The 57,671-nt window shown below is 39.4% G+C and carries 50 protein-coding genes, 2 tRNA genes and 1 pseudogene (2 of these 53 cut by a window edge); 16 read left to right on the plus strand and 37 right to left on the minus strand.

The annotated features are described in order from the left end of the window. Nucleotides 1–267, plus strand: partial view of a M3 family metallopeptidase gene (locus WA338_RS06240; protein WP_336092695.1) — the final stretch only. 1,764 nt of this gene lie to the left of the window's left edge; 267 of the gene's 2,031 nt are visible here — the last part of the coding sequence; its start codon lies beyond the left edge, outside the window; the stop codon is at nt 265–267. Nucleotides 268–301: 34 nt separating this feature from the next. On the opposite strand, the gene WA338_RS06245 is transcribed toward WA338_RS06240, so the two are convergent. After that, nucleotides 302–1,528 carry a glycosyltransferase family 4 protein gene (locus tag WA338_RS06245; protein ID WP_336092698.1) on the minus strand — a complete coding sequence of 409 codons (1,227 nt, stop codon included), beginning with the start codon at nt 1,526–1,528 and terminating at the stop codon, nt 302–304. Nucleotides 1,529–1,704: 176 nt separating this feature from the next. On the opposite strand from WA338_RS06245, the gene WA338_RS06250 reads away from it, so the two are divergent. The 4 genes from WA338_RS06250 to WA338_RS06265 all read left to right on the plus strand — a co-directional run bounded on the left by WA338_RS06250 (nt 1,705) and on the right by WA338_RS06265 (nt 3,494). Then, nucleotides 1,705–2,211, plus strand: coding sequence for a GbsR/MarR family transcriptional regulator (locus WA338_RS06250; protein WP_009779150.1), 507 nt, complete (start codon nt 1,705–1,707; stop codon nt 2,209–2,211). A 105-nt stretch (nt 2,212–2,316) separates the two neighbouring features. Beyond that, on the plus strand, nt 2,317–2,664 hold the full coding sequence (locus tag WA338_RS06255) for a hypothetical protein (protein ID WP_009779149.1): 348 nt from the start codon (nt 2,317–2,319) through the stop codon (nt 2,662–2,664). 12 nt (nt 2,665–2,676) lie between these two features. Beyond that, the gene (locus tag WA338_RS06260) at nt 2,677–3,054 is read left to right on the plus strand and encodes a hypothetical protein (RefSeq protein WP_009779148.1); all 378 of its coding nucleotides are present in this window, start codon (nt 2,677–2,679) and stop codon (nt 3,052–3,054) included. Then, nucleotides 3,054–3,494 carry a hypothetical protein gene (locus WA338_RS06265; protein ID WP_009779147.1) on the plus strand — a complete coding sequence of 147 codons (441 nt, stop codon included), beginning with the start codon at nt 3,054–3,056 and terminating at the stop codon, nt 3,492–3,494. Before WA338_RS06260 ends, WA338_RS06265 begins: the two co-directional genes overlap by 1 nt. Nucleotides 3,495–3,548: 54 nt before the next feature. On the opposite strand, the gene gcvP is transcribed toward WA338_RS06265, so the two are convergent. Beyond that, nucleotides 3,549–6,401 carry an aminomethyl-transferring glycine dehydrogenase gene (gene gcvP / locus WA338_RS06270; RefSeq protein WP_336092703.1) on the minus strand — a complete coding sequence of 951 codons (2,853 nt, stop codon included), beginning with the start codon at nt 6,399–6,401 and terminating at the stop codon, nt 3,549–3,551. Nucleotides 6,402–6,524: 123 nt separating this feature from the next. Here gcvP and WA338_RS06275 point away from each other — a divergent pair, with 123 nt between their 5' ends. Then, entirely contained in the window at nt 6,525–7,337 is an 813-nt protein-coding gene (locus tag WA338_RS06275) for a hypothetical protein (protein ID WP_009779145.1), read from the plus strand. Here the strand turns inward: WA338_RS06275 and WA338_RS06280 are convergent. Both WA338_RS06280 and WA338_RS06285 read right to left on the minus strand, forming a co-directional pair. Continuing rightward, nucleotides 7,321–7,572, minus strand: a complete 252-nt coding sequence (locus WA338_RS06280) for a hypothetical protein (RefSeq protein WP_009779144.1) — start codon at nt 7,570–7,572, stop codon at nt 7,321–7,323. The two genes, WA338_RS06275 and WA338_RS06280, sit on opposite strands and share 17 nt — an antisense overlap. Before the next feature lie 3 nt (nt 7,573–7,575). Beyond that, nucleotides 7,576–8,127 (minus strand): sigma-70 family RNA polymerase sigma factor, encoded by a 552-nt coding sequence (locus WA338_RS06285; RefSeq protein ID WP_336092705.1) that lies wholly within the window; start codon nt 8,125–8,127, stop codon nt 7,576–7,578. A gap of 218 nt (nt 8,128–8,345) precedes the next feature. Here WA338_RS06285 and WA338_RS06290 point away from each other — a divergent pair, with 218 nt between their 5' ends. Continuing rightward, nucleotides 8,346–8,867 carry a methyltransferase gene (locus WA338_RS06290; RefSeq protein WP_336092707.1) on the plus strand — a complete coding sequence of 174 codons (522 nt, stop codon included), beginning with the start codon at nt 8,346–8,348 and terminating at the stop codon, nt 8,865–8,867. After that, a complete protein-coding gene (locus WA338_RS06295) occupies nt 8,864–9,712 on the plus strand; it encodes a glycosyltransferase family 2 protein (protein ID WP_336092709.1) in 849 nt (282 codons plus the stop codon). The genes WA338_RS06290 and WA338_RS06295 overlap by 4 nt, the downstream gene beginning before the upstream one ends. Here the strand turns inward: WA338_RS06295 and WA338_RS06300 are convergent. The 6 genes from WA338_RS06300 to pafA all read right to left on the minus strand — a co-directional run bounded on the left by WA338_RS06300 (nt 9,709) and on the right by pafA (nt 17,089). Next, nucleotides 9,709–12,330 (minus strand): hypothetical protein, encoded by a 2,622-nt coding sequence (locus WA338_RS06300; protein ID WP_336092711.1) that lies wholly within the window; start codon nt 12,328–12,330, stop codon nt 9,709–9,711. The two genes, WA338_RS06295 and WA338_RS06300, sit on opposite strands and share 4 nt — an antisense overlap. Nucleotides 12,331–12,421: 91 nt before the next feature. Next, nucleotides 12,422–13,306 carry a GLPGLI family protein gene (locus WA338_RS06305; protein WP_273016589.1) on the minus strand — a complete coding sequence of 295 codons (885 nt, stop codon included), beginning with the start codon at nt 13,304–13,306 and terminating at the stop codon, nt 12,422–12,424. Then, nucleotides 13,293–13,817, minus strand: a complete 525-nt coding sequence (locus WA338_RS06310; protein WP_273016587.1) for a hypothetical protein — start codon at nt 13,815–13,817, stop codon at nt 13,293–13,295. The genes WA338_RS06305 and WA338_RS06310 overlap by 14 nt, the downstream gene beginning before the upstream one ends. Next, on the minus strand, nt 13,810–14,865 hold the full coding sequence (locus WA338_RS06315) for a BF3164 family lipoprotein (RefSeq protein ID WP_336092714.1): 1,056 nt from the start codon (nt 14,863–14,865) through the stop codon (nt 13,810–13,812). The genes WA338_RS06310 and WA338_RS06315 overlap by 8 nt, the downstream gene beginning before the upstream one ends. Nucleotides 14,866–14,953: 88 nt before the next feature. Beyond that, nucleotides 14,954–15,190, minus strand: a complete 237-nt coding sequence (locus WA338_RS06320; RefSeq protein ID WP_273016584.1) for a hypothetical protein — start codon at nt 15,188–15,190, stop codon at nt 14,954–14,956. Between the two features lie 258 nt (nt 15,191–15,448). After that, a complete protein-coding gene (gene pafA / locus WA338_RS06325; RefSeq protein ID WP_336092717.1) occupies nt 15,449–17,089 on the minus strand; it encodes an alkaline phosphatase PafA in 1,641 nt (546 codons plus the stop codon). A gap of 112 nt (nt 17,090–17,201) precedes the next feature. Here pafA and WA338_RS06330 point away from each other — a divergent pair, with 112 nt between their 5' ends. Together WA338_RS06330 and WA338_RS06335 are read left to right on the plus strand one after the other, a co-directional pair. Then, a complete protein-coding gene (locus WA338_RS06330) occupies nt 17,202–17,939 on the plus strand; it encodes an MlaE family ABC transporter permease (protein WP_336092719.1) in 738 nt (245 codons plus the stop codon). Continuing rightward, entirely contained in the window at nt 17,939–18,709 is a 771-nt protein-coding gene (locus WA338_RS06335) for an ABC transporter ATP-binding protein (RefSeq protein WP_009779133.1), read from the plus strand. The genes WA338_RS06330 and WA338_RS06335 overlap by 1 nt, the downstream gene beginning before the upstream one ends. Here the strand turns inward: WA338_RS06335 and WA338_RS06340 are convergent. From WA338_RS06340 to porU, 10 genes are all read right to left on the minus strand, one after another. Then, entirely contained in the window at nt 18,703–20,133 is a 1,431-nt protein-coding gene (locus WA338_RS06340; protein WP_336092723.1) for a DUF389 domain-containing protein, read from the minus strand. The genes WA338_RS06335 and WA338_RS06340 overlap by 7 nt on opposite strands. Before the next feature lie 6 nt (nt 20,134–20,139). Then, nucleotides 20,140–21,231, minus strand: a complete 1,092-nt coding sequence (locus WA338_RS06345; protein WP_336092725.1) for a mannose-1-phosphate guanylyltransferase — start codon at nt 21,229–21,231, stop codon at nt 20,140–20,142. Between the two features lie 9 nt (nt 21,232–21,240). After that, nucleotides 21,241–21,837 (minus strand): SprT-like domain-containing protein, encoded by a 597-nt coding sequence (locus tag WA338_RS06350; RefSeq protein WP_009779130.1) that lies wholly within the window; start codon nt 21,835–21,837, stop codon nt 21,241–21,243. 3 nt (nt 21,838–21,840) lie between these two features. Beyond that, nucleotides 21,841–22,527, minus strand: coding sequence for an SDR family NAD(P)-dependent oxidoreductase (locus WA338_RS06355; RefSeq protein ID WP_336092727.1), 687 nt, complete (start codon nt 22,525–22,527; stop codon nt 21,841–21,843). Beyond that, nucleotides 22,520–23,572, minus strand: a complete 1,053-nt coding sequence (locus WA338_RS06360; RefSeq protein WP_272984590.1) for a M28 family metallopeptidase — start codon at nt 23,570–23,572, stop codon at nt 22,520–22,522. Before WA338_RS06360 ends, WA338_RS06355 begins: the two co-directional genes overlap by 8 nt. Nucleotides 23,573–23,644: 72 nt before the next feature. Beyond that, nucleotides 23,645–25,324: a pyruvate dehydrogenase complex dihydrolipoamide acetyltransferase gene (locus tag WA338_RS06365; protein ID WP_009779127.1), complete on the minus strand. Its 1,680-nt coding sequence runs from the start codon at nt 25,322–25,324 to the stop codon at nt 23,645–23,647. Nucleotides 25,325–25,328: 4 nt separating this feature from the next. Then, nucleotides 25,329–26,330 carry a pyruvate dehydrogenase (acetyl-transferring) E1 component subunit alpha gene (gene pdhA, locus WA338_RS06370; RefSeq protein ID WP_009779126.1) on the minus strand — a complete coding sequence of 334 codons (1,002 nt, stop codon included), beginning with the start codon at nt 26,328–26,330 and terminating at the stop codon, nt 25,329–25,331. A 233-nt stretch (nt 26,331–26,563) separates the two neighbouring features. After that, on the minus strand, nt 26,564–27,046 hold the full coding sequence (locus WA338_RS06375; protein ID WP_009779125.1) for a cytidine deaminase: 483 nt from the start codon (nt 27,044–27,046) through the stop codon (nt 26,564–26,566). 8 nt (nt 27,047–27,054) lie between these two features. Next, on the minus strand, nt 27,055–28,227 hold the full coding sequence (gene porV, locus WA338_RS06380) for a type IX secretion system outer membrane channel protein PorV (RefSeq protein WP_009779124.1): 1,173 nt from the start codon (nt 28,225–28,227) through the stop codon (nt 27,055–27,057). A 36-nt stretch (nt 28,228–28,263) separates the two neighbouring features. Next, nucleotides 28,264–32,163: a type IX secretion system sortase PorU gene (gene porU, locus WA338_RS06385; protein ID WP_336092732.1), complete on the minus strand. Its 3,900-nt coding sequence runs from the start codon at nt 32,161–32,163 to the stop codon at nt 28,264–28,266. Nucleotides 32,164–32,356: 193 nt separating this feature from the next. Here porU and gldJ point away from each other — a divergent pair, with 193 nt between their 5' ends. Beyond that, nucleotides 32,357–34,054, plus strand: a complete 1,698-nt coding sequence (gene gldJ / locus WA338_RS06390) for a gliding motility lipoprotein GldJ (RefSeq protein WP_009779122.1) — start codon at nt 32,357–32,359, stop codon at nt 34,052–34,054. A 129-nt stretch (nt 34,055–34,183) separates the two neighbouring features. After that, entirely contained in the window at nt 34,184–35,527 is a 1,344-nt protein-coding gene (locus WA338_RS06395; protein WP_009779121.1) for a UDP-N-acetylmuramoyl-tripeptide--D-alanyl-D-alanine ligase, read from the plus strand. Between the two features lie 274 nt (nt 35,528–35,801). Here the strand turns inward: WA338_RS06395 and WA338_RS06400 are convergent. Next, a tRNA-Val gene (locus WA338_RS06400) sits at nt 35,802–35,876 on the minus strand. A gap of 149 nt (nt 35,877–36,025) precedes the next feature. Between WA338_RS06400 and WA338_RS06405 the strand changes: the two genes are divergently transcribed. Then, the gene (locus WA338_RS06405; protein WP_009779120.1) at nt 36,026–36,958 is read left to right on the plus strand and encodes a sugar phosphate isomerase/epimerase family protein; all 933 of its coding nucleotides are present in this window, start codon (nt 36,026–36,028) and stop codon (nt 36,956–36,958) included. Between the two features lie 436 nt (nt 36,959–37,394). Here the strand turns inward: WA338_RS06405 and WA338_RS06410 are convergent, their stop codons facing one another. Continuing rightward, nucleotides 37,395–37,742, minus strand: coding sequence for a rhodanese-like domain-containing protein (locus tag WA338_RS06410; protein WP_009779119.1), 348 nt, complete (start codon nt 37,740–37,742; stop codon nt 37,395–37,397). A gap of 142 nt (nt 37,743–37,884) precedes the next feature. On the opposite strand from WA338_RS06410, the gene WA338_RS06415 reads away from it, so the two are divergent. Continuing rightward, on the plus strand, nt 37,885–38,478 hold the full coding sequence (locus WA338_RS06415) for a class I SAM-dependent methyltransferase (protein ID WP_009779118.1): 594 nt from the start codon (nt 37,885–37,887) through the stop codon (nt 38,476–38,478). A gap of 41 nt (nt 38,479–38,519) precedes the next feature. On the opposite strand, the gene WA338_RS06420 is transcribed toward WA338_RS06415, so the two are convergent. The 3 genes from WA338_RS06420 to WA338_RS06430 all read right to left on the minus strand — a co-directional run bounded on the left by WA338_RS06420 (nt 38,520) and on the right by WA338_RS06430 (nt 40,406). Then, nucleotides 38,520–39,020, minus strand: a complete 501-nt coding sequence (locus WA338_RS06420; protein ID WP_009779117.1) for a DUF4411 family protein — start codon at nt 39,018–39,020, stop codon at nt 38,520–38,522. Next, entirely contained in the window at nt 39,020–40,147 is a 1,128-nt protein-coding gene (locus WA338_RS06425) for an ImmA/IrrE family metallo-endopeptidase (RefSeq protein WP_009779116.1), read from the minus strand. Before WA338_RS06425 ends, WA338_RS06420 begins: the two co-directional genes overlap by 1 nt. Nucleotides 40,148–40,333: 186 nt before the next feature. Then, nucleotides 40,334–40,406, minus strand: a tRNA-Met gene (locus WA338_RS06430). Between the two features lie 128 nt (nt 40,407–40,534). On the opposite strand from WA338_RS06430, the gene WA338_RS06435 reads away from it, so the two are divergent. Next, the gene (locus tag WA338_RS06435) at nt 40,535–42,097 is read left to right on the plus strand and encodes a DUF748 domain-containing protein (RefSeq protein WP_336092738.1); all 1,563 of its coding nucleotides are present in this window, start codon (nt 40,535–40,537) and stop codon (nt 42,095–42,097) included. Here WA338_RS06435 and WA338_RS06440 read toward each other — a convergent pair. The 6 genes and pseudogenes from WA338_RS06440 to WA338_RS06465 all read right to left on the minus strand — a co-directional run bounded on the left by WA338_RS06440 (nt 42,094) and on the right by WA338_RS06465 (nt 50,357). Further along, complete coding sequence (locus WA338_RS06440; protein ID WP_009779114.1) at nt 42,094–42,450, minus strand: STAS/SEC14 domain-containing protein; 357 nt, start codon at nt 42,448–42,450, stop codon at nt 42,094–42,096. The genes WA338_RS06435 and WA338_RS06440 overlap by 4 nt on opposite strands. Nucleotides 42,451–42,519: 69 nt before the next feature. Further along, on the minus strand, nt 42,520–42,702 hold the full coding sequence (locus WA338_RS06445; RefSeq protein WP_009779113.1) for a CPXCG motif-containing cysteine-rich protein: 183 nt from the start codon (nt 42,700–42,702) through the stop codon (nt 42,520–42,522). A 1-nt stretch (nt 42,703) separates the two neighbouring features. After that, on the minus strand, nt 42,704–44,041 hold the full coding sequence (locus tag WA338_RS06450; RefSeq protein ID WP_009779112.1) for a TolC family protein: 1,338 nt from the start codon (nt 44,039–44,041) through the stop codon (nt 42,704–42,706). Then, nucleotides 44,028–47,224: pseudogene (locus WA338_RS06455) on the minus strand (efflux RND transporter permease subunit). Before WA338_RS06455 ends, WA338_RS06450 begins: the two are co-directional and overlap by 14 nt. A gap of 4 nt (nt 47,225–47,228) precedes the next feature. Beyond that, entirely contained in the window at nt 47,229–48,359 is a 1,131-nt protein-coding gene (locus tag WA338_RS06460) for an efflux RND transporter periplasmic adaptor subunit (protein WP_336092743.1), read from the minus strand. A gap of 87 nt (nt 48,360–48,446) precedes the next feature. Continuing rightward, on the minus strand, nt 48,447–50,357 hold the full coding sequence (locus WA338_RS06465; protein ID WP_336092745.1) for an ABC-F family ATP-binding cassette domain-containing protein: 1,911 nt from the start codon (nt 50,355–50,357) through the stop codon (nt 48,447–48,449). A gap of 118 nt (nt 50,358–50,475) precedes the next feature. Here WA338_RS06465 and WA338_RS06470 point away from each other — a divergent pair, with 118 nt between their 5' ends. Continuing rightward, complete coding sequence (locus WA338_RS06470; protein WP_336092747.1) at nt 50,476–50,871, plus strand: DUF983 domain-containing protein; 396 nt, start codon at nt 50,476–50,478, stop codon at nt 50,869–50,871. On the opposite strand, the gene WA338_RS06475 is transcribed toward WA338_RS06470, so the two are convergent. The 6 genes from WA338_RS06475 to WA338_RS06500 all read right to left on the minus strand — a co-directional run. Next, the gene (locus tag WA338_RS06475) at nt 50,868–51,923 is read right to left on the minus strand and encodes an NAD(P)/FAD-dependent oxidoreductase (RefSeq protein ID WP_336092749.1); all 1,056 of its coding nucleotides are present in this window, start codon (nt 51,921–51,923) and stop codon (nt 50,868–50,870) included. The two genes, WA338_RS06470 and WA338_RS06475, sit on opposite strands and share 4 nt — an antisense overlap. A 161-nt stretch (nt 51,924–52,084) precedes the next feature. Continuing rightward, on the minus strand, nt 52,085–52,975 hold the full coding sequence (porN, locus tag WA338_RS06480; protein WP_009779105.1) for a type IX secretion system ring protein PorN/GldN: 891 nt from the start codon (nt 52,973–52,975) through the stop codon (nt 52,085–52,087). Between the two features lie 13 nt (nt 52,976–52,988). Next, nucleotides 52,989–54,521 carry a type IX secretion system motor protein PorM/GldM gene (gene porM, locus WA338_RS06485; RefSeq protein ID WP_009779104.1) on the minus strand — a complete coding sequence of 511 codons (1,533 nt, stop codon included), beginning with the start codon at nt 54,519–54,521 and terminating at the stop codon, nt 52,989–52,991. Between the two features lie 50 nt (nt 54,522–54,571). Then, nucleotides 54,572–55,210, minus strand: coding sequence for a type IX secretion system motor protein PorL/GldL (gene porL / locus WA338_RS06490; protein WP_009779103.1), 639 nt, complete (start codon nt 55,208–55,210; stop codon nt 54,572–54,574). A gap of 63 nt (nt 55,211–55,273) precedes the next feature. Then, nucleotides 55,274–56,647 carry a type IX secretion system lipoprotein PorK/GldK gene (porK, locus tag WA338_RS06495; protein WP_009779102.1) on the minus strand — a complete coding sequence of 458 codons (1,374 nt, stop codon included), beginning with the start codon at nt 56,645–56,647 and terminating at the stop codon, nt 55,274–55,276. 107 nt (nt 56,648–56,754) lie between these two features. Continuing rightward, nucleotides 56,755–57,671, minus strand: the 3' portion of a protein-coding gene (locus WA338_RS06500; RefSeq protein ID WP_009779101.1) for a formimidoylglutamase. It continues 250 nt past the right edge of the window; the window shows 917 of its 1,167 coding nt (coding positions 251–1,167); its start codon lies off the right edge, out of view — the gene reads right to left on this strand; it ends in the stop codon at nt 56,755–56,757.

A 57,671-nucleotide genomic window follows, 5' to 3' on the forward strand; every position in this document is an offset into this window, starting at 1 on the left:
AACTGTATGAGTGTTTCATTCTCTCACATTTTTCAAGGTGGATATTCTAGCGGATACTACTCGTACAAATGGGCAGAAGTCTTGGATGCTGATGCTTTTGCTTACTTTAAAGAAAACGGTATTTTTAATGCTGAAGTCGCACAAAAATTTAAAGATCACGTACTTTCTCAAGGAGGCACCGAAGATCCAATGGTTTTATACAAGCGCTTCCGCGGAAAAGAACCTAATCCTGAAGCACTTTTAAAAAGAGCCGGATTGATACAATAGAAAAGCTAAAGCCTCATCACTTGATGAGGCTTTTTTATTTATTCTTTTCCTCGATCCATTTACTCATAAACTTAGAGGCTTGTAGCGATTGATGCCAAAGCATCGCGCCTGTAAAATTTGAAAAGCGATGGGTTTCCAGATTGTCTTGTAAATCACTCAGCCGCTTTTTGAAAACAGAATTCCATTCTTCTTTAGAAAAGCGTTGATTTACAATGATTGCCCCATTGGCTTGCGCTTCTGCAAATTTATTCTTGTCCTTATATAATGCGATTGCAGCTTCTGCAAAGGCTTTAGGATCATCGACCACGCTTCCGTTGAAGTCTAGTTCGCCGTGCATTCCTTCTGCACCGACGCTTGTCGTTACTGCCGGCGTTCCGCATTGCATGGCGTCCAGTAATTTTCCTTTTAAACCTGCTCCTGTGAGTAAAGGTGCGAGTAATACCCGAGCTTCTTCTATAACTTCGTGCGCGCTTTCGGCTCTGCCCAAAACATAAAAATGCTCTTTAGGATTATGCAACTGCGTATGCTTTTCTGCGGGATACGAACCGTAAACACGCATTTCGGCATCCGGTAACTGCTTACGAATGAGCGGCCAGATTTCCGTTTTTAAATACCGCACCGAAAGCCAATTGGGTTCGTGTCTAAAATTCCCGATCGTCACAAAATGCTTCCGCGTCTCAAAAGATTTCCAAGCCTGCTGCTCTTCCGAGGTAATTGGTGCAACCATAAACGGCAAGTACAACAATTGCGAATCGGGCACTTTAAAAAACTCCTGCAGCAACTGCATTTCAGCTTCCGAAATAATTAAGGAGAGATCGCAACGATAGATACTGGCGAGCTCGCGCTTTGCGTAATCGGTATGCAAATGCCTTTCAGAAAAGGCTTCATTCGCTTTTAGAGCAGCCTCTCTCCCCTTTCTCAAGCCGTGCAAGTCAATCGTTTCTAAAACACGTAGCGCACCCGGACACTGCTCTTTTACCCGCCAACCGAATTGCTCTTCGATCACGAACTTGTCAAACAACACCAGATCGGGATTGAGTTCTTTGATAAAGACATCAAATGAAGCGTTGTTCAATTGAATATTGTGCGTTTGTACACCTAGCGCCTTCAAGTCTTCAGCGTAGGGCGTTTTACCTGCGGCACAAGCAAAACTCACAGCATACCCCTGGGCTTGCAAGCTTCCCAGCAGTTGCATAATGCGCGTTCCCGCCGCAGACGAAACCGGCTCCGGCCAAACATTACCTATAATTAATGCGTTCATAGCGCAAAGATAGTTTTACTAAAGCAGTAAACAACCTCACTGCAAGTCCTTGAAGAAATAGTTAGAAACTGGTTTTCAATTTCGAATCAAGTCTTTAAAAATTATACCTATTGGCGGTACCAGTAAATAAGTTTCAATAATTACTGAAACTTTAAAATATTTAATTATATTTGAGTATGGAATTCAACGAAGCAAAAGCACAATTTTTACAAACCTGGGGCGCATTAGGTTCGCAATGGGGCATTAATAAAACCATGGCGCAAATTCATGCATTATTAATGATCTCTCCAGATTCGCTTTCTATGGAAGATGTGATGGAAGAGTTGCAGATCTCTCGTGGTAATGCCAGTATGAACCTGCGCGGACTTATTGACTGGGGCATTGTATATAAAGAATACAAACCCGGTGAGCGTCGGGAGTATTTTAAAGCTGATCAGGACGTTGATTCCCTGGCCCGCAAGATTGCTGTGGAACGGAGCAAACGGGAGATCAAACCGGCACTTCGCGTTCTAGAAGGCGTAAAAAACTTTGACGAAACCGATGAAAGTCCGGAAGCTTTAAAGTTTAAAATGAAAACGCAAGAGCTTCACGATTTTGTAAACAAAGCAGATACGATGCTGGAGAAAATCGTTAACCAAAAAGAAAATTGGATCACTAAAACCATCATGAAACTGATGACCTAGATCTAAGCTTTGGTTTCTATGGAATAAATTCAGGCTGAGAAGAATTTTCCAGAAACATTCACAATTATATATTTCAATATTTTCTGAAAGTTTAAAAATAATGATATGAACTATAATTTATTCACATATGCTGTTTACCTCATTTTAATGATTGGCGTCATCTATTATATAGGAAAAGTATGCTACACCAATGGAAGAGCATTTATTTTCAATGTAGTTCAAGACCATAACCTTACAGATCGCACTAACAAACTTCTACTTGCAGGCTATTACCTCATTAACATTGGGTTTGTAATTGTGACTATCAGTGGTTGGCCTAAGATCACGAGTCCGATTGATATCATACACGAACTAAGCAAGTATATAGGCTTCTTACTTTTTCTGCTGGCCACACTTCACTATTTCAACATCTACTTTATTACACATTTATTTAATAAACTATTTAATTCTTAAAATCACTTACTTATGGAAACTTCAAAAATTCTAATCGGTTACCTCATCTATTTACCCATTACAATCACCCTAACGCTTTTTGTATCTAATATCCTGTTCACCAATGGAAGGTTATTTATGATAGATATTTTTAAAGGGAAAGAGGAAATCGCCCTTGCTACTAACCGACTTTTTAAGGTAGGATTCTATCTTTTGAATATTGGGTTTGCTTTGCTCATTATGGAAATCCAAGACTATGGTTTTGATAACACCTATCAAAATCTAGCCGAAGTTCTAAGCTCAAAGATTGGTGGTTTTACAATCTATTTAGGCTTGATACTCTTCTTTAATATCTTTTTATTCTTTAGAGGAAGAAAAAAATCCAGACAACATTTAAATACTGTTGAATAATGAGACTTGAATCCAAAGCCATCAAAGGAGGTATTTTACTAGGCACGTTTGCTCTTATTTCATTTTTGGCTATGATGCACTTTTTATTTGATTCAATAAAAACTGTATTTGATAGCAAAATAATTTACTTCTTTTTAATAGCCTGCATGTTGAATTATTTGGTTAGTATCGGTACGAGTGCTTTTTGCTTAAAATCAATTCGCCGAGGCCGAAATCCTAAACTGATGGGATTGGCCTATACATTCCTGTCATTACTCGTCTTCTCGTTGATTTTCGACATCCCTTATTTCATTTATGATTGCTCTATAAATCCTGAACACTTTTCAGAAAACTTGACAATGCTGTGGGCCTCTCCTCTTTATTGTTTTGTAATGGGCTCTTTACCAGCACTCGTTATCTGTATTCCTTTTGGACTGTATTTAGATGATGATCTGCTGTAAACAAAAAAGCGCCACTCGTTATGAATGGCGCTTTTTAATTTATGTTTTAGAAGACTACGCTTCTTCCATATATTCTTCAATTGGAGCACAGGTACAGATTAGGTTTCGGTCCCCGTAAGCATCATCTACTCGACGTACAGAAGGCCAGAATTTGTTATCTGCAACATACTCCAGCGGATAAGCCGCTTGCTGGCGCGTGTATGGAAAATCCCAAGTTTCAGCAGTCAACATATGCATCGTGTGCGGTGCATTTTTAAGCACGTTATTATCATTATCTGCAGTTGCCTGATCGATCTCTTTTCTAATACTGATCATTGCATCACAAAAACGATCTAACTCCTGCTTGCTTTCACTCTCTGTAGGCTCGATCATCATTGTTCCTGCAACCGGAAAAGATACCGTAGGCGAATGAAAACCGTAATCAATTAAACGCTTAGCGATATCAACCACCTCGATCCCATTGTCTTTAAATGGGCGACAATCGATAATCATCTCGTGAGCCGCACGTCCTTTTTCACCAGAATACAATACTTCAAAAGCACCTTTTAAACGCTCTTTGATATAGTTGGCATTTAGAATGGCAGCTTCCGTAGATTGTTTCAGTCCGTCTGCGCCTAGCATTTTGATGTAGGCATAACTGATCAAACACACTAAAGAAGATCCCCAAGGTGCTGCAGAAATCGCAGAAATCGCTTGTTCGCCTCCGGTCTTGATCACCGGGTTCGTTGGTAAAAACGGAACCAGCTGCTCTGCCACACAAATAGGTCCTACGCCTGGTCCACCACCACCGTGAGGAATTGCAAAGGTTTTATGCAAGTTAAGGTGACAAACATCGGCACCAATTTTCCCTGGATTGGTCAAACCAACCTGCGCATTCATATTGGCACCATCCATATACACCTGACCACCATTCTCGTGAATGATCGAAGTAATTTCTTGAATCGCGCTTTCATAAACTCCGTGTGTTGATGGATAAGTCACCATCAAGGCAGCAAGGTTATCTTTATATTTTTCAGCTTTTTCACGAAGATCGTCAACGTCGATGTTTCCTGCTTCAGTAGCTTTGGTTACTACTACCTGCATCCCGGCCATCACGGCACTTGCAGGGTTTGTCCCGTGTGCAGAAGATGGAATTAAGCAAATATTTCTATGATGATCATTTCTACTTTCGTGGTAGGCTTTAATCACCATCAATCCTGCATATTCTCCTTGCGCTCCGGAATTAGGCTGAAGACTTGTTCCTGCAAAACCGGTAATTTCGGTTAGTTGATCTTCTAATTTTTTAAGAACCGTTTGATATCCTTCGGCTTGTTCTACCGGCACAAACGGGTGAATTCCGCCCCAACGCGCATCACTTAGCGGAAGCATTTCGGCAGCAGCATTCAGCTTCATCGTACACGATCCTAACGAGATCATACTGTGATTTAACGAAAGATCTTTACGCTCTAAACGCTTGATGTAACGCATCAACTCCGTTTCAGAATGATAGCTGTTAAACACCTCGTTGGTCATAAATTCTGTTTTACGACCTAAAGCTTCCGGGATCGTAATCTCGTCAACCAAAGCTTCTAAATGCGTGAATTCTTTACCTAAAGCTTCAGCAAAAACGGAAATAACTTTATTAAGATCAGAAAGGCTTGTCGCTTCGTTTACCGCAATTGAAACGGTTTCAGCATCCGGATAGTAAAAGTTGATTTCATTTGCTTCTGCATACTTGCGCACTGTTGCCGCATCTGTTTTTACACGAATAGTATCAAAATAAGCAGAATTCAACTGATACAATCCTAAATTTTCTAATGCATCGGCAAGGGTAGCTGCAGTACGCTGAATTTTGGTCGCGATATATTCAAGACCTTTTGGTCCGTGATACACGCCATACATCCCTGCCATCACAGCAAGAAGTACTTGCGCGGTACAAATGTTTGAAGTCGCTTTATCGCGTTTGATATGTTGCTCACGGGTTTGAAGCGCCATACGTAACGCACGGTCTCCATTGCGATCTTTGGTCACCCCAATGATACGCCCCGGAATATTTCTTTTAAATTCTTCACGTGTCGCAAAATAAGCAGCGTGTGGCCCACCGTATCCTAACGGAATTCCGAAACGCTGGGTAGTACCAACCACAACATCTGCGCCTAAATGCCCCGGTGATTCTAAAAGCACCAAGCTCATTATGTCTGCTGCAACAGCAACTTTAATGTCTGCTTCTTTAGCTTTAGCGATAAATCCGGCATAGTCGTGAACTTCCCCTGATGCTGAAGGGTATTGTAACAAGGCTCCAAAAAATTCTGAACTAAAGTCAAATTCTTGCGGATTTCCTATTACCAACTCTACACCTACCGGAAGCGCTCGTGTTTCTAATACAGATAAGGTTTGTGGCAATACTTCTTTATCAACAAAGAATTTAACCACATCGTTCTTTTTCTGAGCACGACTACGAACTGCTGCGAGTAGCGTCATCGCCTCAGCGGCTGCTGTAGACTCATCAAGTAATGAGGCATTGGCAAGTTCCATCCCGGTTAGATCACTTATCATCGTCTGGAAGTTCAATAAAGCTTCAAGACGACCTTGAGCAATCTCCGCTTGATACGGCGTGTAGGCTGTGTACCAACCCGGATTCTCTAAAATATTACGCTGAATAACCGCAGGGATTTTAGACTCGTGGTATCCTAAACCAATGTAGGTTTTAAACAGTTTGTTTTTATTGGCCAAAGCATTGATGTGCGTGGCATACTCATACTCACTAAGCGCCGGCTCCAAATCAAGGGCTTTTTTCAATTTAATTCCATCAGGTAAGGTCTCATAGATCAATTGATCTATAGTTTCTGCCCCGATCGCTTTTAACATCTCCTCTTTCTCCTCAGGTCTTGGACCAATGTGTCTTAGTGAAAAAACATCTGTTCTCATATGCAATTTATGTGTGTTTAGAATGGCGCAAAAGTACAATTTCAGATATATATTTTCATCGATATACCTCCTACTTTTTTAACCACTTAAAGCACTTATTAACACATACCCTATCTTTACCTGATGAAACACCTTAAGGGGCTTTTTGATTTTTACATCAACAGCAGTATTCACGTGGCTTTTGCTGTGCTTTCTCTTGTTTTTGTAACCGAAAAAGAACTTGAGCTGAGTCTCGATTTTAACTTCAACGCCTTTATCTTTTTAGGTACAATTACCGGCTACAACTTTGTTAAATATGCTTCGGTAGCAGGATTACATCATCGCAACCTCACCAAAAGGCTTAAGGTGATTCAACTATTTTCATTCGTTTGCATTTTAGCCTTAGCCTATTTTGCGTTTCAATTTGATTTGGAATTTTGGCTTTCCTGCGCTCCGCTGGCTCTCTTGACAGCTCTTTATGCAGTCCCTTTTTTACCGAATAACACCAACTTAAGAACCTTACCCACACTGAAAATTTTCATCATTGCCGTAGTATGGGCCGGTGTTTCTGTGTATTTACCGGTAGTGTATGAGGCATCTGCGTTTACAACCGAATTCTACCTGATGCTTGCACAACGCTTTATGCTGGTTCTGGCTTTGATCATCCCTTTTGAGATACGCGATCTTACCTATGACTCAGCCGCGCTGGGAACTTTACCGCAAGTATTAGGCATAAAAAAAACCAAGCTATTTGGTTTATCAATGGTATTAGGGTGTGTTATTCTGGAAGTTTTAAAAACTGAAACCTTCTCTGCTTACAGCATTGTACAGTACTGTATTTTATTGATCACAGCCTTTGCAATTCTAAAATCGAGCACGAAGCAATCTTCTTACTATGCTTCGTTCTTTGTGGAAGGAATCCCGATCTTATGGGCAATTTTTATTCTGGCTTTTTAGCAAGTTCACGTGCTAACTCTTCACGTATGCGCTTCTTGCATTCTTCTGGCATTTGCTTACACTTAGAATCTTTCAAAAGTTTGGTAAGCTTTGCGTTGCGCTCTGAGTACTTGGCGCATTGCTTGCACATCATCACGTGCATACGCACGCTAAGCTTTTCAAAAAAAGAAGCATCCTCATATTGACCTTTGTCACATAAGTGTCCTGCTTTTTTACAATCTACAAATAGTTTCATCTTTTATAACCAATTTTCTTCAAGACAGCTTGCTAGCGCCGTACGGGCTCTGTGAATGATTACCCACAAATTAGACGGCGTAATATCAAATTCTTTACAAATAGTTTCAGTATCCTGGCCTTCTATCGTTTTTTTTCTAAAGATAGCTGCCTGTTTTTCTGGCAATTTGCCCAGACACGCATAGATCGCAACACCCAATTCGGTATTTTCAAGATCATCTTCGGCGGTACGATCAAAAGGATCTGCAACACGTTCTTCTAACCAGTCGCCTGCTTCTTCATCGTTTGAATAGTTCATACGAACCTCTGCCTTGCCCTTGTTAGAATTTATTTTGCGATAATAGTCAATTATTTTACGTTTTAAAATAGAAATCAGCCACGTACGCTCGCTGGCTTCTCCTTTAAAATTTTTCATTGACTTCAATCCCGCCAAAAAGGTTTCAGAAATTATATCTTCGGCCACCTCCTTATCGTTCACCTTTACAATCGTGTAATTGTAGAGGTAATCAGAGTATTTATCCACCCATTTTTGGGGGTCGAGTTGGTGGTCTGCCATAATTGGTAAGTCAGTTATAGAACAAGCCGCAAATTTACGTAATTCTCAACAGTAGGCTAAAAGTAAAATTATTTTCGTCAATAGTAACATAAGAAAGCCTTATATCCATCTAAGAAAACTACCTCAGGGAAAGCCTCAGAGTATTACACCCTTTGGCGGCGCCAATAAATCAACCTAATCTGTTACATTTGCTGCTTTAGCAATTCAATTTTTTTACGGTGTACGAAAAAACTTTTCCCAACAAACGCTATGCGATCACAACGCGCTTCTTAAAAGAAGTGCTGCCCAAAGAAGCTAAAATCCTTGATTTGGGAGTTGAAAATCCTTTTTCTGAAATTATGAAAGCTGAAGGATATTCGGTTACAAACACGGGCGGAGAAGATCTCGATCTTGATACGTCTGCCGTTAAAAACACCAACGCTGAGGTGGTGACTGCTTTTGAGATCTTTGAGCATTTACTAGCACCATATCAGGTTTTAAAAGACATTAAGGCTACTAAGCTTGTGGCAAGTATTCCACTCAGGCTCTGGTTTGCTCCCGCATATCGTAGTAAAACCGATATGTGGGATAGGCATTATCACGAGTTTGAAGATTGGCAGTTTGACTGGCTTTTAGAAAAATCAGGTTGGGAAATCAAAAAGCGGGAAAAATTCACGCATCCGGTAAAAAAAATAGGTTTTAGACCTCTTCTTCGACTTTTTACACCGCGCTATTACCTTGTTTACGCAGAGCGAAAATGAAACTAGTAATCATCATACCGGCGTATAACGAGGCTGCACTAATCGGTAAAACCTTAGACTCGCTTCTGGCGCAACGTTTTTCGGCAGAAAAAATAATTGTTGTTGATGACGGAAGCACCGATGAAACTCCTGAGGTGGTTATGAAGTATGTCGAAAGGAATCCTTCCATTCAACTGATACAGAAATCTTCTGAAGCTGCACATTTACCCGGGAGCAAAGTCGTGCAAGCATTTAATTACGGTTTGGAGCGTTTAGATACTGATTATGACATACTGTGCAAGTTTGATGCAGATTTGATTTTTCCTGAAAACTATTTAGGAACCGTCGTAAAGGCTTTCGAACAAAATCAAAATCTGGGGATGTACGGTGGTTTTTGCTATGTGGAGCGCAACGGCTCTTGGGAGCTCGAAAACCTTACTAATAAAGATCACATCCGCGGCGCGCTCAAAAGTTATCGAAAAGCTTGTTTTGAAGCCATTGGCGGACTCAAAACAGCGATGGGCTGGGATACTTTAGACGAATTGCTGGCACAATATCACGGCTGGGCAGTTGCTACCAATGAAGCGCTGCACGTAAAACACCTAAAACCTACCGGACACACCTATTCTGCAAAAGCAAAATATAAGCAAGGCGAGGCCTTCTACGGGATGCGTTATGGACTTGCTTTAACCGCAATCGCTTCAGGTAAACTGGCCTTTAGAAAGAAAAGCTTTAAGCTCTTTAAAGACTACCTCAACGGCTATTTGAAGGCACAAAAAAAACACCTTCCGTATTTGGTTACCCAAGATGAAGGTGCTTTTATAAGAAAGCTCCGCTGGAGTAAAATCAAGCAGAAATTATTCTAAAAAAACCACTCTACCCTGAGTAGTGCCATAGCCCCACGAAGCGTGTATGAACTAGACAGTAGCTGATTCTCGTTTACAGCGTACAACTGATAATCTTTAGTATTAAATATATTATTTAGCGCTAAGCTGATATCGACATCCTTTTTTGCTAAGGCATATTTCAAATTTAGATCACAAAACAAGTATTGCAGCGCCTCCTGCTCGCCCTGATCCATATAACTGTGCTTTAAATCAATTCCTAGCTGAAAACCTTGAAAAGGTTGAATATTCAAACCCCCTTCCTGATCTACTCTAAAAGTTTGATAATTTAAGTTGTCACTAGATCCCTCGTTTACTTTAGTTGTACTAAAAATTAAGCGTGGTCTGTAAGTGAAAGTCAATTTCTTAAAGAACTTTTTATTGAACTGTGTTGAAAAGACAAATGAGTTATTTGTAAAAGGGACTAATTCATCATTAATTAGTCTATTAAAGATTGAATAATTATACCCAGATTTGAAAGAAAGCACGTTTCTTAGCGCAAACACATATTTACTGAAACTCAAATTTGCACTATACGTCTTCGTCTCGTTACTTAGGGGTAAACTGACAATGGTCTGTATATCATCTTCAATGGTATAACTCAATATTGAATTTGTTTGACTTTTCTCGTAAGACAATCCTGCATTTAAAAACAACAGTGCAACAGACTTTTCAAATTTATAATTGAGGCCATACGACTGTCTCCGGGTTTCCTGCAAATCTGCCTCATTTGATTCTAAAAACCGGTAATTGCGTAAAACAGCGCCTCTAAAAACTTGCGTGATGTTTCCAAAGGTTTTTCCATATGCATAACGCGCCGTCAGTTCTTCTTCAGCAGCTATTTTATACTTTATGCTGAGTTCAGGATTGATAAAAAAGTCTGTCTTTTTTTTATCCAGTTCGTAAGCTTTATCCTGATAAGAAAGTGTCTGAAATATTACAGGTACATTTAATGAGGCTTCAAAATTTGTAGTAGCAAACTGATAGGATGGTTTGAAATAAGCTTGCTGCCTCAACCATTGCAGATTGTTCCCGCAATCCATTTGAAACTCTTCAACCTGATCATTATTCCTAAAAGTCAAACCACTTTCTAAACGCTGACTTTCTATCAAATAGCCTAATTGATATTGTTGCTTAACAACTTTACTTCCTTTTATGTAGGACACATAAGCATTTGAATTAAATGTGGGTAATCTAAAAGATTGATTAACCTCATCATTCATCCCCATAAATCCGGGAATTTCAGAATTATAACCATTTCCTATACTCAGTTTTTTATCATTCGTACTGTATTGGGATAACCAGCGAACCTCAAACACCCCTTCATTTTTTAACTGAGGTATCCAGTTAAAATCATTAGAAAGCGTCCAAAATTTTTGTTGGAGTTCCTGAGCAAAGTTTTGGCGGTTAGAGACTATGCCTGCATCACTGTTTTTTTGATCAATATTAAAACTCAACTTGTTTTGAAAGAAACTGGTTTCTTGATTTTTCAGTATGTTCAATGTGCTATTAAACAAAAAAGGCCTTTGGGTAATGCGTTGATCTTCAGAATAGGATAGCGTGTCTGTTGCAGTAAAATTTGCAACCCTACTGTTATAGCTCAAAACATTTGTATCAGTAAACGCCTGTACATTTAATTTAAGTTGTAAGCCGCTATCTGTGGTGTAGAGGTTATTTAGATTAACAACTTTAGATTTATTGAAATAATAGGTCGATAAAGGTAGGTCTGGTGCGCCTACCGTACCCAGTGATAAAGAAAAAGAAGCAGGGTCCTGACTGATATCAGAACGTAAGTCTGCATCACCTAATTGTTTAAAATCTGCCCGGTAATCTACTGCCGCATTATTAACCGCAAGCGTATTGAGCATTTTGATACGTTTATTAAGTAGTATAGGTGTTATTGAAAGATCATAGAGCCCCGGCAACCCACCGGCAATATCTGCTTTTGCAGAAAGAGCCATACTGTTCTCATCCTTTAAAACCAGATTCATGGCTACCTTTTCTGTGAGCACCTTATCCTGAAGTACCTTGATGGGCTGATGGTTTTTAATGACATCTACCCCTTGAATATCTTCTTTGCGTATGGCCTTAGTCGCGAGACCATACCTGCCATCCATAAGGTCATCACCCTGAATGTAAAGATTTGAAACTTTCTCTCCATTAAAATAAATCGCACCGTCATCACCTACTTGCACTCCCGGCATACGCTTTAATACATCCCCTATACTACGATCTTCCGCCTTCTGAAAACTAGAAACCCTGTATTTTAAAGTATCACCACTGCGTTTGACTACTGGTCTATTCTTTATAACGATTTCATCTAAAGCAGTAGCATCAGGCTCCAGAACAAAGCGATACACATCCTTAGCATCAATCAGTTCTATTTGTTGGGTCTTAAAACCCAAATAATTTACTTCTAAAAAGATTTGCGATTCGCCATTTAATACGGGAAGTACCAGCTCAAAATAACCCTGATCATCTGAAATGGTATAGGCGAGAATATCACCAGAATCATTTGACACTACTGTAACACTTGCTCTATCAAGCCTCTCAGAATTTTCACCGGTGACTGTCCCGGTTATTGTTCTATTTTGCGCCATTGCTATAAATCCCAGAAAAAAAATCCCCAGAAAAGAAAAATGGAGAACAGTTCTCTTAATGAATTGTATGATATAGGCCTGTCGTAAAATTTTAGTCTAATTCTAAAGGATTGTATTCTTCTATTTTATCAAGTGAACGGTTGCTGGGATCTTCCATATTCATTATTGCGACCTGGGTGTCTGGAAAAACTGCATTTAAAACACCAATAGGATCTTTCATAAATGAAAGTTCTAACCTGCGTAATTCTTTAGCGTTAACAGGTATTGCTAACTGTGGGTATAACTGAAAAGTCTCTGTAGTTTCTTCAGGATCTGTATTGCGTGTTATTTCTTTAAATATAAATTGCACTTCTTCTTTTAAATCCCGTGCCTCCAGAATCAAACCCGGTAATCCTCCCAATTTCCAGGGTCCATTTTGAAAAGGTAAATCTGTGGTAAACCAGGCTTCATAGGTACGACCAGCATAATCTCCTACTGCTTTTTGACAGCTATAATCGCCCAGTTCTTTTTTGTCTTTTGTAATCTTCCAATTTATTTTTGGGATTTTACTATTTAATAAATAGGTCTTATTCCCTAAAAAAGTGTATTGTGTTAATGCTTGTTCTTTTAGGTCTTTTAAGGTTTCTTCGCGTAGAAACACACCACCATTATTCACCAGTAAACCCAAACCTCCTACAACGGTGGTTGCGGAAGATGAAGACGCAGTGCTTTGCAACTGTTCCTGCTGAGCTGCTGCTGCGGGCTTATTATTGTTATAAACGTAAAGGGTCGTGTACCGGCTCGTATTTTTAGCGAGGGACAGCACCATATCTGCTACATAAGGAGATTCAGGATTAGCAAGATTTCGAATGTGCTTAAACTCATAGACAACATTAAGTACCGTAGTCTCCTGCCCGTTAACCTGCGCTAAAATACTGAGAAATATTCCAATAAAGATTACAAACCTCACCATTGGGTTACTCTTATTCTGATTCATGAATTATCAGCTTTAAATATTTTTTTTTAACATCTGAATCCTCTGTAGGATCGCCTTTAGCGAGAATTTTACCATAGGTATCTGTCAACGCAGTAAACTTTCCGTGCTCACTGATTAAGGAATCATTTTGATGCATGAAGGTATTATTAGTATCTAAGTATAGCGGTATTGAAACATTTCCTAATTTATCACTCTCAACCAGATATTTTAAAAGTTCAAAATTGTCTTTTGAATAGCAAATAGGTAAAACTGTAAGGCCGTTAGCTTCTTTTTCATGAGCAAATGCGTCCCACTTTTCAATATTAATTAAGCAAGTGGCACAACTCACATCAATTAAGGTATAAATTTTAAAATCTCCTGCTATAGACTCCATTTCAACTTCTTCCTCTTTAAGAGTTTCGGTGTTGTAAGAAACTATTTTTTCTGGCACCTTAACATTCTCTATTTCTGCTTGATTAGTACAAGAAAAGAAAACTAAGATAATAGTTGAAAGAATTAAAACTTTACTCATCGCCAAGAACTCCCTTTTTAATCACTTTATCTTTAGGATCATACGTATAAATTATACGATCATCACTGGTCACAGCAAAATCACGCGTATATTCTGGTAATTCTAGACGCTCAATGGGATTGCCTTCCCAATCGTATTTGTAAATATATTTCCCGTATGAGCGATACTTGCCTTGATGATTATTGCCAGAATAAAGTAGATAAATAAATTGATCTGTTGTCGCCCCAGTCACAAAAGCATAACGCGTCTGCGGTCCACGCGCACTCACATCCTCTCCCAGATGATCTTCCATTACAATCACATCAGGTTCATAATTTTCAGGTCCCAAAATAATTTTAGAAGATTTATTATCCAAACTGAGAATTTGAATACGGTCTGAATATCGGGCGGACATAACACATTTATCCCTCGAAGGCTTTATATGAAGGATACTTTCATAAGCCGTTTTTGTAGTTTTAGAAACCTCCTCAGAGCCTGTAGTGTATGGAGCAAATTGATTAGTAACCTCTCCTAATGGTAAATTATACAACGACAACCAGTATGCTGAATCATAATCTCCGGTTGCAATCATATTGTATTTATCAACCAGCTGCGCAGCATAATAATTTTTATTTACATCATAGATCGTATCTACACGTGTTGATTGATTTAAAAGTGATTTAAAATCAAAGGTTACAACTTTAGACTTCACAATATCATAGACCCATAAGTTATCTTCAATAACACCGTAAGAAAAGAATCCCATAACCTCTCCCTTCTTTCTACCAGATTTTATCATGTGACCCATCTCGGCAGAATCTAAAGCATTAATGAATAGTATTTGATTTGTCATATTTGCAGTAAGCAGTAAAAGAACACTATCCCGTACTAAGCTCATCCTGTCAACACTGTAATTTTTTAAAGATTTAAAGTCTTTGCTTTTCACTTTGCGTTCTAGAGGAAATTTTGTAAAAATTTTTGCCCCATCATTAATTTCTTGAGCCTGTGAATTACAAGAATTAATCACCAAAAAGATTAAAAGCAATTTTAAAAATGTCAAAAATTTCATATAAATAGATTTTCATTAAAAACACAAACAGTATTTTTATTTAGATAAAAATACTGTTTTAACTACCTTCTCTGTTCAATTCAATATATCAATCCTCACTTATAATAGGTGGTGAATCATAATAACAAGAAGTGGCTCCTCTTGTACAATTTAAAACCCTTACATTTCTTCCCACTTCACCTACCATACAAGAATCACCTATCTCACCTGTAAAAGTACAACGCGAAGCTACGCGTTCATCAAGGATTGAAAAAGCACTTACCATTGAGAAACTAGAAAGAAAAATTAGTCCTAAAACAACATTTTTCACATTAAAATTTTTCATAATAATTACTTAAAGATATAAGGTGCTATTGTTATTATTACCATTATTTATTATAAAATTATGTTAATAATTTATATGCTGAAACGGTCGTAATTTGCGTAGGGGATCTGGCAAAATATAATGGAGCACATAAAACAAGAAAAAATGAAAAATGTTTTTGTCTTCTATTAATGCTACTGTTCTAAAAATCCTTTTTTTGTTTTACCTCTTGCAAGAGCATTCGGTGAAGTTTCTTAGTCTTGCAGGATCACTCAAGAACTATTTTAAAACCTCAGCGATCACTTTGCCGGTGGTTCCATTAGGGAATTCAATTCCTAACAAAGCCGAAATGGTAGGCGCGATATCCGGAATTTCGGTGAGCTCGTAGGTTTTACCTTTTTTGATTCCGGCACCATAAAACAAGAGCGGCGCGTGCGTATCATAGGAAAATGCTGAGCCGTGCGTAGACCCGGTACGCGAATAACTAATTACCCCGGGATCAAGTACCAAAAAAACGTCTCCGCTACGCTTTTGGTTAAAGCCTTTTTGAATCAAAGCTGCTACCCCGCTGGTATAGTTTGCCTGATTGAGTTCAGCACGCGTATACACCTTGTCCATAAGATCATATTGCAAAGCAAAATGCGCGATTTTCTTCTGAAGGTCTTCGGCATTAATATCGGCAGCAGTAAGATTTTCGTAGTTGAAAAACACCTGATAATTTGAAATATCTTCAATCAAGCCTTCTTTTCCATATTCAGAAACGACAAACTCATTTAACGCAGTTTCAAATGCCCGATTGTCAAAATATCCTGAAGGTATTTTTTGATCGCTCAAATAAGCCGGTACGTTTACAGCACCATGATCTGCGGTTAGAAAAACCGTGTACTTGCCTTTACCAACCTTTTGATCTAAAGTCTTAAGCAACCACGCCAAATCCTGATCCAGACGAATGTAGGTATCCTCAACTTCTTTTGAGTTTACGCCAAAGTTATGCCCCACATAATCTGTAGCACTGTAGCTGATAACCAAGAAATCAGTATCTGCATCCTGTCCCAAGTTTTCTGCATCAATGGCTTCAATCGCAAAGTCTGTCGTCAGATTATTCCCGTAGGGAGTAGATTTTAAAAGTGAATAACCTCCGTTTTTTTCAGCAAGCGCACTTAAATCATATGGAAAAACTGCTTGTTCCTTTCCTCTAAATCCGCCTTCGTAAGGGCTAAGATCTGCACCACTCTCCAGGTAAGATTCAATAGGTTTTAAGGTATTCCATTCTTTAAGGTAGTTTTTCGCTTTCGCGGAAGCGTTAAAATCCTGTACCCACTTTGGCAATTCATTCATATAAAACGTACTGGTAATCCACTTGCCTTCGTCACCGCCTTCAAACCAATAGGCTGCATTGGCTGTATGACCGGCAGGCAAGATCGCACCGCGGTCTTTCAATGAAATACCAATGGTTTTACCCCGCATTTGCGTATGCAGACGGTTTTGATCGGTGACCGTAGTGGTCAACATACGATGTGGCGACATTTGCCCGGCAGATCCTGCAACACCTACTGAAGCGACTGTGGTGTCCCCCGCGCAATACACCTGATGCTTTTCAAATTTATTGTACCAGTTATTTGAAATAATACCGTGATTCGACGGTGTGGTTCCCGTATAAATAGAAGCGTGCCCCGGACCCGTATAGGTAGGCACATAATTAAAATGATTGTTGCGACATTCAAAACCTTCTGCCATTAAACGCTTAAAACCATCAGAACCATACTGTGTATCAAACCGGGTTAAGTAGTCAAAACGCATTTGATCTACAACAATACCCACGACAAGCTTTGGATTTTCTGAGCTGTTCTGAGCCAAAATGGGCTGAAAAAGTACCGTAACTAGGGTAATACCAAGGAATTTAAAGGCTGTGAATTTCATATAATTTCGTTTTATGCTACAAAACTAAAGCTTTCAAGCATTAATAAGATTAAGTTAATCTTAAATAGCCTTACCGTGTATTTTTCCTATTTTTAACCCTGAAATAATAGTTATGGGATACCTAAAAGAGATCGGTCTTTATTTTATGATGATAAAGGGGGTTTTTATAAAGCCTACAAAAACATCTGTCCTTAGAAATCTGGTGTTGAAAGAAATTGATGATTTGATCATTGGTTCAATAGGCATTGTTTGTTTTATATCCTTTTTTGTAGGCGGCGTGGTCGCCATACAGACCGCTCTTAATATGGACAATCCTATTCTACCTAAATCCTTAATCGGTTTTGCATCGCGGCAGTCAATCATACTTGAATTTGCTCCAACCTTTATATCGATTATTATGGCCGGTAAGGTGGGCTCTTTTATTACCTCCAGCATAGGTACGATGCGTGTTACCGAGCAGATTGATGCTTTAGAAGTTATGGGGATCAACTCCCTCAATTATCTGGTTTTTCCTAAAATAATCGCGATGTTGTTCTATCCGTTTGTGATCGCAATTGCTATGTTTTTAGGAATTCTCGGCGGATACACCGCGGCAGTTTTAGGTGGTTTTGCTACCGGAGATCAATTTATTCAAGGTTTACAAGAAGATTTTGTTCCCTTTCAGCTGGTTTATGCGTTTATAAAAACTTTTGTTTTTGCAATTCTATTGGCCACTATCCCATCATATTTTGGATATTATATGAAAGGTGGTGCGCTTGAAGTAGGTAAAGCAAGTACCACATCCTTTGTATGGACGAGTGTATTCATCATTCTTTCAAATTATCTAATCACCCAATTACTCCTAAGCTAATGATCGAAGTTAAAGAATTAAAGAAAGGATTTGGCGGAGATGAATTAGTCTTAAAAGGAATCTCTACCACATTTGAAAAAGGAAAAACCAACTTGATTATTGGTCAGAGTGGTTCTGGTAAAACCGTATTTTTAAAATGTCTTTTAGGGCTCTTCAGACCTACGGAAGGTAAAATTTTATATGATGGTCAAGCGTACTCTGAATTATCTTCAGAAAAGCAACGCACGTTACGCGAGCAAATGGGAATGGTTTTTCAAGGCAGCGCTTTGTTTGACTCGATGACGGTTGAAGAAAACATTATGTTTCCGCTAAAGATGTTTACCAAACAACGTAAAGCAGAACGCCGAGAACGTGCCAATGAAGTAATCAAACGGGTAAACTTAATCAATGCTAATAATAAGCTTCCGTCAGAAATTTCAGGAGGAATGCAAAAGCGTGTTGCGATTGCGCGCGCCATTGTAAACAACCCAAAGTATTTGTTTTGTGATGAACCAAACTCTGGTTTAGATCCACGTACCGCAACACTCATTGACAACCTCATTCAAGAGATCACACACGAGTATGAGATCACGACCATCATCAATACGCACGACATGAACTCGGTGATGGAAATTGGTGAAAAGATCGTTTTTCTACAAAAAGGACATCTTGCCTGGGAAGGTTCTAAAGAAACCATATTTAAGGCTGATAATGATGATGTGACCAACTTTGTATATTCTTCAGACTTGTTTAAAAAAGTACGCGAAGCGGTTATTAAAGAAAATCAATAGCGCGCTATAGAAAGCGTATCTAGATCGTACTTAACTTTTAACCATGCACGCAGTTTCAACTCTTCTCTACGCTTAGCATTTTCTGAAAGTGACGGCTTCCATTCTATGAGAAATGTGGGAATAGTATCTGCTTCTTCAAAATTGGTATTTATCGTATTCGAAAAACCAAAACGTGCAATGTTCTCATAATTAATGTGCACCTCTTCGCTCAAGCTTTGAAAAGGCAAAGCCGAAGCTTTAAGTCTGTTGATCTCATCTTCCAGCAACTGAATTTGCGAATTCTTATCTGCCAATGCCTGCTGATTATTGACATAGAGATCTTCAAGAATACCCGACTTTACAGCGCTTGAAAGCTGCTCTGCCATTTGCGATGATTGATCAGAACCCTGATGTATTTTAAGACTTACATCTGCCAAAGAAACCTCCTCTGTCAACTGATTGTACCACTCCTGAATTTTAGCTTTTGGGACCAATGCCCCAATGAGATACACATCGATACGCTTGGCTTTATAATCTTGTGAAAACTTCACAACTTCAGCACCCTCATAGCGGATTACCCGAGTCACATAATCTTTAGTTGCTGAAGTAAACACCTGCTCTTTGTAAAGTATGTAAAACAAATAGAGACTGGGAATCATCACAACCAATGCGATCAACGAAGCCATTTGAGTAACAAATCTTCTGCGCTTAGAATTGGCATATTTCACCATCGGGAAGCGTAAAAATTTAGCTACCAAAAATGTCGAAAGTGCAATAAACACCGCATTGATCGAAAAGAGATAAAAGGCTCCCGCATAGTACTGCCATTCTCCCATTGCCAGTCCGTAGCCTACGGTACACAAAGGAGGCATCAAGGCCGTGGCGATAGCCACACCAAAAATCACACTCGCAATGGTCCCTTTTTTGGTTTTAGCTACAATGAGTGCCAAACCACCAAAAATAGCAACTAAAACATCTAAAATGGTTGGATAGGTTCGTGCTTCAAGTTCCGGAGTCAACTCAGAAATAGGAGAAACAGCAAAATAAAGTGTTGCTGTGAGTACGCTGAGCACGATCATCACCGCCAAGTTGATCAAAGAGCGTTTGAGCGTTTCGATATCATTAATCGCAAGAGAAAGTCCCATGCCCACGATAGGTCCCATAAGCGGAGAAATAAGCATCGCCCCGATTACTACCGCAGTACTGCTTACGTTCAAACCTATAGACGCTACAAATATGGAAAAGATCAAAATCCAGGCATTATGCCCTTTAAATGAAATATCCTTTTTAACAGCTTCTATTGTCGAATCCCGATCGGTATCGCTTCGTATATCAAGTAATTCAGACAAAAAAGTACGCACACTATACCAAAGCGTTTTTGCATCTCTCTTGACTGCTTCATTCGAAACTTTCTCGTCCTGCACTATCTTATTTTGCTCTTCCATTCACGCTTAAACGAGATCTGACCCAAACTTCTTTTCAACTTCAGCACGTATAATTTTCACATCTTGCTCTTTAGCCTTTGGCATAATCACCAAAACGGCATCACTATCTACTACGATATAATCTTTTAAACCTTCCACAACAACAACTTTTCCTTTTTCAGAACGAATGAGATTACCTTCTGAATCGCGTATTACCGTTTTAGCATTTACAACCACATTGTCCTCGCTGTCTTTCTCTAAGTTGTCGTATAAAGCACCCCAAGCGCCAAGATCACTCCAATCAAATGTTGCAGGAATTACCCCAACGTGACCGCTTTTTTCAAGAATACCATAATCGATACTGATGTTCTCGGCTTTAGCGTAATTGTCAACAATAAATTGCTGTTCTGCAGCTGTATTTAGCGCCTCAAAACCAGAATTAAATAAGGCATACATCTCCGGAAGGTATTTTTCAAAGGCTTCGATAATAGCTCTGGCACTCCAAATAAAGATACCGGCATTCCAAGAATAATTCCCTTCTGCTAAAAATTGCTTCGCAGTTTCATAATCGGGCTTCTCTTTAAAAGCCTTAACTCCTTTTACAGCGTCGTCTCCGGCTGTATATTGAATATACCCATAACCCGTATGCGGGAAGGTTGGCTCAATACCCAAAGTAACCAACAATTTTTCTTCAGAATCATCAGCAGCACAAGCTTCAAACGCGGTGTTTAAATCTGCTAAAAAAGCCTGCTCATCTTCGATCCAATGATCACTGGGAGCAACGATCATTACCCCATCGGGATTCGCCTTGTAAATTTTTAAAGCCGCCAATAAAATACACGGAGCTGTATTACGCATTGCGGGCTCTAAGACAATATTTTCATCTTTAACCTTAGGCAACTGCTCGTTCACCAGTCCTTTATAGTTCTCATTCGTCAACACCAGAACATTGTCTGAAGGCACGGTTTGAGACAAACGTCCAAAAGTACGTTGTATTAAAGTCTCTCCTGCTCCTAAAATATCGTGAAACTGCTTGGGATAACTTGCTTTACTCAGTGGCCAAAATCGGGAACCAACTCCCCCGGCCATTATAATTGCATAATAGTTTTTGTTTGTCATCTGGTGTTGTTAAGTTAAAAGTTCGACCTCTGCGTTAGGTTGAAATAAATAAACTTTTCCCGTGGCGGTCTCTACACATTCATAACGTTTGATTCTACGTTCTCCTTTTTGAAAAACTTTTCCGTTATATAATTTAAAAAGACTACCCCGCGGAATTTCAAATATATAGCTTTTATCGTTGGGTGGGTCAAATTGCTTAAGCGCTAATGATAATTGCGCATCGGTATCGCTACTCGCTTTAGGGTTTTTAAAATGATTGGCGATAACCGGTAAGAGTTGCTTTGGAAAGATCTCGGGCCTAATAAATGGCAGCATTAAATTTTGAAAGGTATATTTCCATTCTTTACCGTGCGGCTTTATTCGGTTACCAAATTTCACGAAGGCTACTAAATGGGCGATCTCATGAATTAAAGTTATCAAAAAACGATAGGAATTCAAATTGGTATTCACCGTGATTTGATGTCCGCCACCAGGCAACCTTCTATAATCTCCGTGACGCGTGACACGTTCATCTACGATCTTTAGATGAACGCCAAAATTTTTGATCAACTCAAAAACAGGGTCAACCGCTTGCTCTGGTATGTATTTGCCTAAGATATTCTTCATCGTTTATGGCGTAGACGCCGAAACCTGCAAAACTTTTCCGTTATAAAATTTGTTTGCTGTCAACGCAAAATTCTTAATATATGCCGCCATTTCTTCAGCCGAAAGTGGTGCTTGGTATCCAGGAAAAGCTTCTTCTAGCATTTCGGTCTGCACAGCTCCCAACGCCAAAACATTAAAGGCAATTCCCTGTTCTTTATACTCTTCAGCAAGCAATTCGCTTAAAGTGATCACAGCACCTTTACTCGAACTGTACGCAGCTAGCCCTGCAAATTTCACGCTGCCTTGAATGCCTCCCATACTACTCACAGTAACCACGTGACCACCTGGCTTCATAAAGGGTAATATAGCCTGAGTTAAAGTCGCGACCCCAAATACATTTACAGCATATACTTGTTCAAAATCTGCTTGAGAAAGCTCCTCAAAAGGCTTATTGACCAATGCACCGGCATTGTGTATTAAAATATCTACAACGCCTTCCCATTCAGTCTTAACAAAAGCCGATATTTTATTTAAATCTTCAGCCTTAGTGATATCAAATGAAACGGAATGAACATTGTCGTCTCCTAATTCTTTCAACGGCTTCTCGTTGCGCGACAAGGCTAAAACCTGATGTCCTTCGGCAGCAAATTGTCTGGCCATTTCAAAACCAATCCCTCTACTTGTTCCTGTGATTATTATATTCTTACTCATTCCAAAGTATTTCGTGAGTCACACTGTTGGTCATTCCTTCTACTCCCGGAATCAACTGATTCACAACCTTAGCCACGTGATCAAAATTCATAGCAGCTGCCTCATCACCTACTTTATGATAATGGTCAAAGTTGGTAAAATCAAAGGTTGAAACCGTCTGCGCCGGAATTTTAAATTGCGCATAAAATGCATAATTATCGCTGCGCTTAAACAGATTGAATTGTTTTGCCTGCGGCAGAAAGCCCATTACTTTGGCCCCTGCATACCCATTAAATTTTTGGGCCATATTGCTATTCTCATATCCGGTAAGATAAACCGTATAATCTTTATCGGTCATCGGCACACCTATCATTTCTATGTTGAACATGACATACGGATTGATGCTCGTCGTTTTAAGACGTTCAGCCAAATGTGCTGATCCTAACAGCCCCAGTTCTTCCGCAGAAAAAAGCGCAAAGATAATACTACGCTTATTGGTTTTTGCCTTAGCAAAATACTTAGCCAATTCTATAACAGCTGAAGTTCCTGAAGCATTATCATTAGCTCCATTGGCAATAGTGTCTTCACCGTCAGCATTCGCCGTACCAATGTGATCATAATGTGCACCGATCACAATAAATTCCTTTTTCAAGTCAGCATCAGTTCCTTCAAGCATCCCAACCACATTGTAACCGTCGACACCTTTTGCATCAAACTTATCCCGATACGAAGTGAAGTAAGGCTTTACACCAGCTTGCTGAAATTCTTTAATAATATAGGTCGCTGCCTCTTCTATGCCATCTGTGCCTGTTTTTCTACCGGCAAGGGCGTCAGAAGCTAAAAATTCGATATGTCGTTTGATAGCTGAAGCGTCAACGTGCTTTTGAAATGCAACCGAAGCAGGATCAGGCGCTACCGTTGATTTGATGGTTTCTGCCGGCTCATTTGAGACCGTATAACCTTCTGAAGCTTCTGCGGCAGCTCCTGCATCAACTTGACGTACATCAGCAGTGCTTCCGCAGGCCAATACTGTACAATATACCAGACTTAAAAAAATTCTTTTCATACGTTCAATATAAAAAAACCCATCAAATGTTGATGGGTTTTTAAGTTATCTATTTTTAAAATGCTGCTTAAATTAAGCCAACATCAATACCGGATTCTCGATATAGGTTTTCAATGTTTGTAAAAACTGAGCACCTGTGGCACCATCAATAGTACGGTGATCACAAGCCATAGACAAGGTCATTGTGTTACCAACTACAATTTTACCATCTTTCACCACCGGCTTCTCAATGATCGATCCTACTGATAAGATCGCTGAGTTAGGCTGATTGATGATCGAAGTAAAGTTTGTAATACCAAACATTCCCAGGTTAGAAATGGTAAAGGTACTTCCTTGCATTTCTTCCGGCTTTAGTTTTTTGTTACGTGCTTTACCTGCAAGCTCTTTTACTTCAGCATTGATTTGCTGTAAAGACTTCTCATTTGCAAATTCAACAACAGGAACTACAAGTCCGTCTGGCACAGCAACTGCCACACCAATATGCACGTGATTATTTAAACGCATCTTATCGTCAAACCATTGCGAGTTTACTTGAGGATGCTGTTTTAAAGCGATAGAAACCGCTTTAATAATCATATCGTTATATGACACTTTAGTATCCGGAAGCTGGTTAAACTGACTGCGGAAAGCAATCATGTTTTCCATATCAAACTCTACATTCAAGTAGTAATGCGGTGCGGTGAATTTTGATTTACCAAGAGACTTGGCAATCGCCTTACGCATTTGAGAATTATTTACATCCTCATAGCTTTCTTCACCTGTTGCAACAAATTGCTGCACACCTGCTCCCGAAGCTGCCGGAGTATAGTTCTCAATATCTTTGCGCACTACGCGACCATTCTCTCCACTTCCCGGAACTTTTGCCAGATCAATACCCTTTTCCTCAGCCAGTTTTTTAGCCAATGGCGAAGCAAAAATACGACCATCACTAGATGAAGTATTTTTTGCCGGTTTTGATTCTTCCTTTTTAGGCGCCTCCTTTTTAGGAGCTTCTTTCTTAGCTTCTTCTTTTTTCGGAGCCTCTTTTTTAGGCTTTTCTTCTTTCTTCGGCGCTTCTTTCTTAGCTCCTCCAGATTTGAAATTGCTAATAACACCAGAAACATCAGTTCCTTCTTCACCAATGATTGCAAGTAGTGAATCAACTTTTGCAGTTTCTCCTTCTTGAATACCGATATGAAGTAAAGTTCCTTTATAAAACGACTCAAACTCCATAGTCGCTTTATCGGTTTCTATTTCTGCAAGAATATCTCCTTCATCAACGCTGTCACCTTCTTTTTTTAACCAAGATGCAACGGTTCCTTCTTCCATCGTGTCGCTAAGACGTGGCATAGTTACCACCTCAACACCTTCAGGAATTTCTGAACCAGCATCATCAGAAGTTTCTTCAGCAGCATCATCGCTTTCTTCTTCATTTGAAGCCTCAGCATCTTCTGCGCTATCATCCTCTGAAGATTCTTCTTCAGCATCAGATCCTGCATCTGCGCTTCCATCGATCAAACCAGAAATATCCTCTCCTTCTTCACCGATTATTGCAAGCAGCGCATCAACATTTGCTGTCTCACCTTCCTCGATTCCTATATGTAGTAGCGTTCCCTCATAGAATGATTCGAACTCCATCGTCGCTTTGTCCGTTTCAATCTCTGCAAGGATGTCTCCTTCTTCTACTTTATCACCTTTTTTCTTTAGCCAAGATGCAACGGTTCCTTCTTCCATTGTATCACTAAGGCGGGGCATCTTAATTACTTCTGCCATAATATTATTCTGGTTTATGTGCTAAAAATGGATAATCTTCCTGCTCGTAAACTACATCATACATAACTTCTTTCTCAGGGAAGTCACTTTCTTCAGCAAATTTCTCACACTCGGCAACACGTTTTTTAACACGCTTATCAATTGCCTTCAATTCTTCTTCTGTAGCAAATTTTTTCTCTAACAAGATATCCTTCACTTGTGTGATCGGATCGATCTTTTGATATTCTGCTACCTCATCTTTTGTTCTATACTTTTGAGCATCACTCATTGAGTGCCCTCTGTAACGATAGGTTTTCAATTCTAAGAACGTTGGCCCATCTCCACGACGGGCTCTAGCGATCGCCTCGTCAAAAGCTTCTGCCACAGCCACAGGATTCATCGCATCTACTGGTCCGCAAGGCATTTCATAACCAAGACCAAGCTTCCAGATATCCTCGTGGTTTGCCGTACGCTTTACTGAAGTCCCCATCGCATAACCGTTGTTCTCAACGCAAAATACCACCGGAAGTTTCCAGTTCATCGCCATGTTAAACGTCTCGTGCAACGAACCTTGACGCGCAGCACCGTCTCCAAAAAAGGTTAAGGTTACCGCATCGCGCTTAAAGTATTTATCACCAAAGGCAAGACCGGCTCCTAGAGGAATCTGCCCCCCTACAATACCGTGACCACCATAAAAACGATGTTCTTTAGAAAAGATGTGCATAGAACCACCTAATCCCATAGAAGTACCCGTCTTCTTTCCGTAGAGTTCAGCCATAACACGTTTAGGATCTTCTCCCATACCTATTGGCTGCACATGGTTACGGTAAGCCGTAATCATCTTATCTTTTGTAAGATCCATTGCGTGAAGGGCACCAGCGAGTATTGCCTCTTGACCATTATACAAATGCAAAAATCCTCGCACCTTTTGCTGAATATAAACTTGTGCCAGTTTATCTTCAAACTTGCGCCAGAAGGACATCTCCTCATACCAGTTTAGGTATACCTCTTTTGTGATTTCTTTCATTAAATTATAGATTTATCTATACACTTTACTCACGCTGTGAGTTTTATCAACGATTTGAGAAACCTCTTCAAATCATCATTTTGTTAAACCTACCAAGATTTTTACTCGGCATAATCGTTTCGCCTAAAAAGACGGAGAACAAAAATAGTATATTCAGGACGAAGCGTGAAAATCTTTGAAGAAAAAATTGAAGGGAATCCGCAGGGGATTTAAGCGCTAGCTAGCGCGCTATTTTACAGATATTCTTGTGTGAAAATAAACGGCAACAAATTGCTAAGCGAATCGCTTTTAAAAACCTTACCGCTAGCGCCCATAAAATAAATCACTACCGGCTGTTTTTGCTTTACTTCATACTCCGCTATAGCTTGACGACACGCACCACAAGGTGGTATTGGTGTCGTAGAAGGCTTGCGCTTTCCTGTCGCAGAGATCGCCATAACCTCAAGTTTTTCGTCGGGAAAATTGGCTCCTGCATAATAAATCGCAGTTCGCTCTGCACAAAGACCAGAAGGATAGGCAGCGTTTTCTTGATTGCTTCCTTTTACAATCTCACCATTAGAAAGCAACAAAGCAGCTCCCACGTGAAATTCTGAATAAGGTGCGTAAGCTGAATCTCGCGCCGCAAAAGCATCTTTCATAAGCTGCTGAATATCTTGAGGTAATTCTGAAAAGTCTTCATAAACCTCAAGTTCAGCTTCTATTTTAATTTTTTTCATACTGAAATTTAGTATTCTACATACTCATTACCAAAGCTGAAGGTAATCCCAAAACGAAGCGTGTTTTCTAATGGATTACGTACTTGAGTTGTAGAGAACAAATAAGAAACGTCGATATCTATTGCAGAATATTTGAATCCTAAACCAAGTGTAGCGAACTTACGAGCACCTTTTAAATCACTTTCATTAAAATACCCTGCACGCAGAGCAAACGCATCGTCATATTTATATTCTGCACCTAAAGACCAGGTCACTTCTTTAATTTCTTCACTTATTCCGTTAGGTGCATCTCCAAAAGATTGAAACATTCCTTCAAAAAAGCCAATCGCCTGATAGGCTTCTGCATCAGAACCATCGATCACCCCATCATTATTAAAATCTTGCGGAGATGGCACAAGCAACTTATTGAATTCAAGACCTACCCCTATGACATTAAACGCATCAAGAATAAAATCAAAACCACCTCCTAGACGTAGGTTGGTAGGAATGAAGTTTTCTTGACCTGCCTCATCATATCGAATTTTTGGACCTATGTTTGAAATATTGAATCCTGCTCTCCATCGCCCATTGAAATCGTCATAACTTATTTCTTCTGACTGATAAAAACCAGCGATATCTACACCTATTGATCCTGCTGCACTGGCATCTTCTTCGTTGATCTGAAGTCTCAAATTACTACGCAAATAGCGCCCGGCAACAGCCATTGAAAAACGATCTCCCAGACGCAAGGCATAAGATAGATCGAGCGTAAATTCATTCGGACTTAAAATCAGCGGATTTTCTAATTCGGCTTGCGACGGGTTACTGCTTTGAATAGACTCAATATCTCCCAAACTGAAATAACGCATGCTCCCTGCAAAAGCGCTTCGATCATTAATTCGATTATAATAGGTCACCTGACCTAAAAAAATATCATCAACAATCTGACTTAAATAAGGTGTGTAATTAAAACCCACTCCTTGTTGCTGCTCAACAAAAGCATACTTCGCAGGATTCCACTGCTGCGAATATGCATCTGGACGCGTCGCCACCCCTTGATCTCCCATTCCCGCAGAACGTGCATCTGCTGCAATCGCTAAGAAAGGAACTCCGGTAGTTATGGGTCGCCCTTCAACTTCCTGAGCTTTTAAATTTTGAAGAACTGTAAAACAAAGGCCTAAAACAAGTAATGATCTATTCATTAATACGGGGTCTTTTCACAAATATATAGATAAACCTTAGAGGATGACTAATTTCTCGAACTTTTCAACCTTCTTGTTCGTTAACGTAGATTTTACGGTAATCTTATACACATAAACACCTTTTCCTAATTTTTGACCAAAATCATCAAGTCCATCCCAAGTGATTTCTCTTGATAAAAATCCGGTAGTCGTCACCAGTTGATTGATGGTTTTAACTACCTTTCCGGAAATTGTAAAAATTTGAACCTGAACCTCCAGCGGCTCATAAGGCCGATTATGATTAAACCAAAACTCGGTATAATTCACAAAAGGATTAGGGTAATTAAGCACACGCTCAAGCTTAAGCTCTTCATCCCCCGCAACCACAAATTGTAAATCAGCCGTAGATGAATTGTTATACGTATCCCAAGCAATAACAGTTACCGTATGTAAACCAGGCTCCAAATCGCGTAAAGTTCGCAAAGCCTGCCCCAGATTGAAATTATCTACATCACTCTCATAAAAGTCATTCAGGATAATTGGATTTTCTTCATCTCCGTCTAAAATTGCGATCAAATCGTGCCCTATACCGTCTGCTGTATTAATTCCACTTTCATCTTCTAGCTTTACCAGAAGTGTAGGCGATGTATTGGTAATCCCTCCACTCACAAAATTCTCATCATTCATATAAAGATTGATAAGCGGCCCCTCGGTATCTTCAGCAGCATTTTCATTGAGTCCACCTACAAGAATTTGCTCATTAGCTCCCGCTTGATCTTCTGGCACACCATCACGTACGCTGTAAAAATTTACACGCCCATTACCTAAAGGAATAGCAACATCCCTAGGAACTACAAATTCAAAATCAAAAACACCATTAGTTACACTGGCTTGGCCGCGGTATAAAATAGCGCCTAAGGTCTTGAAGTCAAGAATCAGAAGATTTCCATTTGCATCTGTGGTACCGTCATTCCCTAAGGTTTGCTGATTGATGTACTTATCATAAACCGTTGCTGAAAGCGTACCCGAATATTGCGGAATCAACTGACCGCTTTCATCAACAACTTCTCCACTCATTTTAACACGACTCAGCGCTTTGAGTGTATCTACCGGTTGCGACAGAGGCACGTCGTTTATCGCCGTCAATCGAATATCAGGTTTTGCAAAAGCCAACTTCATCGCAGGATCACCTATATAAAAGATCACTCTTCGATTATCATCATTGATCTGGTTTTTGGTTTCCCGCAAATTTTCAGCAACACTTTTAATGGTGTTAGTCCCAAAAGAAAACAAATTAGACGCCAGTGCCTCATTAAATATGACACCCAAACGGACCGAGATCTCTCGAGTCGTCGCTACAAGACCAACCGCCCCTCCGGATTCATTCCAAAACAATTCTTCTCCGGCAGCAACCCTATTGGGATTATCAAATCGGGTAAACTCACAGGTCACTGTAACAATGAGCGGCAGTCGCTCCCCATTTGCAAGATTCTGAGCATTTTCTCGAGTAAAAATAAATTCTGAAGCCAGCGTATTCTCACCCCCGTGCCCAAGGTAAGTCATTACCAAAGCGCCAGACTCTAAAGCATCTACAATTGCCTCATTAACCTCAGGATATCGATCCCCACCTGCCGAAGATTGTTGCTGATAGCTGTCTGCGTGAATCTTTTTGACATTGATAAAGGGCTTCTCTTGCTGGATCTGATCCCCCAAAGCATCAATGGTCGACTCCAACTCTGCAAATTCCCAAGGCTGATCAACATCATCAGAAACCAACACAAAATTGTTACGCCAGCGACCAAACGAAGCCCGCGCATCATAACTAATGATTTTATCAACTGCGGTTTTGGCCAGCAATGGCGTATCGGCGAGAATTCTTCCCACAGCAATGTCCAAACGATCAGAACCGCCACTCCCTGCTGGACTGTTATTTTCGATCACCCCTTCTTCAGGATCCAAACTCCCGAAGAAATCATCACTCATATACGATTGTGATTGCGAGAAACTATAATACGTATTAAAGGTAGGGACAATATTATTGTTATTGTCAATTCGGTCTTTGTAATCAAAAGAGGTATCTCCAAACAAACAGAGATACTTTAATCTATTTTCTGATGATGAAGCGTTTTCATAAACATACCTAACCAAATTACGTATAGCGCCAATATCCTGTTTTCCTGAACTGAATTCGTTATAGATTGCATCAAGCGTAACCACTTTTACACTTAGATTTCTATAAGTTCGATTGTGCTGGGCCAGTCGCTCAGCCTGTGTGCGCAGCTCATTGGGAGTGATCATTAAATAATCTACATCTGTAAAAACACCCCCCGACTGCAATATAGTTCCTTTTATATTTTGATTTGCTACGGAAGTATTCCCGGCGTCAATTGAAGGCTCGTAGAAATCCTCAGGGTGAAGCGCGACATATTTTTTAGTCGCACTCAACACAGTGTTGAAAGTTATGGTAGCTGCAGCTTCAGTATTCTGAAAACTACTTATCTCTGAAGGACTCGCGATCTCCCAAACTTCGGTAAAAGCAGCAGCATTTTGAATCTCATAGCGCGCTATCTCATTTGCTATTTCAGGAGTAATCCCATCAAATAAAAGTTGGTTTCCAACACCGGCTAAACTGCGTGTCGCTTCAACGGCAATAAAATCTAAATAGCCTTCGCTCGATGGATTACCGTTATTATTGTATTGCAACACCACACTAATAGCATCTCCTGAAACATTGATCGCAGGGTTTGCACCAGGAAAACGATAACTGTCATAAAAGGCTTCTCGAGCCAGAACCGACTCGTTAATCGGCAGTATATTAAGATTCGTAATCGCCTGACCGTTTACATTTAACCCAAAGGAAGTGGGAGATTCTGAAATTGCTGCAGTATAAACTCTGATGTCCAGAGGCGTATTATTTACACGATTAGGAAATGTAAAATCAAAACGCTGTTCATTTTCAACATCAAAGCGCTCTCCAAACCATCGCCTACCCAAATTAAGCAGATTATACGTATCGCGCTCGTGAAATTGATAATCCTTAAATGTTGTGATGGTGCGCGCAGGAACTCCTGCCGGTTCAACCATAGGCGCTACGCGTAATCCAGGCGCACCACTCGCTGTAATAAAATAATAAGACTTATTATCATACGCGTTAACATGCGTCAGGCTTTCAGCATTGAATTGCCGTGTGCCTTCGCCATAAAAAAGAATATAGTCTTCACGGTCAAAACTTCCATCTTCTGCACCTACAACTTTTATCGCGTTTTCCTGAGGATCAAAAATGGTGTTGTCGCTATTTTTTAATGGAAGCATCGCTCCACCATCCCCGTAGATTTTCAAATGCTGCGGATTGATGTTTTGAACATCCATTCCTAAACGTTCTAAGAATTCATAATCCAACCTAAAAACTCCGGTGGTATCTATGTGAAATTTATAAAAATCTCCTGAATCCAAAATAGAATTACTACGCCCTGGTAATCGGGATTGTTGGATAGTTGGCTTTCGCTGTGCGTTATATCGAATCGAAAAACGCGTGATTCGTTTTACCGTTCCGTTTTTCTTTACAATAGGCGAAATGCTAAACTGAAAATAGGAAGCTCCTCTTATTTTTGAAAATGCTGCTATTAAATTTGGAGCATCAGGAATAAGCTCCAGCTTCAGATCTTTTAAGGCTGTAGAAGAAATAGCCTCATACACCACATCACCAAGCTGAACACTCGAAGCATCAAATACCGCCGAAACCTTCCATTTATCTGCAAATCGTAAACCTTCGCTTACCGAATAACTAAAATGTGCCTTTTCAAAACTAGGAACCATCAGCGGTTTTTCTGTAGTAGCAACATTAACCGGCGCTGACCAGCGGATCTCAACCTGCTTTTCTTGAGCATTCAGAACTGAATTGCGCACTATCAAAAACGCACACAAAAACATAAAGATTTTAAGGTAATTCGCTCTCATACAAATCAGTTCTTAAAACTAACATAAACCTTTTAAATCAGATTACTATACTAAATGGATTTGATTTTCGTTATATGCCCTGTAAACCCCAATGAATCATAACGATTAAGCGTTTGCAAAAATGAATTATTTATTGCAATTTGGGCACTTTATAGTATATTGCAGTCCCAAATCTTCTTAAGAATTTTTTCATATGAATAGGAATCTTGTGTTTAAAACGCTTGTTTTTGGCCTTTCAACGATGCTTTTAGTGAGCTGTGGCCGTAACGGCAAAGACTACAAAAACAGTTCCCGCGCCACCGGATGGAGTATAAATGACCGTGACGGAGGATTTCAAGCAAATACAGATTACAAGGAACAGGAAGCTGCGCCAGGTTTGATCTTCATTGAAGGTGGAACCTTCACTATGGGGCGTGTTCAGGACGATGTGATGCATGATTGGAACAACACACCTACCCAACAACATGTGCAGTCATTTTATATGGATGAGACAGAGGTAACCAACCTGATGTACCTCGAATATCTAGACTACTTAAAACGCGTATTCCCTCCGGAAGAAGCGAATTATAGAAACATTTATTACGGCGCTTTGCCAGATACGTTGGTATGGAGAAACCGCTTAGGTTTTAATGAAACCATGACCGAAAACTACCTAAGACACCCTGCTTATGCCCGCTATCCTGTTGTAGGTGTAAGTTGGATTCAAGCTGTAGAATTCAGTACGTGGAGAACTAACCGTTACAACGAATATGTTCTAGAGCAAGAAGGTTTTACTCAAAAAGGTGCAAAATACAATGTTGACGCACAATCAACTTTTGATACTGACACCTATCTACAAGCTCCTAGCTTAACCTATGGAGGTCAGGATGATGTAATTCGCGGAGGAAAAGCTTCAGAACGACGTGAAAAAAATAACACACCCAGACCCAACCCTAACAATCCAGGTTCTACGGGTGAAGCTAAAGACATTTATGTTCAGATGAAAGACGGTATCATTTCAACTACAAAATACCGACTTCCCACTGAAGCTGAATGGGAATATGCAGCTTTAGGTCTTGTAGGCCTTAGAGAATACAATGTTTATCGCGGAAGAAAAAAATATCCTTGGGACGGTGCTTACACAAGATCTGGTAACCGAAGAAATCGCGGCGATCAATTAGCCAACTTCAAACAAGGAGATGGTGATTATGGTGGAATCGCAGGTTGGTCTGATGACAATGCAGACATTACCGCACCTATTAAATCCTACGAACCCAACGATTATGGTCTTTATGATATGGCCGGAAACGTTTCTGAATGGGTTGCTGATGTTTATAGACCGATTGTAGATGATGAGTACAACGACTTTAACTACTATCGTGGTAACGTTTATACTAAAAATGCAATCACCGAAGACGGTACCGTAAAAGTTCTCACTACAGAAGATATTGTTTATGACACTTTAGAAAATGGTAAAATTGTAGCACGAGGTCTTCCGGGAGAAATCGCTCAGGTTCCTGTAGATGATGAGGAAACTTATTTAAGAACACAGTTCTCTGAAAGCGATAACCGAAACTTTAGAGATGGAGACAAACAATCTTCGAGATATTATCAAAGTTTTTCAGACGCCGACAGTGACAGTGATCGTATGTATGATTCACCTATTAACCGCATTAGAGAAGGGGAAGAAGGGATGATCAAAGAGTATGATAAAGAGAACGACCGCACAACCCTTGTTGATGACGAAGTACGCGTATATAAAGGAGGCTCTTGGAGAGATCGCGAGTATTGGTTAGATCCTGCACAACGTAGATATCTACCACAAACTATGGCGACTGATGATATTGGCTTTAGAAATGCGATGTCTCGTGTAGGTTCAAAATCTACAAAGAATAAAACTCCGCGTAACTAAAAGAAATATTTCATATTATTGAAACGCCCTTTGTAATTTACTCAGGGCGTTTTTTTATTGGCACCGCCTAAAGGTTTTATACCCCTAGGCTCGCCTCAAAATTGAAAATTCGTTTTTAACCAATGCCTCATGGGCATGCCGTTTTCGGCAGACAGACTTGTCCTGAGGTTGTTTACTTCTACTATGAGCATTCAAGATCTACACGCATTATTTCTTCAAAGTGACGGAATAAGCACCGATACCAGAAAAATAGAACCAAACACCTTATTCTTCGCTTTGAAAGGTGCTAACTTCAATGGGAATAGTTTTGCACAACAAGCACTGAAATCCGGTGCTTCTCATGCCGTAATTGACGAAGAAGAATACCATTTAAAAGACAAGACTATTTTAGTTGAGGATGTGCTTCAAACCCTTCAAGACTTAGCACATGCGCATAGGAAATATCTCGATATTCCGGTGCTTGCGTTAACCGGTAGCAATGGTAAAACCACCACAAAAGAACTCATCAACAGTGTACTTTCAAAAAAATTCAAAACCACCGCAACTCAAGGCAACCTCAACAATCATATAGGTGTACCTCTTACACTCTTAAGTATGAATAAAAATACCGAAATGGGTATCGTTGAAATGGGTGCAAACCACATCGGAGAAATTGCTGATTTGACGGCGATCGCAGCTCCTGACTTTGGTTACATCACCAATTTTGGCAAAGCGCATTTAGAAGGTTTTGGTAGCGTTCAAGGAGTGATCAAAGGGAAAAGCGAACTTTACGATTATCTTATCGCTCATAAAGGAACGCTCTTTTTAAATCTTGACGATCCTATTCAGGCAGAAAAGCTCGGCAGCACACACACGTTTTGCTTCAGCGCGCATCAGGAAACCGATTTAAATATTGTTTACCACACGGCACAGCCTTTTGCTAATTTTCAGTTTGATGAAATTACAGTGAACAGTAATTTAATGGGGCAATACAACACCATCAATCTTGCTGCTGCTGCAGCAATAGGTACATTCTTTAAAATTTCGGCAGAAGATATAAAAGAAGCCTTAGAAGCTTACGTACCTAAAAACAACAGGTCACAAATTATAAACAACGGAGATCAAACAATTATACTTGATGCCTATAATGCCAATCCTACAAGTATGGAAGCAGCACTACGCAATTTTGCAGGTCTAGAACGCCAAGGACCTAAAATTGCCTTCTTGGGAGATATGTTTGAATTGGGAGAAACCTCAGCGTACGAGCATCAATTTATTGCAAATCTTGCTGCCCAATTAGATATTGACCATCTCATTCTTTTAGGTTCACATTTTGAGAAGACCAATACTACAGCTTTTAAGTTTACCGATGTCAATCAGCTTAAGGAACAAAATCTTCCCGTTAGCCTTCAAAAAGCTTTAGCCGATGCTACCATCTTGATCAAAGGTTCACGCGGAATGAAACTAGAAACCTTACTCGATCTAGTACAGTAAACACATTCAGAACAAGCTTGGGAAAGTAGATATTATAGCAATGCCAAAAAAAATGAGCCTATAAAGTCCCCTAACTCTTTATAAGCTCATTCAAATCTAAATTCAACATGAATTTTATGTAATTAGCCCCACCCTTGATGGTGTTCTTTATATTACATTAGCAATTTACAAGTGATTATTGACCTATAAAATACCCGATAAAAGGTATTTTACACCAAGAGACACCAGATCAAAACAAAAAAAGCTTTCAAACGTATCTGCTTGAAAGCTTATGTGGGACATATTGGATTCGAACCAATGACTTCCACGTTGTCGACGTGACACTCTAAACCAACTGAGTTAATGTCCCAAAAATGGTGCGCAAATGTAACTTAGCTTTGACAATTATCAAATAAAAATCGACTTCTTACAGAAATTAAATATTTATCATATTTTAATGCCTAAATTGGTTATTTAATAATTTAAACAGAAAAACTTTTCATATAAATCACACAAACCATGTCAACGCACCGAATACCTAATTTCTTTTACAGAATTTTCCTCCTTTCATTTTGCACCACATTGCTACTTTCTTGTGGTGAAACGAAAAAGTCTGAAACTGACGAAACTATAACTACAACTATCGAAACCGAAGAAGTAGCAAACTTTGGTGGCTTAGCTTTATATACACTAAGAGACGCAATGGGTGAAGATCCTAAAGGAACACTAGAGACCGTTTATGATGACGGTTATGCTTACATAGAAGCTGCAGGATATGCCGATGGAAAATTTTACAATATGACTCCTCAGGATTTTAAATCATTTTTAGAGTCTATAGATATTAAACCGGTGAGTACACATCAAGGATCGGTAACCTTAGAAAATGCAGATCAAATGATCGCAGACGTTAAAGCTGCAGGTTTTGAATATTTTGTTGTGCCCGTGCCTCCTATGGGTATGTTCACTTTTGATGCCGAAGCACGTACTATGGGAATGGATGGAACAGCAAAAGAACTAACCGATATTCTTACCACTTTGGGCAAAAAATGTAAGGAGCAAGGCTTAAAACTACTTTATCACAACCACGACTTTGAGTATAAAGAAAATGCTGAAGGCATCGTACCTATTGAATATATGCTTGAAAATACAGATCCAGAATTTGTAAACTTTCAAATGGACTTATATTGGGTAACCAAAGCCGGAGCCGATCCTGTTACATATTTTGAAAAATACCCGGGACGTTTTAAACTATGGCACGTGAAAGACATGGATGATCAGGGACGCTTTGCTCCTGTTGGAGAAGGAACCATTGATTTTGCTAAAATTTTAGCCAATAAAGATAAATCAGGAATGCAATACTATTTTGTAGAGCAAGACCAGACTTTTAATCACGAGCCGCTTGAGGCGATTCAAATCAGTCATAAAGGACTTGAGGAAATAGGTTTCAACTAATCTCATTTTTATTAAATCTAAAAAACGAGCTTTTTTCGAAATAGAAGAAAGCTCGCTTTTTTAGTTATAGTGGAAGCAACCTGACCAAGAAATAGTGTTCCGCAAGCTTAACAGAAGGATTAAAAAACAAATTACATCCATCAAACACACTAGTCCAAAACGCAACATAAACCTCACAATTAATAAAATAAATCCACACTCATCCCACACTGAATCCACAGTAAGTCCACACTTTACCACAGAAACTGTGACTGAAAGTAGCTTTATTATGGCTTCAATGTAAATGCATATCGCCGTAATTAAGTGCTCTAATTACTCATCTATTAACACTTGTTACCGCTAAATACATACTTCAGATAAATTGCATCTCAAAGGATTATGATATTCTTCAGACTATTTTCTACAGAACATTTTATGCATCAATAGCTACAACCTCTTAATACGGCCAATTCATATAGCCTCCTCGCAAATCAAATACCTGTTCAAAACCAGCAGAAACAAGCATTCGCGCTGCCTGCTGACTTCTGTTTCCAGATCTGCAATAGAGATAAACCGGCTTTTGCTTGTCTAATTTATTGGCTTTTTCGTGGAATAGATTTTTCTGAAATACGTCAATATTAATCGCATTTCTAATGGCACCACCACTGAATTCTCGTGGCGTACGCACATCTACAAGTTGAACGTTCTTTTGAGTAATAGCCGCATTAAATTCGGCTGGAGCAAGTATTTTTATATTTTCTGATTTTGGAGACTGAACCCCAAAAAGCACACTAAGTATTCCCATAACACAATGATTTTAAATTATTTGTTTTAAGCAATTGTAAAAATACAGGCGGGAAATCAAAGTTTTGGTAATCATTGTTACTTAAGGCTTTAAAAAACTTCTTGCCACAAATTGTATTTTTAAACAGTTAACACACATTAGTATGAATCAACAAGAACTGCATAAAGCCATTGGCAATACCGACATTTATGTCATCGACCAAATTTTAAAACAGCGTTACTTAGCCGGACAGCACATTCTGGATGCCGGATGTGCCAGAGGTCGTAATCTGAATTGGTTTTATCAAAACAACTTTGAAATCGCGGGAATTGATATCGATAGCGATTTTATAGCAGAAGCTAAAGAGCGTTACCCCAATTCGGCATCAGCATTTCAAATAGAAAATTTAGACGCGTTGCCGTATGCAGACGCTAGCTTTGATCACATTTTATGCTGTGCGGTATTGCATTTTGCAGAAGACGAAAACCAGTTTACGGCAATGTTTAGCGAATTGATTCGAGTTTTGAAACCTGAGGGAAGTTTGTTGATCAGGATGGCTTCAGATATTGGGTTAGACGGAAATGCTCCTGTTATAAAATATAAAGTCACCGGACAAAAAGGTACCTATTACCTAACGCGCGATCGTATTTCTAAACTTTTAGAAGAATTTCCTATCGAATTGCTGGAACCGGTAAAATCCACCAATGTGCAGGATGAACGGTCGATGACTACCTTACTCATTAGAAAAACACCCTAATATTATTGTATAAGAATTCAATTTAGACGCATTAAAAAAGGCTAAAAGGTTTCTCCCAAATCTCTTAGCATGTCCATTGTCGGCATATAGCGAACATTAAAATGGTTACACGGTTCTGGAATCTTAATTTTATTTCTGCGTTGAGGCTGACTAACTTCTTGAGTTACTATTATTCTGTTGCTATGATCGGCTAATGAAAAAGCTACAAGAAATGCATCAGCCTCATCTGCACCCAAAAATTCATTAAGGGCATTAGGTAAATAATGGGAAGAATGAGAAACGGCCCAATTGGAAACCTGGCTATATTCAAGAATTACAGAATCTGTACTTTTGAAAAAATCTTCCGGTAAATTAGCAGAACACCAGGCCTCCAAATCATCGTTTCGATCAAAAATTTCGTTTTTGACTTTATCTATGCTGATTATTGATCCTTTTTCCGCCAATTCTTTCACTTTATTCCAAAAGCTATGCGCTACATCTAGGGGATAATATGCCCTATGAGCGTTAATGAAAAAATTACTATCAACTACGTATACTTTCATTAAAGATGTTCAGTAAAAAAAGTCTTAAAGGTATCTCCTTTCAAACTTGTAAGTTTATATGCATCTCTATAAAGTAACTGGCCTGTATTTACAGCATTATTAATATGAGCTGCAAAAGTTGGACTTAATCTTTTTTTAGTAGTTAAATAAAAATTGCCTCCAGACTTCCTATTTTCATTTTTTACATACTCTCTATTTTTATATTCATTATAAAATTCAAAAAACTCTGCCTTACTTATTTTATTCGTATCTAATGCTCTCCTAGCGATTACAATTTCACTGACTTTAAAATACTTGGATGCACTCTTTATTACTGGATTATGTTGCCAGAACAAATTAAATGCTCTTTCCGGCACAAGAAACTCAGCAGCAACTTTATCACATAATATCTCTATTGGATCATCTGCCGGAAGTAATTTTCCGATATCAAATCCTGCACTAGCCCCTACCCAAACATGTGCCAACTCGTGCACAATTGTAAACATCTGTGCTGCTTTAGAATCGCCATTGTTAATAAACATAAACGGCGCGTAATCATCAATTAAAATAAAACCTCTACATTCTTCTACAGGTATCTTTCTATAAACATTGTTCTCAACAATTCCATTAAACACAACTATAATCCCACAATCCTCTATATGCTCAACAAGTTTATTCAAAGATTCTTCCCAAGTACCATAATTGCTCGCCCAAGTTTCGGAAAGATTAAGAGTTTTACGAATATCATCGACAATTGTCCTTTCATCGAAAACATCCTCATACTTTCCAACAAAGTCTAATTTATCGTAATTATTCTCTTGAAGATAATTACTAAGCCAATCCTGTCTTTGCTCCATAAGCAATACAGTATCGTAAATATTCAGATTTATTTGATCGCTTTCCGGTGAATTTGTTCTAAAAAAAGGAATAGGTAAATTTTCGATTGGCGGCTCGGCAAGAAATAGGTATCCAAAAGGAATATGAACCTTTTTGGAAAAAGCCTCTAACTGCTTAACAGTTGGATTTTTTTCACCATTAATCCACTTTGTTAAGTTTGGAAACTTTTCGGAAAATTCGTTCAAATCAAAACCAGCTCGAGCCACTGCCCAAGTCAACATATCTGGTTCGATATTCACCTCTGTTCCCATACTGCTAAGATAACTTTTCTAATTAATTATGCTCATTTCATACACTGGCCAAAAGCCCTTTTCACCCAACAGCATAATTACCAATTGTTTAGATACAATTAAAGATAAAGATCTTGTCAAATTTGTAACACTTTTTTCCTTAAACGACAAAACCCTCAGTGCTTACTGAGGGTTTTATATATCTAGTAGCGGGAACTGGACTCGAACCAGTGACCTTCGGGTTATGAGCCCGACGAGCTACCTACTGCTCTATCCCGCGATATTGGACGGCAAATATACAACCCTTTTTCTGTTCTCACAAGCCCCTTTTTGATATTTTTTTATTCTTTTAGAATATTATCGTTTCAATAACATTTAGTAGCCTGAGTATTAGATATCTTTAGCAGGATGAAAAAATTTTTAATTGGCCTTTTAATATTTATAGTGCTGCTGGGAGCAGCTGCTTTATACCTCAACACCTATCTGGAAAATCAACTAAGAGATATCATCCAGACCAAACTACCTTCTTCCTTAGCTATCGAATATGAGGAATTAGACATCGATAGTTGGCAAGGAAATGCAAGCCTAAAAAATGCAACGGTACGCATTAATATTTCTGACAGTGTCCCCAAAAGCGAAGTGAAAAATGCAACAGTTAACCTGAAAGGTTTTAAGCATTGGCGCTATTTTAAAAGCAAAGACATCTACTTTAATCAAGTAAGTATTGAAGCCGATACGCTAACGCATTATAAGCAGTCCTCAGCTGAACCTAAAAAACAAACCAATTCAGACAGCCTAGATAACCCATTAACCGAAGAAAAACTAGATCGAAAGTTTAAAATCAAAGATTTTGACCTCAAGGCGGCTTATATTCAAATCTTAAAACCTCGATCAAGCGAAGTCGCTTTACACACCGCTCATTTTTCTCTTGACCTTAAAAACGTCACGCCGGCAGAATCGCAACGTATTTTACGCCCTTTTGAATATGAAAGTGTATTGATTAAAACCGACTCGATCTATTACAAAACAAATGCCTATGACGCACTTAAGATAAATCATCTTGAATGGAACGGCTCTTCTTTAAGCCTAAACGAAACCCAGTTAGTTACCGAAGTTTCCCGAAGCAGACTGTCTGAGTTGATTTCTAAGGAAAGAGACCATATGAATTTCACGATTAAAAAGGTTGACATCTCTAATCTAACCTACGGGCAAAATGACGACAAGTTCTTCTTTAAAGCGCCAAAACTAACTTTAGAAGAACCTTTTTTAGATATCTATCGCGATAAGCGTGTCGCTGATGACAATAGCAAAAAAGCTTTGTATTCAAAAATGCTGCGTGAGCTAAAGTTTGACTTGATGATAGATACGATTGCACTCAAAAATGGAGGCATCACGTATACCGAACGTGTAAATAATCAAGAGCAGGCCGGTAAATTGTATTTTGACAACCTGAATGCGACCATAACAAACGTAGGTAACACTTACAAAAAAGGTGAAAAGAAGACTAAAATTGACCTTAATGCCCGGTTTATGAAAAGCGCACCCTTTTCTGTAGATTGGGATTTTGACGTTCAAGACGCGCAGGATAAATTTAGATTTGTAGGAACACTTTCTAACTTACCTGCAAAACAACTACAAGCATTTACAGGTCCTAATCTGGGTGTTGAAATGACCGGAAGCGTAGCCCGCACTTATTTTACCATTTACGGTAACAACTACAGTTCGCACATCGATATGCAGATGACTTATGATGATTTTAAAGTGAGTATTCTCAATCAAGAGAAAGGAAAGAAAAAATGGCTGGTTTCAACTTTGGCTAATATTTTCATTTCCAAAACCAGCAAGAATGATGAAGGTGGTTTTAAAGAAGGTTCTGGAGACGTTAACAGAAATCAAACCAAGTCCTTTTTTAATTATCTATGGCTCAATTTAAAAGATGGAATGTTGAAAACCGTTACGGCATTAGATTAATCTGAAGCGATCCAGGCAATTGCCTCTGTGCGCCGGTCGGTCGTAAAATTGCGCATATCTTTTCCTATAACCGCTTTATTGAAGTTGGCGATCATATGAATCCATTTGCGATTGGTTACCATCGCTATTTTATTGAGTTGGTTTTTGTGCTGCATGGGGAAAATACCGGCGATAAACACAGCATCTAGCGTAAAACGGTCAATATTGTTATCTTCAAGGTAAAGGTTGATGCTGTCGTGTTTCTCAAGTTTTTTCAGAATCGCACCTTTCAATTCCTGAACAGCTTTATAGTCCATCGTGCCTTCTACGATGTAACCTATTGAATTTTCAGATAAACTAAAATCTAGAAGCACTTGATATTTTTTAAATCAACTCTCGAATTATTGCGATTCTATTGCAGCATACGCCTTTAAAGTTAAGGTTTATTGCTCAATACTTGAGGCTTGAAATTGCGTCAGCACCGCATCTTCATAAGCAACAGTGAGCTCAATAGGGTTACAGCACACCTCACAATCTTCAACATATACCTGATAGCGTACCGAAGTATCCAGCAGCATCGAGATCTCCTCCCAGCAATAAGGACATTGAAAAAAGTGTTCTTCCATCTTAAAATTCGATATTAAGCAACTGGCCTATTTGCTGCAAAAGCTGAAGCTCTGCAAACTTCGCTTCGTACTTCGCCAGGTTTTTGTTGGTTTGCGCATTGATGAGATTGATCTGCGCCTGCCTAAACTCTATCGAAGTGATTTGCCCCAGATTGAAGCGCTCTTTTGAACGTTCAAAGTTGTTTTTATTGGTGATCACATTTTGCTCTTGAATTTCAAAAACGTCGACAAGATTCTCATAATTACCGAGTGCATTTGCAATGTCGCGCTCCACCTCAAGTTCAATTTGTTGCTTCAATAATTCTTGATTATCCTTGGCTATTTTTGCATTCTTAAACTGCGTTATGCTAGTACCACCGTCAAAAAGATTCCAGCGTAAGCTTAATCCGCCTTGCCATCCTGTAGTTTGCCGTGTACTACCGCCAAAGAAAGCAGAAGCCGGAGAGATCGACTCATTCCAACCATAAGAGCCCGAAAGTCCCACCGTAGGTAAAAAACGCGCCTTAGAAGATTGTATATCATATTCGCTCAGCGTGATTGCTGATTCGCTTTGTAAGATGCGCACATTATTTTCCTGAGCGAGATCAATATAAGACTCCAATTGAATTTTTGGAATAAACGTCACATTGGTATCTACTGCAAATCCTGCTTGCAAATTTCTGGCGAGCACCACATTAAGATCGCGCTTTGTGTTTTGCAAAAGTTGGCGGGTGTTCATCAAATTAATACTGTCATTGGTCACATCAACTTCAGCATTAAGCACCTCTAGCTTTGTGTTTTGGCCGTAATCAAACTGATATCCGGCTCGTTTAACTCTATTTCTCGAGATCTCAAGCGTTTGCTCTAGGATCTCAACATTTTCGGTAAGACGTGCAACCTCATAATACACAGAGAATAATTGTAAAACCGTATTCTCTATAGTTTCTCTTGCCTCTAATTTTGAAAGGTTGTAATTCTCTTTTAGACTTTTATAATTGTACAATCTTCCTAAACCATCAAAAAGGGTATACTCCAGATTTAATGAAGCATTGTAACTTTCTGATCTGGCATCATTCAATTCAAAAGATTGTCCATCGTCCCTATCTGTCTGTTGATCTTGAACACTGTAATTTGCGCCGGCAAGACCAAAGATGCTAGGCAAGTAATTAGAATTCAATAAATCTGCATTATTTTCTGCGATTTCCACCGTATTACCGGCAACAGCAATATTGTAATTATTCTCCAGAGTAAGTGCGATCGCCTCAGACTTGGAGAGCACTTCTTCCTGAGCTGTAGCGCAAAAAGGCAGCATCAGCACAAATACACCGACTACTAAAAATTGTATACTAGTGAGCTTCATCTTCTTCTTTTAATTCTTTAATTGCGCGCTCAACATCTTCACGAGAAGGCTCCTTACCAGTTTTTACCCAAGCTGCTTTGGTTTTAATGGTATTGGAAATTGATAAAAGCAACGGCAACATCAATAAAGTAAGTATTGTCGCTATCCCAATTCCGTAAGAAATAGAGATCGCCATAGGCTTTAAAAACTGCGCCTGTCTACTCTTTTCAAGCAATAATGGAGCAAGACCTGCAATGGTTGTGATACTCGTTAAGAAAATTGCTCTAAAACGCGATTTACCGGCATCCATAAGTGCTTCTTCAAACTTAACTCCTGCTTTTAACGATCCGTTTAATTTACCTATAAGCACCAGTCCGTCGTTAACCATAATACCAATTAATGCAATAATCCCTAATGCTGAAAGTACGTTGATTGGGAACCCGTGAAAATAATGCCCCCAGGCGACACCAATAATGCTGAAAGGAATCATAAACAACAGTAAAAACGGCTGACTATAACTACGGAAGGTAAAAGCGATGGTCGCGTAGATCAGGAACAAAATCACCCAAACCACCTTATTTGCAGAACTGCTTAATTTTTCAGCTTCTCGATTTTGACCTTCATAAGAGACTGAAAGTGTTTGATATTTTGATAAAATATCTGGCATAATATTCTGCTGAATATCGGCCATAATATCGGTTACACTTCCGTTAGGATCTGCCATATCTGCGTTGACTTGAATCTCACGCTGTCCTTCTAAATGACTTATAGATTCGTCTCCACGTGAAATGGTATAAGTTGCAATTTCGCGCAGCGGAATTCGATCTCCTGAAGGCGTAACGATGCGCATATCATCAAGATCGTTTAGGCTGCTACGGTCGCTGCGATCATAGCGCACCCAAACTCGAATCTCATCTTGTCCACGCTGAAAACGTTGCGCCTGTGTACCAAAAAATCCGCTACGCACTTGCGCCATCACACTGTTCAGGTTAAGACCTAAGGAATATGCGGTTTCTTTCAGCTCAATTTGAATTTCTTTTATTCCTTCAGGATCGGTATCTACAACATCTCGTAGTAAAATATTATCTTCTAGTTTGGCTCTTAACTCTTCTTTAGCAGCTTCTAATTCTTCGGTATTATTACCCAATAAAGAAATAGAGATCGGACTTCCACCAAAATTACCACCAGAACCAAACGTGAGGCGTTCTACACCAAAAACTCCACCAACTTCATCTCGTATCGCATTGGTGATTTCTGGCGAGGAAAAATCCCTAAACTCTCCCGGCAGGAGGTTGATACGTAAAGAAGCCTTGTTATTCCCTGGACCTACGCGCTTGATGATGTTTTCAATAACCTGCATTTCATCGGTTTGACGCGAAGTGAAATCTTCATTCACTACCCAGGCCGCATCTTCTACCATAGTGATTATACTATCGGTACGCTCAGGGTTTGTTCCTTCCGGCATCAGCAATTCAATAGAAACCGTATCACTAGCCACGTTGGGGAATATAGTTACGCCTACCACGCTACCCATTATAGAACTTATCGTAAGTACAAAAAGCGCTAAAAGCACACATAGCGAAAGCAATTGATTTTTTAATACAAACTTGAGTGTTGGCGTATATAGCTTATCCCGCATGTAAGACATGAATTGATCACCCTTTTCATTAAAAAAGCGCAGTTTATATAAGAATTTATCAATGCCCGTTTTGGAGGCAACAGCTTCATCAGACTCATTCACCAAGGCTTTACTATGTGCAATATGCGCCGGCAAAATGATCAAGGCTTCTACCAGCGAAACCACCAAAGTAAGAATCACCACCGTGGAGACTTCGCCAAAGAATTCTCCTATTCTACTGTCTAAAAACAAGAAAGTTGAAAAGGCCAGAACCGTTGTATGATTGCAGAGATAATTGGCGGAATAACTTCCATCGTACCATCAATTGCGGCACGAATTGGCGTTTTTCCCATCTCATAATGCTGATAAATATTCTCTGAGATCACGATACCGTCGTCTACCAGAATACCTATCACGATGATCATCCCAAAAAGGGAAAGCACGTTTATCGTAACACCAAAGCCTCCTGCAAATATGAACATTCCTAAAAACGCTACCGGAATCCCCGCAGCTACCCAAAATGCCAATCGCGTATTTAAGAAGAAAGACAAAAAGAGTAATACCAGTAAGATACCTTCTGCTCCATTTACCACTAACAACTGCGTACGCTGCTCTAAACGTATCGAAGAATCTGAAGTAATATCGATCTGAACGGCATCATAACGCTTATTAAAGTCTTCTATATAATCTTTAACCTTAGCTGCGGTAGGTAATAGATCTTCGTTATTGGTATTGCTAATTTCTACGTTTACTGCAAGATTCCCATTAAAGTAGGATGCGTTAGGCGTTTCAGAAAAACGATCTCTTATTACCGCCACATCGCTTAAGCGTATAAGCGAACCATCAGGGTTTGCACGAACAATTAGATTGGTAAGTTCTTTACCATAATACGCGCGGTTATTTGCGCGTATGAGATAATCCTCGGTTTCGGTTTTAATATTTCCACCGGTGGTGAGAATATTGGCTCTGGATACGGCTTGTGCAACTTCCTGAAAGGTTAGACCATAAGCAAGCAGGTCGTTTTCACGTACTGCAATTTCTATTTCCTCTTCAGGGAAACCGGTAATTTCAATTTGAGAGATCCCGTCCATTGCCCGAAGATCATATTCAATAGACCGCGCGATTTGCTTCAGCGTGGCAAGATCTAAGGTTTCGCCACTTATCGCAAAACTGATGGTTTGTCTAATGGCTTCCTGCTTGGCCACCACGAGCGGTTCCATACCGGTAGGAAAGCTGGGAACGCGATCGACCGCATTTTTAACTTCGGCAAGAATCACGTTGATATCCTCTCCTTGTTCAATCTCTACTGTTACGCTTCCGCCGTTTTCGCGTGAAGTTGAAGTCACACGTTCTATCCCAACGAGGCCTTTGAGGTTGTCTTCAATTTTTAGGATCACCCCTTCTTCAATTTCCTGAGGTGCAGCACCCGGATAAGCAACACTTATGGTAATGATTTGTGAGTCTATAAGTGGAAAGAACGACGAACGCATTCTTAGAATACCAATGATCCCAAAAATGACGAAAGCCAGTATCACCACATTTACGGCAACACTATACTTAATGAAGTAGCTTATAATTTTTTTCATAAACCTACTGTGTTGATTCTTGTTGATCTTCAAAAATCTTCACGCGCATTCCGGCATAAGCTCCGGGAACAGATTTTGACAGGTATTGCGTACCGTCAGGCAAACCGCTTATCACAGCTTCTTTATCTGAAAAGTAAACCGGATTGATTTCTACCAAATCCAAAATACTATCACGTACTACGTAGATTTGCGAATTGTCTACCAATAATTGACGCGGAATACTAATCGCATTAGGCTCATCTCTAGCCTCAAGATTTGCTTGCAAATACATGCCTTCTTTGAGCTTATCTGAACCTTTTACTTCTATAAAAACCCGAATGGTTTGTGTAGCCTGATCTACGCGGCCATTGATGCGCACCACCTTTCCGGTAAATTGCTCTATATCATTACGGTCTGAGAGCATTACCTCTTCTCCTAACTCTAAAAGGTCGCCAAAACGTTTACTTACGGCTACTTCTAATTCATAAACCGAAGTATCTATAAACTCCCCCAGCTTTTGCCCTGAGCGAACTAAAGTTCCTTTATTGACCAAAGCCTCTGTTAATATCCCCGAAAATGGTGCTACAATGCGATACTTTCCTAGACGTTGTTCCAGGTTTTTTACATTATAATATGAAGAGAAAATACCTCGACCGGTTATAAAATAGCGTTCTTTTTCTGAAGCGGTTTCTGGAAGTTGCGGCGTGCTTTTATTGATGTCAAAACCATCTAAATAAGTTTGCCATTTTTCAAAATACTCCGGATAATCCAAACGTAAATCCGGCATTATGGAAGTAATTAAATTGTACAACTCACTTTTTGCAGCCTGTACCGAAGCGTAATATTCTGAAGAATCCAGATTAAGCAAAACTTGTCCTCTACTGTAGGGCTGACCCGGCTTAAAATCGTGTGCACTACTCCTGAAAACACCTTGCACTTCAGCATATAATTCTAACCTATTTTTTGCAGTGAGGTTTCCGTTTGCCGGAATGATAATAGGAACTGTGTCGTTGACTACCTCTTGAACAAAAACCGTTTTTACCTCTTTGGCAATTTCAGTTGGTATTTCATTATCGCGCGTTGCGATAAAATACCCAATGGTAACCGCTATACCCAAAATCAGGATAGCTAGAATAGAGCGTACAGCTGTGAGCATGTAAAGAACTTTTTATGAAAAAATTAACTATTGACAAAAATACCCGTCTATCTGTCTCAATAAGTTAAAAAAAACATAAAAGTAAAACTAACTGTAGTCTTCTAGTTCTAAAGATAATGCTTCCCATTTTTCCATGAGTTGCTCTACCTTTTTCTTTTTAGCTTGGTATTTATCAAAAAACTCCGGATTAGCACTGGTCTTCTCATAGTCGGCAGCCAGTTCGTCGTCCATAGTTTTCATTTGGCGCTCCAGCTTGTTCACCTCAGATTCTATATTACTCAATTGATTGTTTAAAGACTTTATCTTTTTCTGGTCTTTATACGAATCTTTAGTAGCCGTAGTGGTTTTTGATTTTACTTTGGGATCTTTCTTTTCAATTTCACGTAAATTCTCAACTGCACGTTTTTCTAGATAATAATCGATATCACCCAGATATTCTTTGATCTGATGATCTCTAAACTCGTAAACTGTTGTGGTTAATCCTTGAAGGAAATCCCTGTCGTGCGATACGATAAGCAAAGTACCCTCAAAGCGCTTCAAAGCTTCCTTAAGTACATTCTTAGATTTGATATCAAGGTGATTTGTAGGCTCATCCATTACCAAAACATTAAACGGCTGAAGCATCAGTTTTGCTAAAGCCAAGCGGTTGCGTTCCCCTCCCGAAAGCACACGCACGTACTTCTCAACTTCTTCGCCCCGAAATAGGAAGGAACCAAGAATATCACGTACCTTACTTCTGTTCTTTTCATTTGCAGCATCGATCATCGTATCTAATACGGTCTTATTCCCGTCAAGGTGATCGGCTTGATTTTGGGCGAAATAACCAATTTGAACGTTATGCCCCAGCTTCAGCTTACCTTCATAAGAAATCTCATCTACAATAATTTTTGCTAATGTAGATTTCCCCTGACCGTTTTGACCAACAAAAGCAGTTTTACTATCGCGCTCTACAAGTAAGTCGATTCCTTCTAAAACCTTTTTCTCACCGTAACTTTTCTTAACATCTTCTGCTTCAATCACTACTTTCCCCGGCACAATAGAAACCGGAAAATTAAGCGTCATCACACTGTTGTCATCCTCATCAACTTCTATCACATCCATACGGTTGAGCTTCTTGATCAACGACTGCGCCATTGTCGCCTTAGATGCTTTAGCTCTAAATTTCTCGATTAACTTTTCAGTTTGCTCGATCTCTTTTTGCTGATTTTTCTGCGCTGCCATTTGTTGCTCGCGCATTTCTTTACGCAACACCAGATATTCTGAATAAGGCTTTGGGTAATCATAGATTTTCCCAAGCGAAATCTCTATGGTACGATTGGTTACATTGTCTAAGAACATTCTATCGTGCGATACGATAACCACTGCCCCGGCATAGTTGCGTAAAAAGCCTTCAAGCCAGATTATCGATTCAATATCTAAGTGGTTTGTAGGCTCATCCAGCAGCAACACATCATTATTTTGAAGCAGCAATTTTGCCAACTCAATACGCATACGCCATCCACCGGAAAAAGTATCTGTGATTTTATTGAAATCTTCACGATTAAAACCTAAACCCATCAAGATACGCTCTGTTTCACCCTGATAGTTATATCCCCCGTGAATCTCATATTGCTGCTGCACCTCATTAAGCTCAACCATCAAATCGTGATAATACTCACTTTCATAATCAGTACGTTCTGCTAGCTGTGTATTGATTTCTTCCAGTCGCTTTTCTAGTTTTTTGATCAACTCAAAAGCTTGATAAGACTCTTCAAGAACCGTGCGTCCTTCAACAAAATCAATATCCTGTTTCAAGAAGCCTATTTCAATATCCTTATCGGTTGCAATTTGCCCGGTATCATATTCCTGCTCTTGAGAAATAATGCGCAACATCGTTGACTTTCCTGCTCCGTTTTTCCCTACTAGACCTACTCGATCTCCTTCCCCTAGCCTAAAGGTTACTTCTTCAAATAAATATTCTCCCTGAAAAGAAACAGAAAGGTTATGTATGTTAAGCATCTTGCATAATTTTAAGGCGCAAAGTTATCATTAAATAAGAGACTTTAAAGGATTAAATTGATTGCTTTAGGTAACAAGAGTTACTTAGATTTCAGAAGAAATCAAGTAACTTTGCTTTATGAAAAAACTTCTTCAAGGGAATCCTTTATACAGCATTTTTACGGGCAGCTGCCCCGTTTGCCAAAGAGAAAGTATGTATGTAGAAAGCAATCCGTACAAACTTTCTGACACCCTCAAAATGCACGAACGCTGCTCACACTGTGATACAAAGTACAAAATTGAGCCCTCGTTTTTTTATGGAGCAATGTATGTGAGTTATGCTGTGGGTATTGCCTTTGCGGTTGCAGCATTTATCATTTCCTATTATTTTTTAGGCTCTAGCTTGGTCACGGCTTTTGTCGCGATCATTGGGACACTTTTCGTTTTTGCACCAATAATTATGCGCCTTAGTCGAAATATCTGGATCAATTTCTTTTTTGATTACGACGCTCAAAAAGCGAAAAAGACCTCTTAAAATTTCTTCGGAAAGCGCAAAATCTGAGCATCTGGATCCAAAGGTTCATTATACTCCAAATGCTTATAAAGCTGCTCTGCAAGATAAGGAGCCATCATTGTGCCACGTGTTCCCAGACCATTGAGAAGCGCCATCTGAGGATACTCGGGATGCACGCCTAGCAAGGGCCTTCTATCACCTGTAGTGGGGCGTACCGCCGCTTCCTGGTCCACTATTTTATAATCACAATTAATTACCGCTTCTAATTTCTCTACAAGTTCCTCTCGGGCAGCTGATGTAGTAAGACAGTCTTTCTCCTGCCAATTAAAGGTTGCACCTACTTTATACAAATCGTCGCCCAACGGAATTATAAAAAAGGAAGATTTTAAGGCTTTAGTCATTTGAAGGTCAGGAGCAGCGATGGTGATATATTCACCTTTATTTCCCACCAGCGGAAGCTTATTTAAAAAAGGGTTTTTCTTTATACCGAAACCTTCAGCAAAAAGAATGCGCTTTGCTTTTAAAGTTTGATAGGTGATTGCGCTTTCTGAATCAAAAACCAGAGCATCGTGTTCAAAAGATTCGTTCAAGTATCGCCCCTTTTCTTGGAGCTTGACTCGATAAGCATCTAAGAGTTTTGAAAGGTGTATTCTGATTGTTTCTTTGACCTCACCGCAATGTAGTCGAGCATCAACAGCTGAAGAAACATCGGTCTTTAAAGTGGCGTCTAAAAAACGCGAAAGCACAGGTTTGTCTGAAGCTTCAAACCAATTGTTTTGATCTTCTACTGAAGCAAATAATTTATAAACGGGGATTTCCTGAATCGCCTCAACTTCTAATCGATTTTGTAAACGTTTAAAAAAGGCTTTAGCCAAATCAAATTGCTCTTCTCCTTGCCACGGCATCGTATAGCGTTTCAAGATCACAGGATTGATCAATCCTGCAGCGACTCTACTAGCAGCTTCGGTTTGCTTATCGATCACAACAAAGCTGTGTCCATTGCGCTCGAGCTGCTCACAGAACGCCATTCCAGCTAAACCAAAACCCACTACGATATAATCTACTTCTTTCATTCAGCAAAAATAGGGTATAAAAAAACGCCTTTAAAAAAAGGCGTTTTAATTTATTGGCATCGCCAAAGGCTCAATAACCTAGGCTAGCCGTGAATTTGAAAATTCGTCTCTAACGAATGCTTCTTGGGCTTACCATTAAGTAGTTTTTAGCGAACTTGAACTTAATAATTCCACATATCAATTTCAAAGTTGCGTATTTGTTCTTTGATACGTTGTGATTCGAGCAACTGCATCATCGCATTATCTGCGATATACTCTTTAACCTCACGATCTCCTTGAATATTATCAACCTGATAAATAACGCCATTAAAACGTCGAGAATTCAAGATATGATCAAAAGAGATCGGTTGTGCAGAGTTCTGTGGGTTAAACACCTTAGCCTCGTGTAAAATATCACGTGCGGTAGGATACCAAACCCAAAAAAGTGGCACCATTACAGGATCTTCATCATCGATAAAGTTAACATCTGGTGCAACCGGAGCTAAACCAATCAGACGATATTTTAATTCTCCCTGTCGCTTATCAAAGTACCAATAACCACGTATCCAATATTGTTCAATATCAGCAGCAGAGATATCTCTACGGTCAATGTATTGCTCATCGACTTCATAACCTGCATTGATTTGCTCGATACCTAAATCTGTGGTATCAACACGTGACATTGCTGCAGCAATATCGCTTAATTCAATTTTTTGATTAAAGTATGAATCTGCATAAATATCAAGCTTACCTGCTTTAACATTTTTAACCAAAACATCATAAAGCGATCTACGATCTGAACCAATATTGTTTGTATCTATAGGATAGTACAGCGGGAAATTGACACGCTCATCAAGATCTACGATCTCCCAAGTATTTTTACCCCATAGCACATCACGGCTATCTACATAACCGTATGGTAATGGTTTATCATTGTCTAGCTGCTTCTGGCTTTCGGTCTTCTCAAACATTTCACCAGGCATTTTTGCATTGAGAATATTGGTTTGTGCCATTACGGCCGTACCCAACATCATCAAACAAAAAACACTTAACGCTTGCATCTGGCTTTTCATACCTCTTAATCTTTTAATTAGTGAGCTCAATTAATACAGGTGATACCTTTTTAAGTCGGTAACTGCTGTTTCCTGCAATCTGAGCATCAATGTCAAATATTTGCACTGTAGAACCACGCTGTGCTCTACGTAGTACATCTTTCGCTCGAGAATCAAGCTTATTACCACTCACTTGAACGGTAGGCTGTCCCGGCACGTTGAATTTAAATCCGGTTACTCGCAGATTCAATTCAAAATCAAAGTCAGGCAATTTTGCACTTACTTCTGATATCTCTAACGAATTACGTTGCATTTTTAGTATTCCATCTTCTCCACGAACAGCTCCGATTGGACTTGGAATATCTTTAATACGGAATTGCTTTGAGTCGCTCACTTTAGTTCCGTCAGCCAAAGTTCCTGAAACATTAATGGTTACTTCACGCCCTTGCCCTGGATTCATAACATAGCTACTTCCTGAAGCTCTAGAAAGACCCGGAGCACTTGCAGTAACATTGTTATCTGCAACTCCCGCAAAACTAATGGTCATAGGGTTTGCAACTCCACGGTACACCACATTCATTTTATCTGCAGAAATAGTTGCTGAGTTTGGTTTGTTGATTACTGCGTATTCACTGTTGATAGGAATTGATTTTGGCTCTCCTTCTTCAGTATAAACAAGCTCACCACTAATCTTACGCGTACCAACATTTCCTGCCGGAAAATCTAATACTACCTGACCAGCTTGCAAGTTATCTACCTCAGTTCCGTTTATGATTACTTTGTCAAAATTAAGCGAGTTATCAAAACGTCCTAAAACAACTTTTCCTTTAAAATTTTCTCCTGAAAAGAAAGCTGTTTTGTCTGGAATAACAATAGCTTGATAGTTACTTAAAGACACATCCTTACTCAACTGCCCTTGTAATAAAGATGAGTACACTTCTGACTCAGCCGTACGCACATCATTTTGCATTTGTGTAAAACGTGTGATGGATGCTGCTAATGGATAACCTTCAAAGTTATAACGCAACCAAGCGATCTCTTTACCGTCTTTGTTGGTTTGCGGCTCTACTGCAAAGGTTCTTTCAATAATTGCATTCACTTGGCTAAATTCTGGCCCAAGTGCGTCTTTCATCTCTGCCTTATACTCGTCAATTTTAGCTAAGAAAGCCTCTCCTTTCTTTGTATAACGATCTCCTGTAAACCAGCGTTCATCAAGAACTGCCGTTTTATCAAGATTTGCATAACTGCTGGTGTCGACACCTTCGGTTAAAGTGTCTTTAATGTTTCCTAAATAACTGTAAAAGTCATCTGAAACTTGCTTTACACGCTCTGCCTTACTCAGCAAAGGCTCATATTTTGCCGGTTGCTCAACAGCCTTCTCTTCTAAGCCGGCCATTGCCAATTCATTCTCTTGTTCTAAACGTGTATTAGAACTGGTGAATTTTACGTCAAATATTTTAAAAGCATTTAAAATCTCTTTGTCTGTAGTCATCGCGATCATTGCGATAAATACAAGGTACATGAGATTGATCATTTTCTGTCTTGGCGACTGTGTTCCTCCTGCCATAATGTATTTTTTCTACTGAATTATTTAATATTTAGTTTAAAAGAATTCAGTTAGCGCTTATTCATTGCAGAAAGCATTCCGCCATAAACACCATTAAGAGAAGAAAGATTTGTTGCCAGACTCTCCATTTGCTCTTTAAGCTTTCCGGCATTATCAGCAACCTCCTTGTTAACCTCAGCCTGACGCCCTGCAGCTTCAACCTGCACTTTGTAAAGACTGTTTAGAGATTCTAATTGTGCAGCTGCAAGAGACATCTCTTGGCTGTACTTTTTAGTTGAGTTCATTGCTTCTGCAGTAGGCGCCATTCCTTTTGCCGCCCCTTCAAAGCTTCTAATGCTTGTACTTAAACTTGTCATCAACTCAGAGTCAATACGCGCATCTTTAAGCATCGCATCTAATTTTTCTGAAAGCAAACCTTTTGTTTCGGTAAGCTCTTCTTGTTTTTTAGGCTTTACAACCGCCGGGCTATCACCTGCAAGCTCAGGATAAACCAAAGACCAATCTAATTCTTGTGATGGTCTCTCAAATGCTGAATAACCGAAAACCAAAGCTTCAACAACCATTCCTAGGGTAAGAATTTCTGAACCAAAAGGCCAGTGTTGAATTTTAAATAGTGCACCTACAATTACTACTGCCGCTCCTAGACCGTAAATCATGTTAGTCACTGAAAGTTTTCCTTTTTTTGCCATTTTAAATAGATTTTTTGTTTAGTGAAATTAGGTTAAGATATATTTGGGGAAATATATTAGAGGTTAACGACGAGATGGACCATTTCTCATATTGACGTCCTGTTCTACTCCTAAGTAGTCTTGTACGGTTCTAAAACCAATATAACTACGTGCAGAATCTGCATATTCATAATCACGGGTACTTACTTGAATAAGGTATGCCACATCTTTCCAAGAGCCACCACGAACAACCTTACGCTCGTTCTTACTGTCACTTACGTTAGGGTTCATTGTAGAAATGTATTCATAAGCATTAGGATCATATGATGAACCTACCCATTCTGAAACATTACCCGCCATATTGTATAAATCATAATCATTAGGCTCATAAGAATCGGCCTCAACGGTATAAAGCGCCTGATCTGCAGCATAATCACCACGCAAAGGCTTAAAGTTTGCCATAAAACAACCACGATCATTTTTGGTATAAGGGCCACCCCAAGGATAGGTTGCTCCTTCTAAACCACCACGCGCAGCATATTCCCACTCGGCTTCACTAGGAAGTCTAAAACGGTTCACAAGCTCTTGACCTCTTTGCTTTTTATATGAGTTTTTGTTGTCTGTACGCCATTGACAGAATGCCTTTGCCTGCTGCCAGCTCACCCCCACAACAGGATAATCGTCGTAAGCACTATGCCAGAAGTAATCATTATGCATCGGCTCATTGTACGAATAAGCAAAATCTTTAATCCATACCGTGGTATCAGGATAAATCTTAGTCTCTTCAGTTCTAATAAAATCTCTACGCGAACCATTTTTCTCGCGAGCGGCTGCTTCCATATCGAGATACTTGTATTTGAACACAAGCTTCTCCACATCAACCGTACGCTGACCGTTATAAGCTTCTTCTAATGGAATGTACATCGTATCCATTACAGAAACGTAGTATTCGTCAGGATAATCCATAGGATCTTCAAAAAGATCGACATCCCAATTCAACTTACGATCACTATAATCATCACTTAGACTATAGTAGTTATCGTACATATATTGCTCATAAGGAGTCATATCATCAGGATCATAATCCTGAAACGCAAACTCACCAATCCCACCAGACCCTGGAGTTTCTCCCATAAGGTCAGCTTCTATGGCAAGACGTGCACGAATTACTGAGTCACGTACCCATTTAACAAATTGACGGTATTCTGAGTTGGTAATTTCGGTTTCGTCCATATAAAAAGAACGTACAGTAACCGTTTTAGTTGGCGCATCTTTGATGGCGGCGATATCATCATCACTTTTACCCATGATAAAAGCCCCACCAGAAACTAAAGTCATTCCGTAGGGTTTTTCAGGATTCCATTTTTTGCCTTTCACTCCAACAAGCTCGCCACGGTCGTTACGACCACAACTCACCAATAAGCTTACCATCGCAATAAATGCAATAAACTTCTTCATAAGTAGATTAGGTTAAATCTAGATTTGAGACAGTAAACCTATCTATAAAAAAGCTAAAAAGCAATTTTTTGATAAAAATAACATTCAAACCCAGAATTTTTTATTTGTTAAACTTCGTTCTTTCGTTTTGCCTTATACCAACGCTCGGGAATCTCCTGATTACAAGCATTCTCATAATCTTCTTGCGTGCAAGGTAATAACGTATGTCGCTTTAATTTATTATTAACTCCCTCTAAGAAAGGAATCTCTATCCACCAGCGTTCTGATTTTGTACTCTTATAAAAGCTTAAAACCTCATCTTCAACCGGCACATTATAATGCAAAAATGCTGTTCCTCGGTCTGCTAAAGATTCTTCTATCCTGTAATTTACACCTTCAATAAAATACCATATTAATTGTGCCACAAGAGCCGATGCAGTCTCTGTTTTTCCCGATAGTAAATACTCAAATATCCCAAAAACACTCACGCGATCACTAAGACCAGCATAACGTGCAATTGCACAAGCTTCTCGTCCTGTAAAACCATTCACGTGCTCAGGATGCATATACCCAAGCACTTCACTTTGCATTGATGAGAGGTCAAAACTCACCACATCTGCATCGCGCATTACCGGCTCTACACTGCTTAAATTGGAGACGGTATTACCCAGACGAAAAGCGTCAAAATAAAGCTTTTCCATCAAATCGATTTCTTCCTGACTGTTGTAATACGTCTGAAAACCTACATTAGAATAGTTAAACAGGTTGTAAGGCTGATCTACGATGATCTTACCTACAAACGATTTATGCGTCATTGGCAAACTGCTATCACCCAAATCAAAGCAGCTGTCTACATTCACCAAATTGACCATCTGATCCAGATTATCAAAAGCACGATACAACGCGTAGGTCAAATCCTGACTCCCGCCTATAATAAGAGGGATGACATTATGTTTGACTAACTGCCCCACGATATCTTGAAGCGCATAAAACGTATCTGAAAGCGACGCACCAGGCTCTAAATCACCTAAATCACCAATAAGCG

Source organism: Leeuwenhoekiella sp. CH_XMU1409-2 (genome assembly GCF_037029365.1).
In the GTDB taxonomy this organism is placed as follows: domain Bacteria; phylum Bacteroidota; class Bacteroidia; order Flavobacteriales; family Flavobacteriaceae; genus Leeuwenhoekiella; species Leeuwenhoekiella blandensis.

Coding starts and splice junctions, on each gene's coding strand:
- WA338_RS06245 (WP_336092698.1), bottom strand. CDS start 1,528: ATGAACGCATTAATTATAGGTAATGTTTGGCCGGAGCCGGTTTCGTCT.
- WA338_RS06250 (WP_009779150.1), top strand. CDS start 1,705: ATGGAATTCAACGAAGCAAAAGCACAATTTTTACAAACCTGGGGCGCA.
- WA338_RS06255 (WP_009779149.1), top strand. CDS start 2,317: ATGAACTATAATTTATTCACATATGCTGTTTACCTCATTTTAATGATT.
- WA338_RS06260 (WP_009779148.1), top strand. CDS start 2,677: ATGGAAACTTCAAAAATTCTAATCGGTTACCTCATCTATTTACCCATT.
- WA338_RS06265 (WP_009779147.1), top strand. CDS start 3,054: ATGAGACTTGAATCCAAAGCCATCAAAGGAGGTATTTTACTAGGCACG.
- gcvP (WP_336092703.1), bottom strand. CDS start 6,401: ATGAGAACAGATGTTTTTTCACTAAGACACATTGGTCCAAGACCTGAG.
- WA338_RS06275 (WP_009779145.1), top strand. CDS start 6,525: ATGAAACACCTTAAGGGGCTTTTTGATTTTTACATCAACAGCAGTATT.
- WA338_RS06280 (WP_009779144.1), bottom strand. CDS start 7,572: ATGAAACTATTTGTAGATTGTAAAAAAGCAGGACACTTATGTGACAAA.
- WA338_RS06285 (WP_336092705.1), bottom strand. CDS start 8,127: ATGGCAGACCACCAACTCGACCCCCAAAAATGGGTGGATAAATACTCT.
- WA338_RS06295 (WP_336092709.1), top strand. CDS start 8,864: ATGAAACTAGTAATCATCATACCGGCGTATAACGAGGCTGCACTAATC.
- WA338_RS06300 (WP_336092711.1), bottom strand. CDS start 12,330: ATGGCGCAAAATAGAACAATAACCGGGACAGTCACCGGTGAAAATTCT.
- WA338_RS06305 (WP_273016589.1), bottom strand. CDS start 13,306: ATGAATCAGAATAAGAGTAACCCAATGGTGAGGTTTGTAATCTTTATT.
- WA338_RS06310 (WP_273016587.1), bottom strand. CDS start 13,817: ATGAGTAAAGTTTTAATTCTTTCAACTATTATCTTAGTTTTCTTTTCT.
- WA338_RS06315 (WP_336092714.1), bottom strand. CDS start 14,865: ATGAAATTTTTGACATTTTTAAAATTGCTTTTAATCTTTTTGGTGATT.
- WA338_RS06320 (WP_273016584.1), bottom strand. CDS start 15,190: ATGAAAAATTTTAATGTGAAAAATGTTGTTTTAGGACTAATTTTTCTT.
- pafA (WP_336092717.1), bottom strand. CDS start 17,089: ATGAAATTCACAGCCTTTAAATTCCTTGGTATTACCCTAGTTACGGTA.
- WA338_RS06330 (WP_336092719.1), top strand. CDS start 17,202: ATGGGATACCTAAAAGAGATCGGTCTTTATTTTATGATGATAAAGGGG.
- WA338_RS06335 (WP_009779133.1), top strand. CDS start 17,939: ATGATCGAAGTTAAAGAATTAAAGAAAGGATTTGGCGGAGATGAATTA.
- WA338_RS06340 (WP_336092723.1), bottom strand. CDS start 20,133: ATGGAAGAGCAAAATAAGATAGTGCAGGACGAGAAAGTTTCGAATGAA.
- WA338_RS06345 (WP_336092725.1), bottom strand. CDS start 21,231: ATGACAAACAAAAACTATTATGCAATTATAATGGCCGGGGGAGTTGGT.
- WA338_RS06350 (WP_009779130.1), bottom strand. CDS start 21,837: ATGAAGAATATCTTAGGCAAATACATACCAGAGCAAGCGGTTGACCCT.
- WA338_RS06355 (WP_336092727.1), bottom strand. CDS start 22,527: ATGAGTAAGAATATAATAATCACAGGAACAAGTAGAGGGATTGGTTTT.
- WA338_RS06360 (WP_272984590.1), bottom strand. CDS start 23,572: ATGAAAAGAATTTTTTTAAGTCTGGTATATTGTACAGTATTGGCCTGC.
- WA338_RS06365 (WP_009779127.1), bottom strand. CDS start 25,324: ATGGCAGAAGTAATTAAGATGCCCCGCCTTAGTGATACAATGGAAGAA.
- pdhA (WP_009779126.1), bottom strand. CDS start 26,330: ATGAAAGAAATCACAAAAGAGGTATACCTAAACTGGTATGAGGAGATG.
- WA338_RS06375 (WP_009779125.1), bottom strand. CDS start 27,046: ATGAAAAAAATTAAAATAGAAGCTGAACTTGAGGTTTATGAAGACTTT.
- porV (WP_009779124.1), bottom strand. CDS start 28,227: ATGAATAGATCATTACTTGTTTTAGGCCTTTGTTTTACAGTTCTTCAA.
- porU (WP_336092732.1), bottom strand. CDS start 32,163: ATGAGAGCGAATTACCTTAAAATCTTTATGTTTTTGTGTGCGTTTTTG.
- gldJ (WP_009779122.1), top strand. CDS start 32,357: ATGAATAGGAATCTTGTGTTTAAAACGCTTGTTTTTGGCCTTTCAACG.
- WA338_RS06395 (WP_009779121.1), top strand. CDS start 34,184: ATGGGCATGCCGTTTTCGGCAGACAGACTTGTCCTGAGGTTGTTTACT.
- WA338_RS06405 (WP_009779120.1), top strand. CDS start 36,026: ATGTCAACGCACCGAATACCTAATTTCTTTTACAGAATTTTCCTCCTT.
- WA338_RS06410 (WP_009779119.1), bottom strand. CDS start 37,742: ATGGGAATACTTAGTGTGCTTTTTGGGGTTCAGTCTCCAAAATCAGAA.
- WA338_RS06415 (WP_009779118.1), top strand. CDS start 37,885: ATGAATCAACAAGAACTGCATAAAGCCATTGGCAATACCGACATTTAT.
- WA338_RS06420 (WP_009779117.1), bottom strand. CDS start 39,020: ATGAAAGTATACGTAGTTGATAGTAATTTTTTCATTAACGCTCATAGG.
- WA338_RS06425 (WP_009779116.1), bottom strand. CDS start 40,147: ATGGGAACAGAGGTGAATATCGAACCAGATATGTTGACTTGGGCAGTG.
- WA338_RS06435 (WP_336092738.1), top strand. CDS start 40,535: ATGAAAAAATTTTTAATTGGCCTTTTAATATTTATAGTGCTGCTGGGA.
- WA338_RS06445 (WP_009779113.1), bottom strand. CDS start 42,702: ATGGAAGAACACTTTTTTCAATGTCCTTATTGCTGGGAGGAGATCTCG.
- WA338_RS06450 (WP_009779112.1), bottom strand. CDS start 44,041: ATGAAGCTCACTAGTATACAATTTTTAGTAGTCGGTGTATTTGTGCTG.
- WA338_RS06460 (WP_336092743.1), bottom strand. CDS start 48,359: ATGCTCACAGCTGTACGCTCTATTCTAGCTATCCTGATTTTGGGTATA.
- WA338_RS06465 (WP_336092745.1), bottom strand. CDS start 50,357: ATGCTTAACATACATAACCTTTCTGTTTCTTTTCAGGGAGAATATTTA.
- WA338_RS06470 (WP_336092747.1), top strand. CDS start 50,476: ATGAAAAAACTTCTTCAAGGGAATCCTTTATACAGCATTTTTACGGGC.
- WA338_RS06475 (WP_336092749.1), bottom strand. CDS start 51,923: ATGAAAGAAGTAGATTATATCGTAGTGGGTTTTGGTTTAGCTGGAATG.
- porN (WP_009779105.1), bottom strand. CDS start 52,975: ATGAAAAGCCAGATGCAAGCGTTAAGTGTTTTTTGTTTGATGATGTTG.
- porM (WP_009779104.1), bottom strand. CDS start 54,521: ATGGCAGGAGGAACACAGTCGCCAAGACAGAAAATGATCAATCTCATG.
- porL (WP_009779103.1), bottom strand. CDS start 55,210: ATGGCAAAAAAAGGAAAACTTTCAGTGACTAACATGATTTACGGTCTA.
- porK (WP_009779102.1), bottom strand. CDS start 56,647: ATGAAGAAGTTTATTGCATTTATTGCGATGGTAAGCTTATTGGTGAGT.